This window comes from Roseovarius nitratireducens (genome assembly GCF_002925845.1).
GTDB classification, from domain to species: Bacteria; Pseudomonadota; Alphaproteobacteria; order Rhodobacterales; family Rhodobacteraceae; genus Roseovarius; species Roseovarius nitratireducens.
Genome location: NZ_PDNI01000062.1, coordinates 1 through 55912 on the forward strand (window position 1 = coordinate 1; position 55912 = coordinate 55912).

A 55912-nucleotide genomic window follows, 5' to 3' on the forward strand; every position below is an offset into this window, starting at 1 on the left:
CGTGTTTCGCGAACAGTTCCTTTACCGCAAGGCCGATGACGACCCAGGCCCGGCCAACCGCGATCTGGAGGTGTCGGGGGGCATATCCGTGCTGGCTTATGGCGTGACCAGCGATCTTACGCTATTCGGCATGCTCCCTTACCTTGACAAGAGCCTCGATCTGACCACGCCTGCCGACGCGCGGATTACCCGCGGAACCAGCGGGTTCGGCGATGCCCGCATCTTTGCGCGCTACACGATGTACCAGAAGGACGGGCGCGGCCGGAGTTTTCGCATCGCGCCGTTTGCCGGGATAGAGTTGCCCACAGGCGATGATGATGGACGTGACAGTTTCGGCCGTCTACCTCAGCCGTTGCAATCGGGCTCAGGCTCGTGGGATCCGTTCCTGGGCGTTGTCAGCACATACCAGACGCTCGATTTTCAGTTCGACGCGCAGATCGCCTACAAGGCCAACACAAAGGCGAACGGGTTCGAGTTCGGCGATGAATTGCGGCTTGACGCCTCTGCGCAATATCGGGTCTGGCCGCGGGAGTTGCGTGGCGGCGTGCCGGGATTTCTCTATGCCGGGATGGAGGTAAATTTCCTCCACCGCGACAACAATCGCGTCGCGGGCACCGACGATCCGCATTCGGGAGGTGAGAGCCTGCTTCTGGCTCCGACGCTGCAATACGTAACCAAACGCTGGGTGCTGGAAGGGGCGGTGCAAGTTCCGGTCTGGCAGGACCTGAATGGGCAGGCACTCGAGGATGACATCACCGTTCGTGCCGGTTTCCGGCTGAATTTCTGAAGGATCCAAAATGAAGGTGCGATCGGTGATTCTGAAGGGACTTACGGGTATCGCCGGTCTGGCCATTCTTCTGCTGGCGGTCGGATGGCTCGTCTTCGTGCCCTCCGCACAAGAGCCCGGCTACGAGTTCGTCAAGGCATGGGGCGGCAAGGGCACCGCGCCGGGCGAGTTTAACGACCCAACCGGGCTCGCCGTGGCCGGTAATGAGCTTTTCGTCGCTGATTCCCGCAACGGCCGCATCCAGGTCTTCGACCTTGACGGCAGCTTCAAGCGGTCCTTCGGCCAACCGGGCGATGGTCCGGGTGATCTCGGGCGGCCAATGAACCTGACCATCCATGATGGCACGCTCTATGTGCCGGAATATTTCAACGACCGTATCCAAGTGTTCGGCCTTGACGGTACATCAAGACGCATCATTGGCCGCAAGGGCGATGGCCGTGGCGAATTCGACGCGCCGGGCGGTGTCGCGGTCGCTCTGAACGGCGATCTCTATGTTGCTGATTTCTACAATCACCGGGTACAGCAGCTGCGCCCCGACGGCTCGTTCGTCCGGCAGTGGGGCGCCACCGGAGATCCGGGCAGCGGGGCCGGCGCTTTCATCTATCCAACCGATGCCGCCCTGGGGGAGGGTGGACAATTGATCGTCGCCGACGGATATGCCGACCGGGTGCAGGTGTTTGGGCCCGAGGGCGGGTTCTCGCATAAATGGGGCGGCCCTTTCGCCATGAACATTTTTGGTCCGTTCAACGGTTGGTTCACCACGGTCACGAGCGTCGCCATCGGTCCCGAAGGCAATGTCTTCGTGGCGGATTTCTACAATGACCGGGTTCAGAAGTTCTCGCCGGATGGCACGTTTCTGACGGCATTTGGCGAAACGGGCGACGGCGACGGCCAGTTTCGGCATTCCATCGCTGTCGATGTCGCCGCGGATGGGACGGTATTCGTCGCCGATTTCCTCAACAACCGCATTCAGAAATGGAAACCGGTTGACTAAAATTCTTCGATATCTCGGTTCAAATGATCGGTTCAGCCCTGTTGAAGCCAGCCCACAGAACTCGCGGATGACCTCTTGATCCTCCAGTTACAGGAAGCCGCATGTAGGAAGGAACCTCGCAAGATGGAACGCCGGAATGATGGACACGAAGCATATCAAGAACGCCATTGACGGCATGTCCTGTGCATCCTGCATGGGGCGGGTGGATCGCGCGCTCGGCACTTCCTTCCATTCCCGCGAAAGGATCGCACCATCAAACCGTGGGATCAAACACCTTATGTGTCTCATCCCTGCTATGAATGCCCCGTCGCCGTTCCCGGCCGGGAACGGCGACGGGGTGGGATATAGCGCTAAACACCTTGTGGCGTGACCACGTCCTCTAGCAGGCTGAACCCGCCTCTCTTCACCGTCTCGAACAGTTGACGGCGGCCCGTTTTGCGGATGCAGGAAGGCATGCCTTTGAATTGATCGAAGGCGAGATTTCGAGAAACTCGCTTGACGATGAGATACCGTTTTAGGCTCAGGCGAATGTCCCGCTGACCCGCCCCAGAAGCATGAAGGCGCGGGCGGTGCGGGTTTCGGAGAGGTCGGATATCTCGGCATCGGTCGCTGTCTCGGCGAAGTCCGATACCATCCGGTCAAAAAGCCGCAGGAAATGGTGCGCCGCGTCGCGAAAGATCGCGTCCTGTTTCATGCGCGCCGCGGTGAGCGCCAGCGACGAGCGGTCGCGGATACCGCCCAAGGCGGCGACGGCGCGGCCGCGCTCTCCGGCGGCGAAGCGGCGCCATATCTCGGGGCGGGCCATGTCGGGGCGCATATCGTCCATGTAGATGCCGTCCTGCGCCAGCAGGGTGAGCACGTCCTGCGCGGCGCGCACGAGCTGCGCGGTGGGCCGGTCCTTGAGCGCGCGGCGCAGCGCGTTGAACCCGGCCTTGTCCTCGGGGCTTTCGGGGAAATTGAGCGCGCGGATGAAATCCTCCCGATCGAGCGGCGGCGCGGTCTCTTCGGCGGGGGTGCCAAGCGGCAGCACGACCTGGCCCGAGGACGGATCGGGCGCCGGGGGCGCGGGATGGACCGGGCGTGGCGGCTCTTCGACGCGGACCGAGGAAAAGGTGGCGAGCGCGGTCTCGGTCTTGCGCTGAGCGGCCACGATCTCGTCGAGTTTCTGGGCCACGGTCTTGTCCACCGTCGCGCCGAGCGACGTGTTCTGCGCGATATAGGCCTCGCGAATGGCGTCGATGGCGGCGCGCAGCCGCGCGCTTTCCTCGCGCATGGTGCGGCTGGCGCGGGCGGCGGTGGCCCCCACCCACAGCATCGCCACCGGCATGAACACCGCGATCAGCACGGTCACGAAATGCAGCGCGCGGCCCGCCGACTCGGGGCCGGGTGCGAGCACGATGAAGTAGACCGCCGCCCCGGCGAGCCACGCCACCGACAGGATCGCGGCGATGATCTCGACCGCGGTCAGCCGCTCGCTGGGCGAGGTGGCTGCGGGACGCGGCGAGGGATCGGATGATGGGGCCATGTGCCGGGCCTTTGCCTCAGATATAGGCGATCTTGACCACCTCGTAGGACCGCTCGCCGCCGGGCGTGCGCACCTCGACGCTATCGCCCTCTTCCTTGCCGATGAGCGCGCGGGCGATGGGTGATCTCATGTTGAGCAGGCCCTTCTCGATACTGGCCTCGTGTTCGCCGACGATCTGCCATGTGTGCTCGGCCTCGGTGTCCTCGTCGATCAGGGTCACGGTGGCACCGAACTTGATCGCGCCCGACAGACGCTTGGGGTCGATCACCTCGGCGAGGCTGAGGATGCCCTCGACCTCCTTGATGCGACCCTCGATGAAGGACTGTTTTTCCTTGGCGGAATGGTATTCGGCATTCTCGCTGAGATCGCCATGCTCGCGCGCCTCTGCGATGGCGCGGATGATGGCGGGGCGCTCGACCGACTTGAGGTGCTTGAGCTCTTTTTCCAGCGCTTCGTGACCGGCGGCTGTCATCGGTATCTTTTCCATCGCGCGCGTCCATCATCGCAAGAGGGGCCGCGAACCCGCAGCCCCGTTGGTGGTTTCCAATTGTGCGATCGAGAGTGCACGAAGCGCGCGCCCGATTGCAAGAGGGGATCGCCGGGGGTGCACGTTTGGCGCGCGCGAACATGGCCGCGAACGCGACAAATTGCCGGTTTCGGCATGTCATAACGTCGTGTTTCAATTGACGCCTCAAGCGGACGCGCGATAGTCACTCTCGCAACTTTGTTGCGCGGGAGCGAGCGATCGCGGCGCGCGGCCCGGAAAGAGGATGGAGACGATGAGCGAAGCGACGCGCGAAGCGATGGAATACGACGTGGTGATCGTGGGGGCGGGGCCCGCGGGCCTCTCGGCCGCGATCCGGTTGAAACAACTCGACGAGAGCCTCGACGTGGTGGTGCTGGAAAAGGGCTCGGAGGTCGGCGCGCATATCCTGTCGGGCGCGGTGCTCGATCCCTCTGGCCTCGACGCGCTCCTCCCCGACTGGAAAGAGCGTGGCGCGCCGCTGAACGTGCCGGTGCGCGACGACAATTTCTACATGCTGGGCGCGGCGGGCCGCGTCCGGGTGCCCAACTGGCCGATGCCGCCACTGATGAACAACCACGGCAATTACATCGTCTCGATGGGCAATGTCTGCCGCTGGATGGCCGAACAGGCCGAGGAACTGGGCGTCGAGATATTCCCCGGCATGGCCTGCTCGGAGATGGTCTATGGCGACGGTGGCGAGGTCAAGGGCGTGGTTGCGGGCGAATTCGGCCGCAACCCGGACGGCACCCCGGGGCCGAACTATGAGCCGGGAATGGAGCTGCACGGCAAGTACGTGTTCCTCTCGGAGGGCGTGCGCGGCAGCCTGTCAAAGGAGGTGATCGCGAAATACGACCTCGCCAGCGGTGTCGAGCCGCAGAAATACGGGCTCGGCATGAAGGAAATCTGGGAGGTGGACCCCGACAAGCACCGCGAGGGCAGCGTCACCCACACGATGGGCTGGCCGCTGGGCAAGAACGCCGGCGGCGGCAGCTTTATCTATCACCTCGAAAACAACCAAGTTTACGTGGGCTTCGTGGTGCACCTCAACTACGAGAACCCGCATCTCTATCCCTACATGGAATTCCAGCGGTTCAAGCATCATCCGATGGTCGCCGACCTGCTGAAAGGGGGCAAGCGCGTGGCCTATGGCGCGCGGGCGATCTCGGAGGGGGGCTGGCAGTCGATGCCGAAAATGGTGGCGCCGGGCGTGGCACTGCTGGGCTGTTCGGTGGGGATGGTCAACGTGCCGCGCATCAAGGGCAACCACAACGCGATGCTCTCGGGCAAGGCCGCCGCCGAGGCCGCGCACGAGGCGATCAAGGCAGGCCGCGCGAGCGACGAGCTGAGCGCGTATGAGACCGAGGTGCGCGAGGGCCCGATCGGCCGCGACCTCAAGAAGGTGCGCAACGTCAAGCCGCTTTGGTCGAAATACGGGCTTCTGACCTCGCTCACGCTGGGTGGGTTCGACATGTGGACCAACACCGCCGGGTTCAGCCTGCTGGGCACGCTGGGGCATGGCAAGTCCGATGCCGAGGCGACCGGAAAGGCGAGCGATCACAAGCCGATCGACTATCCCAAGCCCGACGGCAAGCTGAGCTTCGACCGGCTGACCAACGTGAGCTTCTCGATGACCAACCACGAGGAGAACCAGCCCTGTCACCTGCAACTGGGCGACCCGGAGGTGCCGATCAGCGTAAACCTGCCGGAATACGCCGAGCCGGCGCAGCGCTACTGCCCTGCGGGTGTCTACGAAGTGGTGCACGAGGAGGGAAGCGACCCGCGCTTCGTCATCAATTTCCAGAACTGCGTGCATTGCAAGACCTGCGACATCAAGGACCCGAGCCAGAACATCACCTGGGTCACGCCGCAGGGCGGCGACGGGCCGAACTATCCCAACATGTGACGCAGGCGTGACCGGCGGCGGCGCGGGCGCGGGCCCGCGCCGCATTGCCTTGGGCCGGACGGCACATTAGGTATGTCCAGTGGTTTGCAGCAATAAGGGGCCCCATCGTGACGCATCGCAGGTTTCTGGCCGCGCTCGCCGTTTTTGTGACGCTGGGCACGCAAGGGGCGGCGCAGGCGCCGTCGGGCGCCTATCTCGCCGCGCAACACGCCCGCACGCAGGGCGATTTTGCCGCCGCGGCACAGTATTACGCGCAGGTGCTGACGCGCGACCCGGGCAATGTCGAGGTCCTGGAGAGCGCAGCATTCGCCTACATGGCGCTGGGACAGGTGGACCGGGCGGCGGCCGTGGCCCGCAAGATGGAGGCCGAGGGCGCACAAAGCCAGGTCGCGCAGATCCCGCTCATCGTCGAGGCGGCGCAGGACGAAGACTGGGCCGGGCTTCTGACGCGCATCGAGGCGGGGCGCGGGGCGGGCGAGCTTGCCGACGGCATGATCGCGGCCTGGGCCGAGCTGGGGCACGGCGACATGTCGGCGGCGCTGGAGCGGATCGACGCACTGGCAGAGGAGCAGGGCCTGCGCAATTTCGCGCTCTATCACAAGGCGCTGGCGCTGGCGGTGGTGGGCGATTTCGAGGCCGCGGACCGGGTGTTTTCCGGCGAATCCGATGGGCAGGTGCAGCGCACGCGCAGCGGCGTCGTCGCCTGGGCGCAGGTGCTGAGCCAACTGGGCGAGACGGACCGCGCGCTGAGCGTTCTCGAGGACACGTTCGGCAGCACGCCCGCCCCCGAGATCGCCAATCTGCGCGCGCGGCTGGAGGCGGGGGAAACGGTGCCCTTCACGATGGTCGAAGGGCCGCGGGACGGGGTGGCCGAGGTGTTCTTCTCGCTGGCACGCGCGCTCATGCAGGAGGCCAATGACGAATTCGTGCTGATCTATGCCCGCGCCGCCGAGGCCATCGACCCGGACCATGTGTACGCCACCATCACCGCCGCCGAGACGCTTCAGAGCATGGAGCAATACAAGCTCGCCATCGACGCGTTCGCCAGCGTGCCGCGCGATCATCCGGCGTTCCACACCGCCGAGTTGGGCCGCGCCGAGGCGCTGCGCACCACCGGCAAGCCCGACGCCGCGGCAGAGGTGCTGGCCCAGCTTGCCGGGCATTTGCCCGAGATCGTGGATATCCACGTGGCGGCGGGCGACCTGCACCGCGAGCAGGAGGAATACGAGGAGGCGATCGCCGCCTATGACCGCGCCGTCACCCTGCTGGAAGAGCGCGACAACCCGCAATGGTTTGTCTACTACGTGCGCGCCATCGCCCACGAGCGGCTGGACAACTGGCCCGAGGCCGAGGCCGATTTCCGCCGCGCGCTGGACCTGAACCCCGATCACCCGCAGGTGCTCAACTATCTCGGTTACACGATGGTCGAGAAGGGCGTGAACCTCGACGAGGCGCTCGACATGATCGAGCGTGCCGTCGCGGCACGACCCGACAGCGGCTATATCGTCGATAGCCTCGGCTGGGTGCTCTACCGGCTGGGCCGCTACGACGAGGCGATCGGCCACATGGAGCGCGCCGCCGAGTTGATGCCCACGGATCCTGTGGTCAACGACCATCTGGGCGACGTGCTCTGGGCCGTGGAGCGCAAAACCGAGGCGCGATTCCAGTGGCGGCGCGCGCTGTCGCTGCACGAGACCACGCCCTCGCCCGATCTCGGCCCCGAGCGCGTGCGCCGCAAACTGGAGGTCGGGCTCGACAAGGTGCTGCACGACGAAGGTGCCGAACCGCTCCGGATGGTCGATGACGGCGGCTGACGCGGGCGTCCACGAGGCCGCCCCTGCCAAGATCAACCTCGCGCTGCATGTCACGGGCCGACGGGCCGACGGCTATCACCTGCTCGATTCGCTGGTGGCCTTTGCCGATATCGGCGACCATGTGCAGGCCCGCCCCGCCACACGCACGCGGCTGCGCGTGACCGGGCCGATGGCGGCGGGTGTGCCGCGCGGCGGGGAAAACACGGTGCTGCGGGCCGCCGCGCTGATCGGCGTCGCGGCCGATATCACCCTCGACAAGCACCTGCCCACCGCTGCCGGCATCGGCGGCGGATCGAGCGACGCGGCGGCCACGCTGCGCGCGCTGGCGCGGCTTGGGGGCATCGCGGTGCCCGGGGGCGTGCTGGCGCTGGGGGCGGATGTGCCCGTGTGCCTGCTGGCGCGGGCAGCGCGGATGCGCGGGATCGGCGAGGAGGTGCTGCCGGTGGACGGGCTGCCCGCGCTCGACGCGGTGCTGGTCAACCCGCGCGTGCCGGTGGCCACGCCGGGCGTGTTCGCCCGTCTCGACCGGCGCGAGAACGACGGACTGCCCGAGGTGCTGCCGCGCTGGCACGATCGCGCCGACTGCGCCCGCTGGCTCGCCACGCAGCGCAACGACCTGGAAGACCCGGCGCAGGCGCTCTGCCCCGAGATCGGCACGGTGCTGGAAGGCTTGCGCGAGAGCCAGGACTGCGCGCTGGCGCGGATGTCGGGATCGGGGGCCACCTGTTACGGGCTTTACCCCGACGCGATGGCGGCAACACGGGCGGCGGCGCGGATCGCGGCGCAGCGGCCCTATTGGTGGGTGGTGGCGACGCGGCTCAGGTGAGGCGCGCGACCACGTAATCGGCAAGATGATCGAGCATGTCGCGCACCGGGTGTTCTGGCAGAACCCCGAGTGCTGTGCGCGCATCCGCGATCCAGCCCTGCGCGGCGGCCCGCGTCTCTTCGAGCGCGCCGCGTGCGTGCAGGATGTCGAGCGCACGCTCGAGATCGCCGTCCTGCTGATCGCCCTTCTCGATGGCGCGCCGCCAGAAGGCGCGCTCGCTGTCGTCGGCCTGCGCCAGCGCGCGAATCACCGGCAGGGTGAGCTTGCGCTCGCGGAAATCGTCGCCCACGTTCTTGCCGGTGGCGCGCGCATCGCCCTGGTAGTCGAGCAGGTCATCGACGATCTGGAAGGCGATGCCGAGCGCGTCGCCATAATCATAGAGCGCGCGCACCTGTGGCTCGGGTGCCCCCGCGATCACGCCGCCCACCTGCGTCGCCGCCGAGAAAAGCGCCGCCGTCTTGCCGCGCACCACCTGGAGATAGAGCGCCTCTGTCGTGGCAAGGTCGCGCGCGGTGCTGAGCTGAAGCACCTCGCCCTCGGCGATGGTGGCGGCGGCGTCCGACAGGATGTCGAGCACGCGCAGCGACTCCGTCTCGACCATGAGTTGAAAGGCGCGGGCGAAGAGGTAATCGCCCACCAGGACGCTCGACTTGTTGTCCCACAATAGGTTGGCGGTGGGTCGGCCGCGGCGGCTCGCGCTCTCGTCGACAACGTCGTCATGCAAGAGCGTGGCGGTGTGGATGAATTCCACCGTGGCGGCGAGGCGCACGTCGTGATCGCCCGCGTAGCCGCACAGATCGGCGGAGGCGAGCGTCAGCATCGGGCGCAGCCGCTTGCCGCCCGCCTCGACGAGATGGGCCGTCACCTCGGGGATGCGGGGCGCGTGGCGCGAGGCCATGCGCGCGCGGATGAGGGTATCGACATCGCCGAGCTTGGCGGCGAGATGCGCGGCCAGCGCCTCGTGCGGTTTGGTGGCTGCCTCGTCCAAGCTCATCGGTCCCCCCGGCCCTCGACAAATCCTGCGCGGTGCCCTTATCTCGCAGACATGAGACAGCTTTACCGCACCACCGACATGGCCAACATGGCGTTTGCCAAGGCGCTGCTTCAGGGCGAGGATATAGACTGCTTTGAAATGGACGTAAACATGAGCGTTCTGGAAGGCTCGATCGGGATTTTCCCGCGCCGCCTGATGGTTGGCGAGGCCGATTATGACGCGGCGCGGACGACACTTCTCGACAACGGGTTCTCGCTTGAGGACTGAGCCGTTTGCCCCGGCCGACCTGAGCCGCGATGCCTTTCTTGGCGGGCGGCTGGAGATCGCGCAGCCGCGCGCGGGGTATCGCGCCGGGATCGACCCGGTGCTGCTCGCCGCCGCGGTCCCGGCGCAGGCGGGCGAGACGCTGCTCGACCTGGGCTGTGGCGCCGGTGCGGCGGCGCTGTGCGTGGCGGCGCGGGTGCCGGGCGTGCGGCTTGCTGGGCTGGAGATGCAGCCCGCCTATGCCGCGCTGGCGCGCGCGAACGCGGCGCATAATGGTGCCGAGATGGAGGTGCTGACCGGCGACGTGGCCGCGATGCCCGCGGCCCTGCGGCAGCGGCAATTCGACCACGTCATCGCCAACCCGCCCTATTTCGACCGGCGCGCGGGCACGCCCGCCGCCGATACCGGGCGCGAGGGGGCGCTGGGCGAGGCGGTGCCGCTGGCCGACTGGATCGCGGTGGCGCTGCGGCGCTGCCGCCCAGGGGGGCATGTCTGCATCATCCACCGGGCCGAGCGGCTGGCCGACCTGCTGGCGGCGATGCGCGGCTCGGTCGAGGTGTTGCCGCTGATTCCCCGGCGCGGACGGGCGGCGCGACTGGTGCTGGTGCGGGCGCGCAAGGGCGGACGCGCGGCGCTCCGGCTCTGCGACGGCTGGCTGCTGCACGAGGGGCCGCGCCACGCAGGCGACGGGGAAAATCTCACACGATCAACGGCCTCGGTCCTGCGCGACGCGGCCCCCCTGCCCTTTTGCCGGTGAATTGCCGAAAATCCGATCGGAAAAAAGCCGCGCATCTCGCGGGCGCAGCGTGACAGAATTGTAAAACTGTGCTGCAATTCCCATGTCCATGGGACACCCATTTCACTGAGGAGACAGCCAATGAGCTTGAGTTCGCATATCGAGGAACTGAAGAAGAAACATCACGCGCTCTCGGAAAAGGTGGAGGCGGCGCAACGCGCCCCGGGAGCGAGCTCGCTGGAACTCGCGGAACTCAAGAAACAGAAACTGAAAATCAAGGAAGAAATCGAGCGCCTGACGATCAACGCCTGACAGGCGGCGCGGGCCGGGCGCGCGGCCCGGCCCCCGGCACGCTCGTTTGATTACGAGAAGAACTGTCCGCCATTGGCGGAGATGGTCGAGCCGTTGATAAAGCTCGCGTCGTCGGAGACGAGGAAGCTCACGCAGCGGGCGATTTCCTCCGGCTCGCCCAAGCGGCCCGCCGGGATCATGCCGATGATCGCCTCGCGCACCTTTTCCGGCACCGCCATGACCATTTCGGTGGCGATGTAGCCGGGGCACACGGCGTTGGCGGTAATGCCCTTGGCCGCCCCTTCCTGTGCGAGGCTGCGCACGATACCGAGATCGCCGGCCTTGGTCGCGGCATAGTTGGCCTGCGCAAACTGGCCCTTCTGGCCGTTGACCGAAGAGATCACCACGACCCGGCCAAAGCCGCGCTCGCGCATGCCCGGCCACACCGGGTGGACGGTGTTGAACACGCCGGTGAGGTTGGTGTCGATCACGTCGCCCCATTGCTGCGGCGTCATCTTGTGGAAGGGCGCGTCGCGGGTGATGCCCGCGTTGGCCACGACGATCTCGATCGGGCCGAGATCGGCCTCGACCTGTGCGATCCCGGCCTTGGACTCGTCATAATCGGCCACGTTCCACTTGTAGGTCTTGATGCCGGTTTCCTCGGTGAATTTCGCGGCAGCCTCATCGTTGCCGGCATAGGTGGCGGCGACGGTGTAGCCGTCGGCTTGGAGCGCCTTGGAAATGGCGGCGCCGATCCCGCGCGATCCTCCGGTGACGAGTGCAGTTCTGGCCATGATATCCTCCGCTATGGCTTGGTTCGTAAGTTGATTATCGGTTTGACCCGATGAGCGCAACAATGTTGCGCGGTAAATCTTCTGCGATGCAGCCAGGGCCTGTCGCCGGTCGGAAAAAAGGGCGCCGTGCGGGGCGCCCTTTGATGATCCGTGCCCGCGTCATCGCGCGCCGGTCACGGACGCTCGACGCAGAGCGCGACGCCCATGCCGCCGCCGATGCACAGCGTGGCGATACCCTTCTTGGCGTCGCGGCGCTGCATCTCGAACAGCAGCGTGTTGAGCACGCGGCACCCCGAGGCGCCGATCGGGTGGCCGATGGCGATGGCGCCGCCGTTGACGTTCACGATGTCGGGGTTCCAGCCCATCTCCTTGTTGACGGCGCAGGCCTGCGCGGCAAAGGCCTCGTTGGCCTCGACAAGGTCGAGGTCATCCACGCTCCACCCTGCCTTTTCCAGCGCCTTGCGGCTGGCATTGACCGGCCCGACGCCCATGATCGACGGATCGACCCCGGCGGTGGCGTAGGAGGCGATGCGCGCCAGCGGGGTGATGCCGCGGCGCTCGGCCTCGTCGGCACTCATCAGCAGGGTGGCGGCGGCGCCGTCGTTGAGGCCGCTGGCGTTGGCGGCAGTGACCGATCCATCCTTGGTAAAGGCGGGGCGCAGCTTCTGCATGCTCTCGATGGTGGCGCCGTGGCGGATGTACTCGTCCTTGTCCACCACCGTCTCGCCCTTGCGGGTCTTGACGGTGAAGGGGATCACCTCGTCATCGAAGCGCCCGGCCTTCTGCGCGGCCTCGGCCTTGTTCTGGCTGGCCACGGCGAACGCGTCCTGCGTCTCGCGGGTGATCTGCCACTTGTCGGCGACGTTCTCGGCGGTCTGGCCCATGTGATAGCCGTTGAACGCGTCCCAGAGCCCGTCGCGGATCATCGTGTCGATGTATTTCATGTCGCCCATCTTGTGGCCCGCGCGCAGATGCGCGGCGTGGGGCGAGAGCGTCATGCTTTCCTGTCCGCCGGCGCAGACGATCTGCGCATCGCCGAGCTGGATGTGCTGGGCCCCGAGCGCCACCGCCCGCAGGCCCGAGCCGCAGACCTGGTTGATGCCCCAGGCCGCCGATTCGATGGGCAGGCCGGCGTTGACATGCGCCTGGCGCGCCGGGTTCTGGCCCTGCGCGGCGGTGAGCACCTGGCCGAGGATCGTCTCGGAGACCTCGGCCTTGTCGATGCCCGCGCGCGCGACCACCGCCTCGAGCACGGCGGCGCCGAGATCGTGGGCCGGGGTGGTGGCGAACGCGCCGCCGAAAGAGCCGACAGCGGTGCGCGCAGCGGACGCGATTACGACATTGGTCATGGATATCCTCCTCCGGGATGGGCTGGCGCTTCGCGCCAGTGTTCCGGCGCGTCATAACGCAAGTGCTGCGTCGCGGCAACGGTGGTGGCCTTATGCCGCAGCCGGTTTCAGCCGGTGGCCTGTGCAAACCCGGTATCGAGCCAGGGCGGGCGCACCGTGGGCGCGCCGAAATAATAGCCCTGGAGACAGTCGAGCCCGAGCGCCGTCAGATAGGCGGCGTCATCCGCGCGCTCGACGCTTTCGGCGACGGTGACCATGTCGAATTGGCGCCCGATGCTCAGCAGCGCGGCGGCGAGCACCTGGTTGTCGGCACTGGTGGCGATGCCGCGAATGAACTGCCCGTCGATCTTGAGGACGTCGAAGAAGAAATCCTTGAGAAATCTGAACGATGTGTAGCCTGCGCCGAAATCGTCGAGGGCAAAGCCCACGCCCTTGGCCTGCAACTCGGTCATGAAGCCGATGACCAGCTCGGGCACCAGCATGGCAGAGCTTTCGGTGATTTCGAGGATCAGCCGCTCGGCGATGGTGGGATCGCGCGACAGCCCCTTGCCCAACGTGCGCATCCAGCGGCGATAGCCGATGGAGCGCGCCGACATGTTGATCGACAGCCGCAGGTCGGGGTATTCGGCGAGGGTGGCGAGCCCCTTTTCCAGCGCGAGGCAGTCGATGATGCGCCCGCTCTCGCGCGTTTCCACCTGGGTGATGAACTCGCGCGCGGGGATCACGCGGCCGGTTTCGTCGGTCACGCGAATCAACCCCTCGTAGAAGGCCGGGCGGTCCGTTTGTCCGGCGGTAACCACGGGCTGAAAGGCAAGCAGCACCTGGCGGTGGCGGATCGCCGCCTCGACCATGTCGATCACCGATCGGTCGCGGGCAGAGACGGCATAGTTGAGCGGGCTGTCATGCCCGGCGGGGATATCCGCCCATTTTCCCTTGCGCCCCATGCCGCCCTCCGATTCCATCTGCGCTTGCAGGGTGCGCGTCCGGCCTTAAGGATCGTTTAAAGCGCGCATTTGAACGATTTGCACCGGGAGGGCGGCATGGAACGCTGTGACTGGGCGGGCGACGACCCGCTCTACATCACCTATCACGACACCGAATGGGGCGTGCCCGAGCGGGACAGCCGCGCGCTGTGGGAGACGCTGGTGCTGGAGGGGTTCCAGGCGGGGCTGAGCTGGATCACCGTACTGCGCAAGCGCGAGAATTTCCGCGCGGCATTCGCGGGGTTCGACCCGGACGTGATCGCCGGATGGGGCGAGGCCGAGGTGGCGCGGCTGCTGGATGATCCGGGCATCATCCGCCACCGCGGCAAGATCGCGGCCACCATCGGCAACGCCCGCGCGTGGCAGGAGGTCGAGGCGGAGCAGGGCTTTGCCCGCTACATCTGGGATTTCGTGGACGGCAGGCCGGTGCAGAACCGATTCGCGACCCTCGCGGAGGTGCCGGCCGATACGGACATTTCCCGTAAACTTTCGAAGGACCTGAAACGCCGCGGCTTTCGCTTCTGCGGGCCGACGATCACCTATGCGTTCATGCAGGCGGCGGGGCTGGTCAACGATCACCTGGTGGGGTGCCCCTGTCACGACAGGGTGGCGCGGCTGGGGTGAGCGAGGGGTGTTGGGGCGGTGAAAGGGGACTGTGGACGACCGGAGGCAGCCCAAGCGGACCCTCATGCAAGGTGCAGCATGAGACGGACCACCGACAAGGATGGCGGAGACCGGAGCTTCGCTGCTTTCGCGAGCCCGTCATGCCGCAAAGTTGAGAGCCGACATCCAGATGACTTCGAAAGCGGGTTTCGCTCTGCAGCAATTTCCAAGATGTCGAACCCAGCTTCAAGTTCCACTTTTCATAGGACCGCTTCACCCTGTTCATTCTGCGCGGTCCAACCGAGATCAGGACGCGGCGATTGTGCACGGCACCCAAAAGCTGCTGTTCCCGGCGATTGGCTTGCAGGCCATGCTGGACCAACCGCTCCGTCGCTCTCGTCGAGTGGCGTCAACTCTGTTAAACATGCGTTCCAGCATTCACGTCATGCTGAGACTGTCGGGAATTGGTCTTACCGCACCGGATCAGAAGGCCGACCGTACGATCCGGATCAGTTGCAACGTCTCAAAGGCGCTGTCCTGCAACGTCACCAGTTCGCCATTCACAACGGCATAGTTGTATCCCGGCTCCGGCGTCGGCAGCGAGTAGGTCTGACGCAGTTCGTCTTGCGTCAGCGCCGCCGTGGGCGCGATACGCTGCCCTGCCGGCAGATTTTCGACCCTGCCCAGATCATAGATCCCCAGCAACGATTTGTTATCCTCATCGGTCAGCAGCACCGGTTGACCGTCGATCAATGCATAGCGTCTGCCCGCAGGCGCGGGACGCAGTCCGTAAAGCGATGCGATCTGGCTTGAACTGAGCAACAGATTGTCATCGTCGAGCACGATGTCCTGACCCAGATAGTCGAGACGCTGCTCGAGATAAATTTCGTCAAGTCGATCGTGGTCATAGGAGACCCATTCGTCATAGGTCACGCCTTTCTTGGCAAGGCCGGGAGGCACGCAGGGCGGATCTTTCTTGGCCAGGCCTGGGGGGCAGTTGCGATAGGTCAGCAGGCGGTCCTCGGGCACGTCGGCAAAGATGATGTCGGGGTCCAAAAACGCGGGCGGCGTGGCGCCAAGCAGCACGCTCATGTCACGGCCTTCTGGTGCGCGCTCGCGCAAGATCGCGTCAGAGTCGCGCACACGGTCGTCCTTGGACCGCTTGACCTTCGCCTTGATCTTGTCGCGCTTGTTTTTGTCCTTGGCATCCTTGTAGGGCTTGTCATCTTTCCCAGCGTGCTCGTTGTTTTTCCTCTTCTCATTCTTGGCCTTGCCGTTGCCGTTGCTCTTGTTGTCCTTGATATTGACGATTTGAGCGTCCTGGGGCGCTGGCGCGGTCAGGGCGGAAGTCGCGGACCCGGGAAGCGCGACCCGCGCTTCGAGTGTGGGCGCGGTAACGCAGGCAAGGATTGTCGCAACGGCGAGGGGTGCGTGTCTCATTGTCGGACCTCCATATCAGGGTGAAGGATCACGCGCGCTGCGCTGATCCCATTTCGGTGGGACGGGGTGAACAGTTCATCGTTCCATGCCTTGCGGACGAACAATTCATGCTTCGCCAAAGGTTAGAACCAACGCCCGCGGCCATACCAACCGCCTCCACCGAGCAAGGCAATGACAAGAACGATGATGAGGATTGTGGTCAAGTCCATGAACTTCTCCATTGGGTGCTTTCGCGGCAATCGCAGCTTAGAATGAGCAATGCATCTCGCACGCTTGGCAGTCCGCTTACATTACACCCCAGTACGCAGGCCCGCCCTAACCTGGAGCAGCGCAGAAGCCTTAAATTTTCTTCTCCGAAGATGGATTGTCAGAATGGCGTCTCAACGAAATGCTGTTTGACTTGTGAATGGCAGCACTGCGGAAGCTGCACCGCAGCGTCAGATCGACCATCGAACGGCATCTGTGGGTGGCTCCTGCATTGCAAGAGTTTTTTGGCAATTTCAGCGGTCGTTTTCGTCAGTACTGTCGTCTGTCCGGCCTGTTTGCGCGGTGCATCGAAGAGGGCTTGGTCAGCGGCCAGCGCATGGCGGTGGATGCCAGCCTGATCGAGGCGGACGCGAACAAGCAGAACTCGACGCCGAAGGACGACTGGGACGCGGCACGGATCGACCCGGCCGATGCGCCCCGCGCGGTTCGCGAGTATCTCGACACACTGGACGAGGCCGCGTTCGGCGCCGCCAGCGAGGTCAGGCCCAAGTTCACCTCGCATTCCGACCCGGCCAGCCAGTGGACCGCAGCACGCAAGGGGCCGGCATTCTTCAGCTATTCCGACAACTACCTGATCGACACGGATCATGGCGTGATTGTCGATGTGGAAGCCACGAGGTCGATCCGGCAGGCGGAGGTCGGCTCGACACGCACAATGCTGGACCGGGTGAAGGCCAAATTCGATCTGCATCCCGAACGCCTGATCGCGGACACCACCTATGGCACCGGGCCGATGCTGGGCTGGCTGGTCGACCGCAAGATCGCACCGCATATTCCGGTCTTCGACAAGTCTGGCCGCAGCGATGGCACCTGAAGCCGGGCGGATTTCGAATGGGACGCAGAGAACGACCAATACATCTGCCCCGAGGGACAGACACTGAAGCAGTTCCGCCGGAACTATTCCGACCCGAACCAGGGGCCGACCATTGAAGGTCGGGCCAAATACCGCGCGCTAAAACTGACCTGCCAGGCCTGCCCATCGAAACAGCAGTGCTGCCCGAACGCCGATGCCAGATCCATCACCCGCGAGGAACACGAAGACGCCCGCCAGGTCGCCCGCGACATCGCCAGGACAGAGCAATACGCGGTCTCTATGAAGCTCCGGAAGAAGGTCGAGATGCTCTTTGCCCACCTCAAGCGCATCCTCGGCTTGGGGCGGCTCCGACTACGGGGACCATGCGGCGCAAACGACGAATTCCTGCTTGCCGCAACCGCCCAGAACCTCCGGAAGCTGGCGAAAATCCTTCCCGCACCGCAGCAAACACAGAAAACCTGATCAGAAAGGCGCTTGCGCACTCTTCAGGTCGCCATTTTCTGCGGCAGCAACACGTTGTTTTTCCCCAGAATCCGCGGAAAGTGTTAATTCGCTGCGCAATTCATCAACGTCTGCTTTCACTTCCCCGCTTCGAAATCCAAGGGCCAGCGCCATCACAATTAGTGTGTACTTATGGGTACGCAGCCGCGGCCACGCACTACGTTTTGGTCGGCCGTCTGCGAAAACAATATAGTCTCAGCCCCTGCCTCCGAGCAGACGCAGCTTGGAGAAACGCTGCCGGTAGCGAGCAGGCGTGACGCCGACGCGGCGCTTGAACAGGCGACGGAAGAAATTGGGATCCTCGTAGCCGACCTCTATCGCCACCTGGTCGATGGCCGCCTCGGTTGTCTCCAGCAGATGCTTCGCCTCCTCGATCCGCATGGTCTGCACATATTCCATCGGGGTGGAGCCCGTCGCCGCACGAAAGCGGCGCATGAAGGTGCGCTCGGCGAGGCGCGACTGTTCCACCATCGCGGCCACGGGATTGGCACGGTGATAGTTGTCGGCGATCCAGCCCTGGATTTCCGAGATCACGGCATCATCGTGCCGGCGGGGACGTTGGACACCGGCAAATGGCAGTTGGCCCTCCGAATGGTCGCCGAACAGAAATATCTTTGCGATACGCACGGCCTCGGCTGGGCTGCAGAACCTTGCGACAAGATAAAGGGCGAGTTCTTCCCACGCGGTCGCGCCGCCGCCGGTGATGATGCGGTGCTCGGGACCGGCGGGGACGAGAATCTTCTGCGCCGCGAGCCGCACCTCAGGGTAATTATGCCGCAGCAGGTCCGCGAGCGACCAATGCGTTGTTGCCTCGAGACCATCGAGAAGCCCCGCCTCGGCCAGAACGGCGGTCCCGGTGCAGACCGAACAGACCGTGGCGCCGGCTGCGTATCTCTCGCGCAGCCATTCGATCTGGCGGGTCCAGAGGCCCGCGAACGGCCTGTCGGGGTCGAGCACGAGGTCCGTCACGATGACGATGTCGGCCTCTCCCATCGCCTCGTGCGGCGTGATCGCAAGACCGTAGGCCGTCTCGACCGGTGCGCCATCTGCGGTAACGATGCGCGGTGTCATCAAGGGCACGTCCGAGGGCTCGCCGGTCAGCTGCTCCCAGGTCCGGCCGGCTGACAGGAATACCTCGTAGAGACCGTAGATCGCCGCCGGCGTGCTCTCGGGAAGAGCGACGAGGGCAATCCTCGGGCCGGCAGTCTTTTTTTCAATGTTCATGGCCAAGAATGGCAGGATCAGCCCGTTCTTGTCCAGTTCGGCCCTTACCGGGTGCCCTTGCAGGAGGCTATCGGCAAGCGATCAGACCGCTGAACGGGAGCATTAGACATGACAGCAGAACTTCAGAACATCTCCGCCACCACCTCCGAGCGTTTCGCCGAGACGATTGCGGGCATCATCAACCAGGGCGCCGTCGCCGTGTCACTTTCGCTGGGCCACAGGACGGGCCTTTTCGACACGATGGCGCGCATGGCGCCGGCCGGGAGCCTCGAGATCGCCACCGCGGCCGACCTGGCCGAACGCTATGTCCGTGAATGGCTCGCCGTGATGGTGACGGGCGGGATCGTGGACTACGACCCCGCGACCTCACGCTACCACTTGCCCGAGGCGCACGCCGCCTGCCTCACCCGTGGTGCGGCGCTCGGCAACCTCGCTGTCTACGCGCAGCATGTGGCGCTGATGGGTGAGATTCAGGACCGCACCGTCGCGTGTTTCGAGACCGGCGAGGGGACGGAGTACGGCGAGTACCCGTGCTTCCACCAGATCATGGCCGAGGACAGCGGTCAGACTGTGGCGGAGGCGCTCTTCGACCACATCCTGCCACTCGCGCCGGGTATCGAGGCGCGGCTGGCGCAAGGGATTGAGGTGTTGGACGCCGGCTGCGGCCGGGGCCTCGCGCTGATCGAGATGGCGAAGCGCTATCCCGAAAGCCGGTTCACCGGCTACGACCTCTGCGGCGATGCCATCGACTGGGCGCGCGCGGCAGTCCGTCGGCTCGGCCTCGACAACGTGACCTTCGAGGCGCGGGACCTGACCGGATACGCCGAGCCCGGGCGCTTCGACTTCGTCACCTCATTCGACGCGATACACGACCAGAAGGACCCCGAGGGTCTAATCCGCGGCCTCAAGGCCTCGCTGAAGCCCGGCGGGACCTATCTCGTCCAGGACATTGGCGGGTCGGCGCGGCTGGAGAACAACCTCAACTTCCCGATGGCCTCGTTCCTCTACGCGATCTCGCTCACACACTGCACGCCAGTCTCGATCGGACAGGGGGGCGAGGGTCTCGGGACCATGTGGGGCTGGGAAACCTGCGAGGCGATACTGCGCGGCGCCGGCTTCGTCGAGGTCGACCGCCATGTCCTGCCGCATGACCCGATGAACGTCTGGTTCGTCGCGCGGTCCTGAAGCGCGCCTGGGGCCTCTCAAAGAAAGAGAGTACGATGATCGACACCGCTCTTGCGGGCGCGCCTCCGCGCCCGACCTCTGCTCTGCGTGCCGAAACTGGCGCCTTTCTCCGACTTGCCGGACCCATGACGCTCGTCGCGCTCGTCAACATGGCCATGAGCGTAACCGACACGCTGATGGCGGCGAGATTCGGGCCCGCAGGCCTCGCCGCCGTCGCGGTCGGGAGCGACTTCTACAGCATCGTCTTTGTCTTCTCGGCCGGATGCATCGGCGGGCTCGCGCCGCTTTATGCCGCTGCAGCCGAGGCGCAGGACGAAACGTCTCTCCGCCGCCTGCGAGCCGCCGGATGGATGCTCGCCGTGCTGCTCGCCTTCGTCGCCGTGCCGTTGGTCTGGGCGGCACCCGATTATCTCTGTTGGCTGCGGATCCCCGAGGCGCTCCTGGAGGACGGGCGCGGCTACACGCAGGCCATTGCCGCGACGCTCGTGCCAATGCTTTGCGTCGCCGTCCTGCGCAACCGCCTGATGGCGCTGGAGCGTCCCGGCCTGATTGTCCGCGTCACGGCCTGCGCCGTTCCGGCAAATGCCGCTCTGAATTGGCTCCTGATGCACGGGGCGGGCGGCTGGGACGGGCTCGGGATCACCGGGCTCGGGGTTTCGTCGCTGATCGTGGCCACAGGCACCGCCGCGGCGCTTGGCCTCGTCTGCCAGCGAGCGGGCGACCGGCGGGGCGACATTCGGGCTATCGCGGAACTGCGCGAGGCGTTGCGCCTCGGCCTCCCCATCGGCTTCACGATGCTCGCGGAACTTGGCGTCTTTCTCGGAGCCACGCTTTTCGCCGCGCGCTTCGGAGTAGAGGCGGCGGCAGCGCATGCCCTCACGATCCGTCTTGCCGGCCTCGTGTATGCCGTGTCCATCGGGCTTCAGCAGGCGGCGACGGTCCGTATGGCGCGCAAGGCAGAGGCGGGAGATCGGCAGCTTCCCTTCTCGGCGGGAACGCGGCTGGGCCTTGCAGCGGGGGTCGCCCATGCGTCGATCCTCGCGGCGCTGGCATTTCCGCTCGCGAACGCCGTCTTCGACGATCCCGCCACGGCGGCCATTGCGACCGGACTGATCCTGCTCCTCGCGCTCTCGGAACTGCTCGTTCCGCTTGGTGCGGTGGCGGCAGGTCTCATGCGGGGCCTGAAGGACACCCGGATGCCCATGGTCTTCTCGCTACTCGGCAACTGGGGCGTGACGCTTCCACTGGCGCTCCTGCTGACGGCGGTCGGCCTCGGCGTCACGGGGCTTTGGATCGCGCTGGCCGCCGGCACGCTTGTGGCCTGCGTTCTCACCACGCTCCGCCTGCGGCGCCACCGCGTGCCGCAGCCCGCCTGACCACCAACCGAACCGGACCGAAAGGACCGAGCCATGCGCCGCAAGATCCTTATACTTCTCTACGCCATCGGCGGCTACCTCGCCGGGCTCGCCAGCATTGCGCTGATCGTCACCTTTCTCGCCGACCTCCCCCTGCCGTGGGCAATCGACGTGGGCGAGCCCGGCGCCTTCTGGCCCTCTGTGGCCATCAATCTTGCGCTTCTCTGGGGCTTCGGCCTGCACCATTCCACCACAGCGCGGCGCTGGTTCAAGAGACACTGGACCCGGCTGATCCCGCCCGCGCTGGAACGCGCCACCTATCTCTACATGACCGCCGGCATGTCAGTGCTTCTCGTCTGGCTCTGGCAGCCGATCCCGGCGACGGTCTGGCACCTGCGCGATCCGCTGGGCGCCGGGCTTCTGTGGGCGACGTATCTCGCGGTCTGGGGCCTGATGTTCAGCGCCACCTTTCCGATCGGTCACTTCCGTTTCTTCGGCCTTGCCCAGGCATGGGAGCAGGTGAGGGAAGCGCCTGCACAAGAGGCAGGTTTCACCGGACGTTGGCTCTACGGAGTGATCCGCCATCCAATCAGTCTCGGCTGGATGCTCGTCCCATGGATCACGCCGCACATGACCATGGGCCAGCTCATCTTCGCGATAGGAGCAGCACTCTACGTCCTCGTCGCAACGATCTTCGAAGAAGCCGATCTCGTTGCGGAATTGGGGGAGACCTACCGGAACTATCGCACGCGTGTTCCTGCGTTCCTGCCAATTCGCAAGCCTTGGTAGTGCCGGTGTAGTGCCGGTCAAAACTGGCCGTCACGATCCCGACCCCGCGCGCCGCAGCCATCAATGGCGCCTCCCACATGGGACCGATTACCCACGCGCATCCCGTGGCCACGCAAATATCGTCATTCGGCGACCACGAAGAGACCGAGCGCACCCGCGCAGCCTGAAATGAGAACCGAGAAAGGGACTTCCCAAAATGACTACGCAAGACCTGCTGACTGATGCGCAAAATCGCGCGTTCAACTATATCTCAGAAGCGCCAAATCGGCGGGTATTTCCCACTGACCGCGCGCTCGACGACCTTGCCGCCCTTGACGAGCACCTTCCCGAGGCTGGAACCGACGCTGCCGACACGCTTGCGCTTCTCGACAGAATAGGTTCACCGGCCACTGTCGTATCGAACGGACCGAACTACTATGGCTTTGTCGTCGGTGGCACATTGCCGGTGGCGCAGGCTGCCGATTGGCTCACCTCCGCGTGGGACCAGAGCGCAACAGTGCCTCTGGCGGCGCCCTCTGCCCATGCGATCGAAACCATTGCAGGGCGGTGGGTTCTCGACGTGTTGGACCTTCCACGAGATGCGATCACCAATTTCGGAACAACGTCTGGTGCCTCGGCAATTTCCTACCTTGCCGCGGCTCGTGGTCGGCTGCTCGGGCGCGCCGGCTGGAATGTTGAACGGGACGGGATGAACGGCGCGCCCCGACTGCGAGTCATCCTGTCCGAACGCATACATGTCACTGTGATCAAGGCACTGCGCCTGCTTGGCTTTGGACAGGACCAACTCGTGCGGGCGCCTGTTGACAGCTCAGGCCGTGTTGATCCGGCGCGTTTGCCGACGATGGATCATCGGACCATCCTGTGTCTTCAGGCGGGCGAAGTGAACACTGGGGAATTCGACCCTTTCGACCGCCTTGTTCCGCGCGCCAAGGCCGCCGGCGCCTGGGTGCATGTTGACGGCGCATTCGGTCTCTGGGCACGGGCCACGCAAGCGCGCAAGCATCTCACAAAAGGCATCGAGGGCGCGGACAGCTGGACTGTGGATGGTCACAAGTGGCTCAACACGCCCTACGATGGTGCCATAGCAATATGTCGGGACAGTGAAGCGCTGTATGCCGCAATGAATGCCGATGCGTCCTATGCGCCCTCCAATATCGATGCGCCTGCCAACAAGGGCCTCGAGTTCTCGCGCCGCGCGCGCGGAATTCCGATCTGGGCCGCGCTGCGCACACTTGGGCGCAACGGGATCGACGACATGATGAGCCGGCATTGCGACTTGGCCCGGCAACTTGCATCGGAGCTTCGCGCCAATGACTTCGAGATCCTCAATTCGGTGCAACTGAACCAGGTGCTTGCACGGCTCGATAGCGACGACAAGACGCGCGTGCTAATCGAGGCCGCCGTGGGCACCGGGAAAGTCTGGTTTGGCCCGTCGAGCTGGGAAGGCCGCGCCGCATTTCGGATCAGCATCACGAACTGGCAGACGCGCGAGGAGCACATTCGGGAGCTCGTCGGGGTTCTCAAGGCCGCGAAGGCTCGAGTGGATGATGAAGTGACGGTGTCTAGATGAGATTGTCCCCTTCCGTCGCGAGCATGGCGGATTTCGGCATCTCTTTCAAAACGATTACACGAGCAAGGAATGAACCCATGCAGATAATCCGAAACCCGGTTCGTATTCGCGCCGCCGGCGAAGTCGAGAAGTCCATTTTCGAGTATGCCGGCCGAATGAGCGGCGCGACCGGCCTCTCTGTCGCCCGGATGGAAAGTCCGACCGGTTGGTCCGAACCGGGCCAGCGCCCGGATTTCAGGGAGATCACGATTGTGATTTCCGGCGCGCTGCACGTCGAAACCGAGACAGCGACAGAGGTCCTCCGCGCCAGCGAGGCGATGATCTGCGAAGCTGGGGAATGGGTGCGCTACAGCACCCCCGAGGCACCGACAGAATACGTAGCGATCTGCACCCCGGCATTCGCACCGCATCTGGTCCACCGAGATGCTGAGACCGTCACGACAACCGCAGGAATCGGGTCGTGAGAAATTCTACGCAACCTTGAACGCTGACGAACAAGCAGCCTAATCATTGAACCATGAACTCTCCGGCAGACCCGGGGCGGTTCAACCCGAAAGAGTACGAAAAACTGGGATTACTGGCTTCGAGAAAAGGTAACGAACGCGATGGCGACCGGTAGCTTTACGCGTCGCAGCAGACGTTTGCTAGCGAAGGCGTGAAGGTCGGCTATGGGTCGGTCACGTTCTGATGGGCGTCTACACTTCGAAACTTTGCAAACTCCGCTCCCTGCGCAAACCCTACCTTCATCGCACACGCAGCAAGCGCAGGCTGGGTGCCAATCCCCTCACCCGGCGGCACGGACAATGGTGGGCTTCCCCCACCCTACGGCCTAGATCCGGCCTGTTACGGACCCTGGGGACAGTGCCCTGTAGCCGCCCGGGGGGATGTTTGTGAGGTCCGCGAGAGACAGGCAAGCGCTGGGGGCACTTCCCCCTCTCCAGCACAACGCCTGTTTCGGAATCGCCTTTGATGCCCTATATGACATGCCATTCCGACCACAGGACGCACCATGACCCAGACCGCACCGATCACGCAGGACGTGCTGACCATTCCCCGCAAGGCCCCGGACGGCCCCGTCAACATCGTCGGGCTGACGCGCGAGGGGCTGCGCGCGGCGTTGATCGACGCCGGAACCCCCGAGAAACAGGCCAGGATGCGGGTGAACCAGATCTGGCAGTGGGTCTATCAATGGGGGGTGCGCGATTTCCACGCGATGACCAACCTCGCCAAGGCCTATCGCGCCGACCTGGCAGAGAAATTCGTGATCGAGGTGCCAGAGGTGGTCAGCCGGCAGGTGAGCGCCGACGGCACGCGCAAATACCTCGTGCGGATCGCGGGCGGGCACGAGGTGGAGGTGGTCTATATCCCCGAGACGGATCGCGGCACGCTGTGCATCTCGTCCCAGGTGGGCTGCACGCTGACCTGTTCGTTCTGCCACACCGGCACGCAGAAGCTGGTGCGCAACCTGACCGCCGGAGAGATCGTCGGGCAGGTGATGCTGGCGCGCGACGACCTCGATGAATGGCCCAAACAGGGCGAGCCCGCGGGCGAGCGGCCCCGCCTCATCAGCAATATCGTGCTGATGGGCATGGGCGAGCCGCTCTACAATTTCGAGAACGTCCGCGACGCCATGAAGATCGCGATGGATGGCGAGGGGATATCGCTGTCACGCCGCCGGATCACGCTCTCGACAAGCGGTGTCGTGCCGGAAATCGCGCGGACCGCGCAGGAAATCGGCTGCCTGCTCGCTGTCAGCTTCCACGCCACCACCGACGAGGTGCGCGACAAGCTGGTGCCGATCAACAGGAAGTGGAACATAGAGACGCTGCTGGGGGCCCTGCGCGAGTATCCGCGGCTCAGCAATTCCGAGCGGATCACCTTTGAATACGTGATGCTCAAGGATGTGAACGACAGCGACGCCGACGCGCGCCGGCTGGTCAAGCTGATCGCGGGTATCCCGGCCAAGATCAACCTCATCCCGTTCAACGAATGGCCCGGCGCGCCGCATCAGCGCAGCGACTGGGAGCGGATCGAGGCGTTCGCGCATATCCTCTACAAGGCGGGTTACGCGAGCCCCATCCGCACCCCGCGCGGCGAGGATATCATGGCCGCCTGCGGACAGCTCAAATCCGCCACCGAGCGCGCGCGCAAGCCGCGCCGCGAAATCGAGGCCGAAGCGGGAGCGACCCGCCCTTGACCGGATTCGCGCCGCTGCCGCAGCCCCTGAATGCCGAGGGCGAGGCGCGCCGCGTGGGTGTCGAGATCGAGCTGGGCGGGCTCGACGAGGCGCGCGTGGCGCGGATCGTGGCCGACCGGCTGGGCGGGCGCGCCGATCAGGAGGACAGCCATATCTGGGCTGTCCGCGAGAGCGGGATCGGCGATGTCGCGGTCTATCTCGACATTTTCCTGCGCAAGGCACAGAAAAGCCGGCTGCGCGACCTGGCGCTGGACCTGGGCCGCGAGGTGGTGCCGGTCGAGATCGTCACCGAACCGCTGGACATGGACGGGCTCGCGCGGCTCGACGGTCTGCGCGACGCCCTGCGCGACGCCGGTGCGCAGGGCAGCGGCGCGGGGCTCGTCTTCGGCTTCGGCGTGCATTTCAACATCGAGGTGGCGAGCGGGGCCGATGCCGACACGGTGCGCCCGCTGCTGGCCTATGCGCTGATCGAGGACTGGCTGCGCAGTGCCTACCCGATCGACGAGTCGCGCCGCCTGTTGCCGTTCACCGACCCCTACCCCACCGATTTCGTGCGCGCGCTGATCGAGGCGGGGCCGGGGGCGGCGCGCGATCACGTCACCGGGCTGTACCTGGAGCTGACACCGAGCCGCAATCGCGGGCTCGACATGCTGCCGCTCTTCGCGCATTTCGACGGCCCCCGCGTCGCCGCCGCGATCACGGACAAGACATCGGCACGGCCCGCCTTTCATTTCCGCCTGCCCGATTGCCGGATCGACGAGGCCGACTGGTCGCTGGCCCGCGAATGGTGGCGCTGGGTGGCGGTGGAGCGGGTGGCGCGCGACGATGCGCTGCTCAGGCGGCTGGCGGATGCGTGGCTCGACGATCACGGGCTGGTGACGCTGTCGCGCCAGCACTGGGCGGCGCGCGCCGGGCGCATCCTGCTGACGGCAGGGATCGAAACCGCATGACCCGAACCGCGCCGCGCCCCGTGATCGGGGTCACCGTTTCGCGCCGCTCGGGATGGCGCATCTACCCGCTGATCGCGCTCAACCTTTGGCTCGCGGGCGGGTGCCCGCGGCGCTGGCAGGCCGGGCGCGAGACCGAAATGGGCGCGGTCGATGGCGTCATCATCGGCGGCGGCGACGATATTTCGCCCGATCTCTACGGCGGCCGGATCGTGACCTCGGCGCGGCTCGATCCCGCGCGCGACGCGCTGGAGCGGGGCGTGGTGCTCGATGCCTTCGCGCGGGGGATGCCGGTGCTGGGGATTTGCCGGGGCAGCCAGATGCTCAACATCGCGCTGGGCGGCACACTGCACCAGGACGCCTATGCCACCTACGAGGCGAGCGACCACCGCCGCACGATCCTGCCGCGCAAGGAGGTGAACATCGTGCCCGGCACGCGGCTGGCGCGGCTGGCCGGGACCGAGCCGATGAAGATCAACGCGCTGCACAGCCAGGCGGTCGACGTGCTGGGGGACGGGCTGCGGGTGGCGGCGCGGGATCGCGGCGGCATGGTGCAGGCGATCGAGCGGGTCGAGGAGCCGTTCGCGCTGGGGGTGCAGTGGCACCCAGAGCACCTGTTCTACGCCCGCCGGCAAATGGGGATTTTCCGCGCGCTTGTGGCCGCCGCGCGCGCGCGGCGCGCCAAGGCGGCGCAGCTTGCCGGCGTCGATGCCGAGGCGGACTGAGCGCGGGATCGAACGCCGCCTTGGGGCTGTCCATCATGCTCCTGCCTGATGGCAACGATACGTGACAGCCCGATTCGCACATCCCCGCCACTGCGCAGCCGCAGTAAGAGGCGGGCGCGGGCTGACGCCACGTCAAACCGTGCTATCCTTTGCCCGGACCAGAGGAGACGCATGATGATCCGCCTTGCCCTTGCCCTGATCCTGCTCGCCGCCGGTGCCACCGCGCAAGAGCGCCGCCCCAGCCATTGCATCGCCCTCGCAGATGCCGCGCCGGGGCTGCACTACCTGCACGCGGCCAGCTTCCGCGACCCGCTGCCCGATCACACGGTGCGCATCCACTACGTCAGCCACGCCTCGTTCCTGATCCAGGCGGGCGGGTTGTCGGCGGTGACGGACTACGCTGGGTTTCTCGGCAGCGTCGGGTTCACCCCCGACGTCGTGACCATGAACCACGCCCATGCCACCCAATTTCACCTCCGATCCCGATCCGGCGATCCCCCATGTCCTGCGCGGCTGGGGCCACTTCGGCGAGGGGGTGGAGCATCACCTCGATCTCGGTGCGATGCTGATCCGCAACGTCTCCACCGATATTCGGCTGGGCAGCGGCGGGCGCGAGCCGCTCGGCAACTCGATCTTCGTGTTCGAGGCCGAGGGGCTGTGCATCGCGCACCTGGGACACCTGCACCACGAACCGACCGAGGACCAATACGCAGCCCTGGGGCGGATGGACGTGGTGATGGCGCCCGTGGATGGCGGCTATACCATGGCGCTCGACGCGATGATGGCGGTGCTGCGCCGGATGGAGGCGAGCATCGTCATCCCGATGCACTGGTTCACCGACGCCGGGCTGGCGCGGTTCCTCGCGGGGATGGAGGATGAATTCGCCATCCACCGCCCCGGCACCAGCGAGATCGAGGTCTCGCTGCGCAGCCTGCCCGACCGGCCCACCATCATGGTGCTTCGTCCCGGCTGGCTGCGCGCCGGTGAGTGATGCCTCATTCGGGGCGCGGCAGGGCGACGAGACCCAGCGCGCGGGCGCTCGCAAGCGAGAGGATATTGCTGTCGAGCCCATGTTCCGCCTGGTAGCGGCGGACAGCTTTGCGGGTGCGCGCATCCATCCGCCCCGTCACCGGCCCGGCATGCAGCCCCCGCGCCATCAGCGCGCGTTGCAGCGAGGCGATGAAATCGGGCGTCCGGTCTTGCGGGCAGGGCGTCTCGATCCAGCGCACGCGCCGTTCCTCGATGATCGACTGCCGCGTCTCGGTGGCATAGCGCGCGGGCGTGACGATGCGGCCATCGGCGGCGGTGACGGCGGGGGCGGTCTGAACCTGCTCGGTCACGGTCTCGACCACGGCGGGCGAGACCTGCTTGCCCCAGCAGGTGCCGGGGGGCGCGCCGGGCGGCGCCTCGGCTAGGCCCGGCGGCGGCACGAGCGCGTGCGGCACGGGCTGACAGGCGGCAAGCGCGAGGATCAGCGCGGCGGCGGGGAACGGGCGGCTGGGCATGGGCGGCGGATCGGTCCGGATCAGGGCTGTCACGGCGAGTCTAGCCGGTTTGCCCCGGCGGGGGAAGCGGCGCGGCGTCCGCATCCGCCAGCCGGTCGAGCAGGTCAGAGATATCCTCGATCTTCTCGGCCACGAGATGGATCACGCCGGCCTGCCGCTCTACCCGTCCCGTCACCCGCAGCAGCCGCCCGGCGATCACCGCGCGGCGAAACCGCTCGAACAGCTTGCGCCAGACGATGACGTTGATCACCCCGGTCTCGTCCTCGAGCGTGAGAAACACCACGCCGCGCGCCGTGCCGGGCCTCTGGCGCAGGATCACCAGCCCCGCCACCGCCACGCGGCCCCCCGCCGGGACCTCGGGCAGGCGGGCAGCGACGAGCGCCGCGGGCGGACGGGGCAGGTAGGGACTCATGAGAACAGAAATAGAACAAATACCTGTGGCCGCAACTCTTTTTCATGCGGCACGGCAAAAATGGTCTGGCCTCGGGCCGGGCGGTTGACTAGGTAGCCTGTTGAACTGCTGTCAAAGGGAGAGTCCCGCATCATGGCGAAAATCACCTATATCGAGCATAACGGCACGCGCCACGAGGTCGAGGTGGCCACCGGACTGACGGTGATGGAAGGCGCCCGCGACAACGGCATCCCGGGCATCGAGGCCGATTGCGGCGGCGCCTGCGCCTGCTCGACCTGCCATGTCTACGTCGCCCCCGAATGGGTGGAGAAACTGCCGCCCCGCGACGACATGGAAGAGGACATGCTCGATTTCGCCTACGAGCCCGACCCCGAACGCTCGCGCCTGACCTGCCAGCTCAAGGTGAGCGACGCGCTCGACGGGCTGGTGGTGCAGATGCCCGAGCGCCAGATCTGAGGCGATGCGCGGCCTTGCCCTGATCGCCGCGCTGCTCCTGCCCGGCACGGCGGCGGCACAGGCGATCACGGCGGCAAACTACACTGACCCCACCGACCGCTACGGCCACCGGGTGCTGGGCGCGGGCGGCGAATGGGGCGCGCTGACGCTCAATCTCGATGACGGCACCACGCGCCGCGTCACCCTGCCCGACACCCTCGTGTTCGAGGATATCGCCCCGCGCCTCGCCGATCTCGACGGCGACGGCGCGGCAGAGGTGATCGTGGTGGAATCGAGCCTGCGCGAGGGCGCGCGCCTCGCCGTCTACGGCCCCGGCGGACGCATCGCGGCGACGCCGCATATCGGCAGGCGCAACCGCTGGCTCGCCCCCGTCGGTGCCGCCGATCTCGACGGCGACGGGCATGTCGAGATCGCCTATATCGACCGCCCCCACCTCGCCCAGGTGCTGCGCGTCTGGCGCTTTCGCGACGGGGCGCTGACCCACGTGGCCGATGCCTCCAGCCTCACCAACCACAAGATCGGCTGGGATTTCATCCCCGGCGGCATCCGCCACTGCGGCGATGCGCCCGAGATGATCACCGCGGTCTCCGGCTGGTCGCAGATCGCGGCCACACGCCTTGACGGCGGCGCGCTCATGAGCGCCCCCATCGCCGCCTATCGCGGCCCCGAAGACCTCGACGCCGCCCTCACCTGCCCCTGATCTTCTTCTTGGATCAAATACCCAAGACCACGCCGTTCCCCGGTCATCCCGCGTCGGTCCGCCCCCGCCGGTCCGCCCGCAGCGCGGCATAAAGCACATGGGTCCGCCAGCGCCCGTTGATCTGGAGATAGCTCTGCGCCACGCCCTCGTACTTGAAACCGCATTTCTCCAAGAGCCCCCGCGACGCCGCGTTCTCGGGCAGGCAGGCGGCCTCGATCCGGCTCAGGTCGAGCCGCCCGAAGGCGTGATGCACCACCCCCGCGATGGCCTCGGCCATGTAGCCCTGCCGCGCATGGGCCGCGCCGATCCAGTAGCCGAGATTGCCGGATTGCGCCGGGCCGCGCCGGATGTTGTCGAGCGTGATCGCCCCCAACAACACCCCGTCCTCGCGCCGGAACAGGAACAGCGGCAGCGCGCTGCCCCCCGTGATCGCCCGCTGCGCCCACCACACCCGGTTGGAAAATCCCTTGCGCGACAGGTGATCGTGGGCCCATGCGGGCTCCCACGGGATGAGGAATTCGGCGCTCTCGGCGCGCAGGCTGCTCCAGTCGCGGAAATCCGCCATCACCGGCTGGCGCAGGGTCAGACGCTCGGTCTCGATCCTGGCGGGCCGGCGTGGCAGGAGGAACATCAGGCCGCGCGCCTCGCGTCGAGGGTGGCGATGTCCGGCGCACCCGCCACCGGGCCATAGAGCGCCAGCGCCGAGGGCGCGTGCGCCACCGTGGTCTCGGCCACCCGGCGCACATCGCCCAGACTGACCGCGTCGATCCGTTCGACCACCTCGGCCACGTCCGGCACACGGCCCCAGATCTGCAACATCCGCGCCAGCCGTTCGGCCCGGTTGCCGGGGCTCTCCAGCCCCATCAGCAGCCCGGCCTTCATCTGCGCCCGCGCGCGCTCGATCTCGGTCTCGCTCATGTCCTCGGCCGCGCGCTTCATCTCGTCGATGGTGATCGTTGCCAGATCACCGATGGCATCGCCGGAGGTGCCCGCGTAGATGGTCATCATGCCGGTATCGGCATAGGCCCCGGCCTGCGCAAAGATCGTGTAGCACAGCCCGCGCCGCTCGCGCACCTCCTGGAACAGCCGCGACGACATCGACCCGCCCAGCGCGGTGGCATAGATCTGCGCCGCGTGGATATCGTCATGGGCGTAGTCCGGCCCCTCGAAGGCCAGCGCCATGTGCGCCTGTTCCAGCGCCTTCTCGCGCCGCACCTCGCCGCCCTGGAACCGCGCGCGCGGGGCCTCGGCCACCGGCGCGGGGGCCATGTCGCCGAACATCCCTTCGGCCAGCCGCACCAGCGCGTCGTGATCCACCGCGCCTGCGGCGGCCAGCACCATCTGGCCGGGACGGTAATGGCGATCCACGAACCCCTCCAGATCAGGCCGGGCAAATCCGCGCACCCGGTCCTCAGGGCCCAGAATGGTCCGCCCCAGCGGATGATCGGGATAGGCGCGCTCCTGCAACCAGTCAAAGATGATGTCGTCGGGCGTATCGAGCGCCTGCCCGATCTCCTGCAGGATCACGCCACGCTCCACCTCGATCTCGCGCGCGTCAAAGGCCGGGTTGCGCAGGATGTCGGCCAGCACATCGGTGGCAAGCGGCACGTCGTCCTTCAGCACCCGCGCGTAATAGGCCGTCACCTCGCGCGAGGTATAGGCGTTGATATAGCCGCCCACGTCCTCGATCGCCTCGGCGATCTGCACCGCGCTGCGCCGCGCCGTACCCTTGAACGCCATGTGCTCCAGGAAATGCGCGATGCCGTTCTGCGCGGCCTCCTCGTTGCGCGCACCGGCCAGCACCCAGACGCCCACGGCCGCCGATTGCAGCCCCGGCATGGCCTCCGACACGACGCGGAATCCGTTGGAGAGGGTGGTCAGGTTGACACTCAATTGGCGATCCGTTCCTTGATTAGGGTCTCTATGGCGCGCAGGTCGTTGCCGACCCGCGTCACACGTTCTGCGCGGTCATACAGGTCCGCCATACGCTCGGGCAAGGGGGCGTGAATGCCGCTCGCCTCTTCCACCGCTGCCGGAAACTTCGCCGGGTGCGCGGTCGCCAGCGTGATCATCGGCACGCCGGGGTGGCGATGCGCCTCAGCCACGTGCACGCCCACTGCCGAATGGGGACAGAGCAACTCTCCGCTGCGCTCCCAGGTCGCGCGGATCGCGGCGCGGGTCTCGTCCTCGTCGGCGCGCCCGCTCTCGAACGTCTCGCGCAGCGCCTGCAAGGCACCCTGACTGACCGCGAAACCGCCCGCCTTCAGCTCGTCCATCACCTGCGCCACGGCGGCACCCTCCTGCCCGTAGGCATAGTAGAGCGCGCGCTCGAAATTCGAACTCACCTGGATATCCATCGACGGGCTGATCGACGGGACCACCCCGTCGGGCCGATACTCCCCGGTGCTGAGACACCGATGCAGGATGTCGTTCTGATTGGTCGCCACCACCAGCCGGTCGATGGGCAGCCCCATTTGCCTGGCGATGAATCCCGCGAAAATATCCCCGAAATTCCCCGTCGGCACGGTGAAACTCACCTTGCGGTCCGGCGCACCAAGGCTCACCGCAGAGGTGAAATAATACACCACCTGCGCCAGCACCCGCGCCCAGTTGATGGAATTCACACCGGCCAGCCGCACGCCATCGCGAAACTCGAAATCATTGAACATATCCTTCACGCGCGCCTGCGCGTCGTCGAAATGCCCGTCGATGGCCAGCGCGTGCACATTGCTCTCACCCGGCGTGGTCATCTGCCGCCGCTGCACCTCGGATACACGGCCATGCGGGTAGAGGATGAACACGTCCACCGCATCCAGCCCCCGAAACGCCTCGATCGCCGCCGATCCGGTATCGCCCGAAGTGGCCCCCACGATGCACACGCGCCGCCCCGAGCGCGTCAATGACGCCTCGAAAAGCTGCCCGATAAGCTGCATCGCGAAATCCTTGAACGCCAGCGTCGGTCCGTGGAACAGCTCCAGCAGGAAGTGCCCGCTGTCCAACTGCTTCAAAGGCGCCCGCGCTGCGTGGCCAAACCCCGCATAGGCCCGCGCGATGATCCCGCGAAACTCGTCGTCGGTAAAGGCATCGCCGATGAACGGCCGCATCACACGGAACGCGGCCTCCTCATAGCTCACCCCCTCCAGCGCGCGGATATCGTCGGCGCTCATCTGCGGAATGCTCTCCGGCAGATACAGCCCGCCATCGCGCGCCAGCCCCGTCAGCATCGCCTCTTCAAAGCTCAAGCCGGGCGCCTGCCCCCGCGTCGAGATATACCTCATTGCCCTGCCCCTTTCGCGGCGCGCCGCGCCCGCCAGATGAAAGCCCCGGTCATCGCCGCCCAGATGACGGCCAGCGAGAACCACGTGATCGCGTAACTCAGGTGATCATTCGGAATCCCGCCCGTGTCTACCGGCAGCGGCGTCACGCCCTGTTCCGGCGGCGACACATCGCGCGCCACGACCAGAACCGGCTCGGTCTCCAGCACCTCGGCCATCTGCGCGATGTCGCGCGCGAACCAGGTGTTGCCCGCCACGTCGTTCTCGGGCGTGGAACTCAGCCGATCATCGGGCCAGTGCAGGTTGCCGGTGACGCGCACCTCGCCAGAGGTTTGCGGAATATCCGCCGCCACCTTCACGAAGCCCCGGTCCAGCAGCACCCGCCGCCCGCCCGTGTCCAGCGCCGAGATGAGCCGATAGCCCGCGCCCACCTGCTTGCGGCTCACCAGCACCCGCAGCGTGCGCGCCCCGATCCTCCCGGTCACCTCGACCGGCAGGTAGCGGTCGGCCTGCGGCTCCGCCTCGTCGGGCAACGCCACCGGCGCGGCCGAAATCCGCGCCTCGATATCGGCGAGGATACCCTCCTTCCATGCCAGCCGGTCAAGCTGCCACTTGCCCAGGCCCAGCAGCACCGCCACACCGGCAATGCCGAAGATGAGAGGAACGATCAGGGTCTTTCGCATGATCCACACTCAAAAGGAAAATGCGGGGACGGCCCCCGCATCTTCATCTTGCCAAAAATATCCGCGCTTGCCAGGCGAAACCCCGTCAGCCGCCCCAGATATAGACCGCGGCGAACAGGAACAGCCAGACCACGTCAACGAAGTGCCAGTACCATGCCGCCGCCTCGAACCCCACATGCTGCTCGGGCGTGAAATGACCTTTCAGCACCCGCAGCAGGCAGACGAACAGAAACACCGTGCCGATGACCACGTGCGCGCCGTGAAAGCCCGTCGCCATGAAGAAGTTGGCCCCGTAGATATTGCCCGAGAAGCCGAACCCGGCGTGGCTGTATTCATAGACTTGGAACACCGTGAACAGCGCCCCCAGAACGATGGCGATGATCAGGCCCCATTTCACGTCCTGCCGATTGTTCTCGTGCACCAGAGCATGGTGCGCCCAGGTCGCGGCACAGCCCGAGCACAGCAGGATCAGCGTGTTGATGAGCGGCAGGTGCCAGGGGTCGAAGGTCTCGATCCCCACGGGCGGCCAGATCCCGTCGGCATAGCCGGGCGCGTCGCCGCCCATCGGATACATCGCGTGCTTGAAGAAGCTCCAGAACCACGCCGAGAAGAACATCACCTCCGACATGATGAACAGGATGAAGCCATAGCGCAGCCCGATGCGCACCACCGGCGTGTGATCGCCGGTCTGCCCTTCGTGGACCACGTCGGTCCACCAGCCGAACATGACGTAAATCACGCCGACCAGCCCAGCGAGAAGCATCCAGGGCCCGCTGTCATGGAAAAACAGCACCGCCCCGAACAGCATGACGAACCCCGACAGCGCGCCCAGAAGCGGCCATATGGAGGGGTGCAGGATGTGGTAGTCGTGATTCTTGGTATGTGCCATCTCGGTCTCTTCCCTCGTCACAGGCTCAGTTCAGCGTTGTACCGTCTGTTTCCCCGGACGCAAGCGCCGCGTGGTTTTCCGGCAGGTCGATCTCGTGGAATGTATAGGACAGCGTGATCGTGTGGACATACTGCCCCTCGCGGTCGTCCACGATCTCGGGGTCAACGTAGTAGGTCACCGGCATCTGCACCCGCTCGCCGGGTTGCAGCACCTGCTCGGTGAAGCAGAAGCAGTCGATCTTGGTGAAAAACCCGCCCGCCTCGTAGGGCGTCACGTTGTAGTTGGCGCGCCCTGCCACCACGCGGTCGGTGGGGTTGTAGGCCTCGTAGAAGGCCAGACCCGTCTCGCCGATGCGAATCTCCATCTCGCGCTGCATGGGCTTGAACTCCCACGGCATGCCGCGCTCGCGGCTTGCGTCGAAGCGCACCTTGATGGTCTGGTCGAGGATGTCCTCGCTCGCCACGTCCGACACGCCGGTGACCCCGCCAAAGCCGGTCACGCGGCAGAACCAGTCGTAGAACGGCACCGAGGCCCAGGCGAGCCCGCCCATCAGCACCACCACGCCCACAAGGCGGGTGACGGTCTTTGTCTTCGGATCGAGCGCCATCAGTTCCCCTCCCCCTGCTGCGTCGGCACGCTGAAATCCTCGTTCGAGACCTTGGCGATCGTCAGCCCGAAGACCAGCGCCACGAATCCCGCCAGCACCAGCCCCAGCCCGAGGTTGCGCCCGAACCGGCGCTTGTGCAGCTCGTGTTCCTCGCGAAAGCTCATGCCCAGCCCCCGAAACCGAGGCCCCCGAGGCCCAGCCCCGCCAGCGCCGCCTCGGCGAGGATGGCGGTGAAATGCGCAAAGAGATACCACAGCGACAGCCGGAAGGCGCGCTTCTCCACGCGGTAATCGTCGGCCTCCGCCATGTCTTCGTCGCGCCGCCAGATCGCCACCGCGTCGCGCAGGAACAGCGCGTTGAACACCAGCGCCACGATCAGGTAGACCGGCCCGCCGATCCCGGTGAACGCCGCGCCCACGGCCATCAGGGCCAGCAGCACGGTATAGACGAGGATATGCAGCCGGGTTGACTTGCGGCCATGCGTCACCGTCAGCATCGGCACGCCCGCCCCGTCGTAATCGCCCCGCATGAACAGCGCCAGCGCCCAGAAATGCGGCGGCGTCCACATGAAGATCAGCGCGAACATCAGAACCGATTCGATGCTCACCGTCCCGGTTGCCGCCGCCCAGCCGATCATCGGCGGAAACGCCCCCGCGGCACCGCCAATGACGATGTTCTGCGGCGTCCAGCGCTTTAGCCCGACGGTGTAGATCACCACGTAAAAGAAGATGGTGAAGGCAAGGATCGCGGCGGCCAGCGCATTGGTGGCAAGCCACAGCATCACCACCGCGAACGCCGCCAGCGTGATGCCGAATGCAAACGCCTCGTCGCGCGTCACCTTGCCCGCCGGGATCGGCCGCCTGCGCGTACGCCTCATCAGCGCGTCGATATCGGATTCCCACCACATGTTGAGCGCGCCCGCGGCACCCCCGCCCACGGCAATGAACAGGATCGCGGCCAGCGCCTCCACCGGGTGCAGCGCGACCGGCGCGGCCAGCAGCCCCACCAGCGCGGTGAACACCACCAGCACCATCACCCGCGGCTTCAACAGCGCGAAGAAATCACCAAAGCCGCCCTCTCCGGGCTGCGCGGTGCTGGCTTGGTGAAGGCTCGCGTCGCTCATATCTTGCTCATTCTCTTCGCGGCGGGGCGGCGCGCGCCCCGCTGTCCATGCGTCCGGCGCGCCCGCAGCGATGTCACTCGGTCGAGGCGACCTGCACGGCGGCACCCGGCAAGGTGGACGGATCGCCCGCATATTCGTCGATCGCGCCTTCCAGCCACTCCTGGTACTCGGCCTCGCTCACCACCTTGACGGTGATCGGCATATAGGCATGCGCCTGCCCGCACAGCTCCGAGCACTGGCCGAAATAGATGCCTTCCTTCTCGGCGGTGAACCAGAGCTGCGCCAGCCGCCCCGGCACCGCGTCCTGCTTCACGCCAAATGCGGGGATGGTCCAGCTATGGATCACGTCGGCGCCGGTCACGGTCATCACCACGGTCTTGCCCACCGGCACGACCACGGAAGTATCGGTGGCCAGCAGGAATTCATCGCGGCTATAGCCCGCCTCGACAAGCTGCTCCTCGACCTCCGGCGTCAGCCGGTTGTCGCCGCCGGTGGCGGGCGCGCCGATCATGTAGCTGTCAAAGCCGAACTCGTGATCGGTGTATTCATAGCCCCAGTACCACTGGTACCCGGTCACCTTGATGTTGATGTCTCCCTCGGGGATTTCCTGCTGCTTGAACAGGATCGGCAGCGAGTTGGCCCCGATGAACACGAGGATCAGGATCGGAACGATGGTCCAGGCGATCTCGACCGGCGTGTGATGGGTGAATTTCGCCGGGTTCGGGTTGGCGCGCCGGTTGTAGCGCACGATCACGTAGGCCAGCAGCGCCGTGACGAGGAGCGTGATGGCGATGATGATGATGTTGATCGCCCCGTCGAGCCATTGCAGGTCGCGGGCAAGCTCGGTCGCCGCGGGCTGAAACCCGGTTTTGCCCGCTGAGGGCGCGCCGACGATCTCCTGCGCTTGCGCGGGGAGGGCGGAAAAGGCGGCCATAAAGGCCAAGAGGCTGGGGGTAAGTCGCATTGTGCACCCTGGTCGGTTAAAGCGGTTCATGTCTCTGGCCTTGCCCGGTCGGGCCGGGCGGTGGCGGAACGCCGTTGTCTTGATAACGTCTAAAACCATATTCTGAACGTGACGACAAGAAAGACCATTGCGGCAAACGGACGCTTTTTTTGATCTGGATCAAATCGCGGCCCCGGATTGACGCCCCATCACGCAGGACAGCACCCCATGAGTGACACCCCCTTTCGCCCCTTCGACACGCTCATCGACCGCGAGGCGGCGCTGGCGTCGCTGCGCGCGGCCACCCGTGGCGCCGACGATGGCGAGCTGTTTCTCGAACGCCGCCGCGCCGAGGCGCTGAGCTTCGATGACGGACGGCTGCGCACCGCCTCCTACGACGCCTCCGAGGGATTCGGCCTGCGCGCGGTGCGCGGCGAGGTGACGGGCTACGCCCATTCCTCCGAGGTGAACGAGGCCGCGCTCGCCCGCGCGGTCGAGACGGCGCGCCTCGCCGTGGGCGCGGGCGGGGCCACCCTCGCGGCGGGCCCCGCCGCCACCAATACCCGCCTCTACACCGATGCCGACCCGATCGCCGGGGCGGGCTTTCCGGTCAAGATCGACACCCTGCGCGAGATCGACGCCTTCGCCCGCGATCTCGACCCCCGCGTGGTGCAGGTCACCGCCTCGCTCGCCGCCTCGCTTCAGGAAGTGGTGATCCTGCGCCCCGACGGGCAAGAGCTGCGCGACACCCGCCCCATGACCCGGCTCAATGTCTCGGTCATCGTCGAGGGAAACGGCCGCCGCGAACAGGGCAGCGCCGGGGGCGGCGGCCGGCGTGGCATGGGCGGGCTGATCGACCCGGCCGATTGGCAGGCCAAGACCCGCGAGGCCCTGCGCATCGCGCTGGTCAATCTGCGCGCCGAGGACGCCCCCGCCGGCGTGATGGACGTGGTGCTTGGCCCCGGCTGGCCCGGCATCCTGCTGCACGAGGCCATCGGCCACGGGCTCGAGGGCGATTTCAACCGCAAGGGCAGTTCCGCCTTTGCCGGGCTGATGGGCCAACGCATCGCCGCCCCCGGCGTCACCGTGCTCGACGACGGCACCATCCCGGACCGGCGCGGCTCGCTCACCTTCGACGACGAGGGCACGCCTTCGCGCCGCAACGTGTTGATCGAGGACGGCATCCTCGTGGGCTACATGCAGGACCGCCAGAACGCGCGCCTGATGGGGGTCGAGGCCACCGGCAACGGCCGCCGCGAAAGCTATGCCCACGCCCCCATGCCGCGCATGACCAACACCTACATGCTCGGCGGCGACGCCACCCCCGGCGATCTCATCGCCGGGATGAAGGACGGCATCTACGCCGTCGGCTTCGGCGGCGGGCAGGTCGACATCACCAACGGCAAGTTCGTGTTCTCCTGCACCGAGGCGTATCGCGTCAGGAACGGCAAGGTCGGCGCCCCGGTCAAGGGCGCCACCCTCATCGGCGACGGCGCCACCGCGCTCCAGCAAATCCGCGGCCTCGGCAACGACATGGCCCTCGACCCCGGCATGGGCAGTTGCGGCAAGCAGGGGCAATGGGTGCCGGTCGGCGTGGGCCAGCCCTCAGTGCTGATCGGCGGGCTGACGGTGGGGGGATCGGCGGCGTAGGGGGTGAGAGTGCGGGATGCTGCGGCTCTACGAATGCCTGCAACGCGCAGGGAGGCGGGTTTGCAAACCTCGGAACGCCTGACCTGAGCCGATGCCATCCTGCCGCGTGTCACTTGGCTGACTTCCCACGCGCATTCCTCCGGCGGATAGCCCGCAACTTTGCCACTCTCTGCAAATCCTCGGCTTCATCATTCTCATCAACAATCTCGGCTCCGAGCAATGTTTCTATGACGTCTTCCATGGTCACGAGGCCGGCCGTTCCGCCATATTCATCTTCGACCAGTGCAATATGCGCCTCGCTCTCCATGAGCAGATCGAACAGCGCATCGAGGTCCGTCTTTTCCGGAATGCGTTGAATGTCGCGCGTGAAGTCCGAAACGGTCTTGTCCTTGCCATCGCGCAAACCGGCCAGAAAAAGGTCGCGCGTCAGCACGAAGCCTTTCACGTCATCGATGTTTTCGCCGATGACGATAAAGCGGGAGACCGGAAAGGCGTCTCTGGAACTCACAATCGCACCGACTGTTTCATCAGCACCGAAATGCTCGATGACCGTGCGCGGCGTCATGATCTCGGTGACTGCGATTTTCGACAGGCGAAACAGGTTGGTCACAACGCGCGTTTCATCTTCCTCGACGACCCCGAGACGCTGGCCTGCGGTTGTCAGCGCCGTGATCTCCTGGCGCGATACTTCTGCGTGGCGCTCACGGCCTGTCAGCACCCGTGTTATCCCCTGGCTCATCCACACCAAAGGCAACTGAATGACGATCAGCCAAGGCAGCACCCGAACCGCGAACGGCGCCAGACCACGCCAGTAGGTGGCGCCGAGGGTCTTGGGAATGATTTCGGACAGGATGAGAATCCCAAACGTCAACACGGCAGAGAATATGCCGACGCCGGTATCGTTGAATACCGTGGCAGCCTGCGCACCTGCTCCGGTGGCGCCGACGGTATGTGCAATCGTGTTGAGCGACAGTATCGCGGCGAGAGGGCGTTCGATATCAGCCCTCAACGTCCTGAGTTTCGTCGCAAGACGCGGTTGCTCCTTCTCGGCGGCTTCGACAAAGGATGGCGTGATAGATAAAAGGACTGCTTCGAGGATCGAGCAAAGAAACGACACCCCGATCGCTAGCAGCACGAAAAAAATCAGTAAAGTCATCGCGATGTCTTTCTCGTTCCGTCATTCATCTCGGTATAGCATCTTGCGTGCCATTCCAAGGACCGCAAAGGGGCCGGGAGCGTTCATCGCGTGCAGTATAGCGGGTGGTCGCTCCGGCCCGCGAACCGGACGCCCCAAGCGCCCCATTCTCACGTTGGACCGTAGCCAGACCCATCAACGCGGCACAAGTCGCCAGCCCCCCGCGCCCGGCCAGCCCGGCACTCGACCTCCTCCCCACCTCGCCCTGCCAACACCCCCCTCGACCGGCCCCGCGCGCCCCTTTCACCTTTCCCAAAATACTCACATCCCCCCCACCCGAGCCGGGCCAGCCCCCGCCCGTCTTCATCTTGCCAAAAATATCCAGATCCCGCCCGATCCGCCCCCGCGCAAACCTTGGCACCCCGTGCCCGCCCCGCGCGCCGTGGTCACGACCGCGTCCCCGGGCGTGGCCCCGGTCTCTGCCACCGCCGCGATACCGACAGGATACCGACGCGATACCGACACCGCACAGATCGCCGGAAACGATATAATTAACATGCAATATCATATACTTACATGAATTCCGCAAAAAACCGGCGACTCGCGCCATTTCGGTTTACCGCCCGTTAACCCTGCCCGCGCTATCCCTGTCCTTGCAAGTTGGCGAGGTCGCGGATGCCCGACACAAATCATCCTTCCACTCACCCCCCACTCCCACCCACCACGGAAGATGACCGGGTGTCGTGGCTTCGCCTCTTGCGCTCCCGCCGGGTCGGACCGAATACCTTTCACCGGCTGATGGCCGAACACGGCTCCGCCGGTGCCGCGCTCGACGCCCTGCCCGGGGTCGCCCGCGCCGCGGGCGTGGCCGATTACCGCGCGTGCCCTGCCGGCGTGGCCGAGGCCGAATTGCGCGCCGGTCATGCCGCGGGCGCACGGCTTCTTACCTTCGCCGATCCCACCTACCCCGCGGCGCTGCGCGACCTGCCGGACGCCCCGCCGCTCCTGTGGGTGATCGGCGACCCAGCGATCCTCTCCCGCCCCATGATCGCCGTCGTGGGCGCGCGCAACGCCTCCTCGCTCGGCCTGCGCATGGCGCGCGCGCTCGCCGCCGATCTCGCGGCGCAGGGCTACCTGATCGTCTCGGGCCTCGCCCGTGGCATCGACACCGCGGCGCATCGCGCCAGCCTCGATGACGGCACGGTCGCCACGATGGCCGGGGGGGTCGACGTGATCTACCCCGCTGAAAACGCCGAGCTTGCCGCGCGCATCGCCGAAAGCGGCCTGCGCCTGTCGGAGCAGCCCCCCGGCCTCGCCCCGCAGGCCCGCCACTTCCCGGTGCGCAACCGCCTCATCAGCGGGCTGGCGCGCGCCGTCGTGGTGGTCGAGGCCGCGGCCAAGTCCGGCTCGCTCATCACCGCGCGCACCGCGCTCGACCAGGGGCGCGAGGTCATGGCCGTGCCCGGCCACCCGATCGACGCCCGCGCCGCGGGCTGCAACATGCTGATCCGCGACGGCGCCACCCTGGTGCGCAACGCCGCCGACGTGATCGAGGCACTGCCCCGATCGCCCGAGGCAACGCAGGCCGAAATGCCGCTCGCCCCCGCGCCGACCCCGGCACCAGAACGCTCACCGCCGCCTTCGCGCCGCACATTGCGCGACACCGCCGCGCTGCACAGCCAGATCCTGTCGCGCCTCGGTCCCTCGCCGCTGGCCGAGGATCAGCTCATTCGCGATCTGGCCAGCCCCGCGCAGACCGTCGCCCCGGCCCTCGTCGCGCTCGAGCTTGACGGGCGCATCACCCGCCACCCCGGCGGCCTCGTCTCGCTCGCCGTCTGACCGCATGCCACATGGGGCCCCAACGCCGTTCTCTGACCCCGCGTTGACAAATCCCCTTGCCAGCCCACATGGTGCGCCGCCATAAGCGGCTCCCAGAGCCGGAAGGAGTGCCCATGCCCGTCGTCGTCGTCGAATCGCCTGCAAAAGCCAAGACGATCAACAAGTATCTCGGCGACGGCTACACGGTTCTGGCAAGTTATGGCCATGTCCGCGACCTGCCGCCCAAGGACGGTTCGGTCGATCCCGAGAACGGATTCGACATGACATGGGAGGTGGGCGCCGACGCACGCAAGCACGTCAAGGCCATCGCCGACGCGCTCAAGGACGATAACGCGCTCATCCTCGCGACCGACCCCGACCGCGAGGGCGAGGCGATCAGCTGGCACCTCGAGGAAACCCTGCGCAAGCGCAAGGCGATCCGCAAGGACACGCCGGTCAGCCGCGTCGTCTTCAACGCCATCACCAAATCCGCCGTCACCGAGGCGATGAAAAACCCGCGCGACATCGACGCGCCGCTGGTCGAGGCCTATCTCGCGCGCCGCGCGCTCGACTACCTCGTCGGCTTCAACCTCAGCCCCGTACTCTGGCGCAAGCTGCCCGGGGCGCGCTCGGCAGGGCGCGTGCAATCGGTCTGCCTGCGCCTCATCGTCGAGCGCGAGCAGGAGATAGAGGCGTTCAGGCCCCGCGAATACTGGTCCGTCAAGGCCCTCCTCACCACGCCGCGCGGGCAGGATTTCGAGGCCCGCCTCGTCACGCTCGCGGGCGACAAGCTCGACAAGTACAGCCTGGAAAACGCCACGCAGGCCGACATGGCGGTGCAGGCGGTGGCGGCGCGTGCCCTCACCGTCACCGGCGTCGAGGCGAAACCGGCGACGCGCAACCCCTCGGCCCCGTTCATGACCTCGACCCTGCAACAAGAGGCGAGCCGCAAGTTCGGCATGGGGGCCAAGCAATGCATGAGTGCCGCGCAGCGCCTCTACGAGGCGGGCTACATCACCTATATGCGGACCGACGGGATCGACATGGCCCCCGAGGCGGTGATGGCCGCGCGCGACGCGATCAAGGACCGCTACGGTGCGGACTATCTCCCGAAATCCCCGCGCATGTACAAGAACAAGGCCAAGAACGCCCAAGAGGCGCATGAATGCATCCGCCCCACCGAGATGACGCGCGACGCGGGCAAGATAAAGACCTCCGACGCCGATCAGCGCAAGCTCTACGATCTGATCTGGAAACGCACGCTCGCCTGCCAGATGGCCGCTGCCCGGCTGGAGCGCACCACCGTCGAGATCGGCAGCGAGGACGGCCAGGTGGGCCTGCGCGCGACCGGGCAGGTGATGCTCTTCGACGGCTTCCTCAAGGTCTATGAAGAGGGGCGCGACGACGTCGTGGGCGACGACGACGACCGCCGCCTGCCGCAGATCGCGCAGGGTGACAAGGCTGGCTTCGCCAAATCCTCGCTGCGCACGGAATTCGCCAAGGCGCAAGAGGCCAAGGACACCCCCGCCGCCATGCTCTCGGAGAACGAGGCAGTGCTGGGCCTGCAACACTTCACCCAGCCTCCGCCCCGCTACACAGAGGCGACGCTGGTCAAGAAGATGGAAGAATTGGGCATCGGCCGCCCCTCGACCTATGCCAGCGTGCTCGGCACGATCCAGGACCGCGAATATGTCCGCAAGGAGCAAAACCGCCTCATCCCCGAGGACAAGGGCCGCATCGTCACCACCTTCCTGATCAACTTCTTCCGCAAATACGTGGGCTACGAGTTCACCGCCAATCTCGAAGAGGATCTCGACCGGGTGAGCGCGGGCGAGGCCGATTACAAGGAGGTGCTGTCGCGCTTCTGGCGCGATTTCTCGGCGGCCATCTCCGAGACCTCCGAGCTCAGGATCAAGGAAGTGCTCGACGTGCTCGACGACGCGCTCGCTCCCACGCTCTACCCGCCCCGCGAGGACGGCGGCGACCCGCGCCAATGCCCGCTCTGCGGCACCGGACGGCTGCACCTCAAGACCTCGCGCTCGGGCGGCTTCGTGGGCTGCGGCAATTACCCCGAATGCCGCTACACCCGCCCCATCGGCGGCGACGCGGCCGAAAACGGCGACCGCATCCTCGGCGAGGACGAACACGGCAACGAGATTTCCCTGCGTTCAGGCCGCTTTGGTCCCTACGTGCAGCGTGGCGAGGCCACCGAGGACAACAAGAAGCCCGACCGCGCCAGCCTGCCCAAGGGCTGGAAGGCAGAGGAGATGACGCTGGAAAAGGCGCTCACCCTGCTGAGCCTGCCGCGCGAGGTGGGCGAGCATCCCGAGGGCGGCACGATCAAGTCGAATTTCGGTCGCTACGGCCCCTACATCATGCACCAGGGCCCCGATGACGCCAAACCCGTCTACGCCAATCTCAAGGACCCCAATGACGTGTTCGAGATCGGCATGAACCGTGCGGTGGAACTGCTCGCCGCCAAGCGCGCCAATCCCGGCGGGCGTGGGCGCGCGGCGGCCAAGGCCCTGCGCGATCTGGGCGAACATCCGGGCGAGGGCGGGCCGGTGCAGGTCTTCGAGGGACGCTACGGCCCTTACGTGAAATGGGGCAAGATCAACGCCACCCTGCCCAAGGACACGAGCCCCGAGGACATCACCCTCGAGGCGGCGACCGATCTCATCGCGGCCAAGGCGGCCAAGTCCGGCGGCAAGAAGAAGGCCGCGCCCAAAAAGACCGCCACCAAAAAGACCGCGGCCAAGAGCACGACCGGCAAGGCGGCCTCAAAGACCACCGCGCGCAAGAAGGTGGGCTGAGGCCGGGGCAGTCGAAATCTTCAAAAGATTTCGGCGCGCTTTCTTTCAAAGAAAGCGGGCGTAATGGCCGGGGCTACGTAGTAATCCGTAAATCGCCGCGATGCAGCGCGCGCCGCGTTGACACCGCCCCCCGCCCCGCCGCATACCAAGGTCGACGGATTTCAGGAGGAGATGCGCGATGTCCAAGGTATACGGCTCGGCGGCCGAGGCGCTTGACGGGCTCTTGCAGGATGACATGACCATCGCCGCGGGCGGCTTCGGCCTCTGCGGCATCCCCGAGTTGCTGCTCGCCGCGATCCGCGATTCGGGCGCCAAGAACCTCACCTTCGCGTCCAACAACGCAGGCGTTGACGATTTCGGCATCGGCATCCTGCTGCAGACCCGGCAGGTCAGAAAGATGATGTCGTCCTACGTGGGCGAGAACGCCGAATTCATGCGCCAGTATCTCAGCGGTGAGCTCGAGCTCGAATTCAACCCCCAGGGCACGCTCGCCGAGCGGATGCGCGCGGGCGGCGCTGGCATTCCGGGCTTCTATACCAAGACCGGCGTCGGCACCCAGATCGCCGAGGGCAAGGAACACAAGGATTTTCCCACCGGCCCCGGCGGCCAGCCCGAGACCTATATCCTCGAGCGCGGCATCTTCGCCGACCTCTCGATCGTCAAGGCATGGAAGGCCGACACCACCGGCAACTGCATCTTCCGCAAGACCGCGCGCAACTTCAACCCGCCCGCGGCCATGTGCGGCCGCACCTGCGTGATGGAGGTCGAGGAGATCGTCGAACCCGGCACGCTCGACCCCGACTGCATCCACCTGCCCGGCATCTACGTGCACCGCCTGATCCAGGGCGACCACGAGAAACGCATCGAACAACGCACCGTGCGCAAGAGGGAGGAAGCCTGATGCCCTGGACCCGCGACCAGATGGCGGCACGCGCCGCGCAGGAGCTCGAGGACGGCACCTATGTCAATCTCGGCATCGGCATCCCGACCCTGGTGTCGAACTACATCCCCGAGGGCGTTCAGGTGACGCTGCAATCCGAAAACGGGATGCTCGGCATGGGCCCCTTCCCGCTCGAGGGCGACGAAGACCCCGATCTCATCAACGCCGGCAAGCAGACCATCACCGAGCTGCCCCACACCGCCTATTTCGACAGCGCCACCTCCTTCGGCATGATCCGGGGCGGCAAGATCGCGATGGCGATCCTCGGCGCGATGGAGGTGGCCGAGAACGGCGATCTGGCCAACTGGATGATCCCCGGCAAGCTGATCAAGGGCATGGGCGGCGCGATGGACCTCGTCGCCGGCGTGCGCCGGGTGGTGGTGGTAATGGACCACACCAACAAGGCGGGTGAATCAAAGCTGCTCAAGAAATGCACCCTGCCGCTTACTGGCACCGGCGTGGTGAATCGCATCGTCACCAACCTCGGCGTGCTCGACGTGGTCGAGGGGGGCCTGCGCATCGTGGAATGCGCCGATGGCGTGACCGAGGACGAGATCCGCGCCGCCACCGAGGCCGCGATCGTCAACTGAAACCGTCAACCGACCGGGGCCGGGCCACCCCGCCCGGCCCCGGTCTAGTTCAACGCCAGGTCGAAGGCGCAGGCGTCGGTGACGAGTTCGGGCCGCGTCTTGCACAGCCCCCGCGCCACCTCGAAGGCCGCGAGCACGCGCGGCACGTAATCGCGCGTCTCCGCAAAGGGGGGCACGCCGCCATGGTCGCGCAGCGCCCCCTCGCCCGCGTTGTAGCCCGCCAGCGCCAGGATGACGTCGCCGCCGAATTCGCCGATCAGCCAATCGAGATAGGCCGCGCCGCCGCGGATGTTCTCGGTCGGGGCAAGCGGGTCGGTCACGCCGAATCGCGCCGCCGTGTCGGGCATGAGCTGCATCAGCCCCTGCGCCCCCTTCTCGGACACCACCTCCACGCGCCCGCCCGATTCCACCGCGATCACGGACAGCACCAGCGCGGGCGACACCCGCGTGCCGACGGTGGCGCGCAGGATGTCGGCGCCCTGCGCGCGCAGGATGTCACGCAGGGTTTGCAGCCGCGGCACCGCTGGGGCCGCCCCATCGGGCGGATTGGCGAGACGTGTCATCGCGACGCGCAGGCGCAAAGCCCCGTCAGCGTCGAGCGCGGCGGGCACCTCCTCCCAGAACCAGCCGAGGCGCGGCTCCGCCCGCGCACCTGCCTCGCTCCTGCCGTCGGCAAGCGGGGCCTCGCGCGGCGTGATCTGCACCAGCGGGCCGCGCGGCGCACCGGGTTTCGGGGCTTCCTCGAACTTGGGCGAGAAGTCGGGAAAGGGCGGCGGGCCATCGCCCCGCGCGCCGCCACCCGGTGCCAGCGCGGCACAGAAGCACAGAACCCTGAATATTCCGTTGATCGGCACTGCTCTGCCCCGGATCGTTTCCCTCCATCATGTCAACAATCCGCTCTCATGGCCAGAATCGTTGCGTGAAATACGGATCGTTTTGCGCGATTTTCGTCAAATTCTGCACGCAAAAGATGTAGATCGAGAGATATTTTCTGTTTATTTCTTTTGTTTTCAGTATTTTGATAACTTTCTCGGTGAAATTCATCAAAACACGAAAATCGCTGCATTGCCGCCCAAATCACGCCCGGATTCGGCGGCCATATGGGATCACACCACGACGGCAACGGGCCATAAAACTGGAGGGTCTGAAACCGGGGTGGATGTGAAAACTGAGCAACTGATCCTTTGGAGGGACCAAACCATGATGAACTTTTTCAAGAACTTCTCGAAAGACGAAGACGGCGCAGTGACGGTTGACTGGGTCGTGCTGACCGCAGCAGTCGTGGGCCTCGGCATCGCCGCGATTTCCACGGTGCGCGGCGGCATCGATTCCATGGCTGGCGATATCAGCACTTCACTCACCGACGGCGGCGTGGCTGCGGTGGGCACGCTTGGCAGTACCGGCGAGTAACTGCTCGTCTTGGCTCAATGCCGAGTCAGCGAAACGGTCATGGCCGCAGGGTATCCCTGCGGCCATTTCCGCAAGAGACTTCGGCAGGGTCGCGTGCGGCATATCGTTGCCGTATCTGCTCCAACGTATTGACACAATCTCGTGCAAGAAATTGGTTATGTGCTCATCTTCGAGATAACCTAGGGGTGCATCGAAAAGGAATAACCCATGCGCTTGATCTTCGGACTGGTCCTGCTGATCGGTATCGGCCTTGCAGGCTTTGCCACCTACATGGCGAAGAATTACATCGAGCAATACCAGCAACAGCTCGCCCAGGAGCGCAAGCAGCGCGCCCCGGAGATCGAGACCGTTGATGTCCTGGTGGCCGCGCGCGACCTGAAATACGGTGAAAAGCTGGAAAAGGACGCGGTGAAAAGCGTGAAGTACCCCAAGTCGTCGCTGCCCGAGGGTGTCTTTACCGAAGCCACAGCCCTCTTTCCAGAGGAGGCGCGCGATCCGCGCGAGGTGCTGCGCAGCATGGTCGAGGGCGAGGTGATCCTCGCCGGCAAGGTGACCGACCCGGGTGAGCCCGCGGGCATCGGATCGCGGCTCGCGTCCGGGATGCGCGCCTTCGCCATCGAGGTGGACGCCAAGAGCGGTGTTTCGGGTTTCCTGCGCCCCGGCGACCGGGTCGATGTCTACTGGACCGGCTCTGTCGGCAAGGGCAACATGCGCACCGAAGGCAATTCCACCGGTAGCGTGACCAAGCTCATCGAGTCCCGGATGCCGCTTGTCGCCGTCGACCAGAGCGCCGACATAGACCGTGACGAGGCCCGCATCGCGCGCACCGTGACGGTCGAGGCAACCCCGCAGCAGGTCGCTTCGCTCGCGCAGGCACAATCCACCGGGCGGCTGTCGCTGTCGCTCGTCGGCGCGCTCGACCAGACCACGTCGGAGGTGATCGAGGTCGATCAGTATCGCCTGCTCGGCATCAAGGCCGCCGAAGCCCCCAAACCGCCGCAAATGGAAGAAGAGCGCTGCACCATACGCACGCGCCGCGGCTCCGAAGTCGTCATGACCCCCATCCCCTGCACCAACTGAGGCGGCGCACGCGCCCCACCATCGGGGCCGCCTTCGGGCGGCCCCGCGCATTCCGGGCGGGCAGAAACGGCACGGCGAGGATCAAAGACGGCGCGAATCTCATTGATTCCTTGCAAAATTCGCAATTCTCACGCAGAGTAACGCCAAACGCGGGCGCAAGACCCGGACCAGAGGCGTGATCGGAGAGGCAGGTCACATGAGCATCAGGACCATTCTACACTCGGCCCTCGCGGTCGCGTTGATCTGCGTGGGTGTGAGCGCACTGCCCGCCCATGCCGAAACCGTGCGCGTCGTGCGCGGCGATGCGTCCAGCAATATCAACGTCGCGATGAACCGCGCGATCGTCGTGGAAAGCGATGTCTCTTTCGCCGAGCTGAGCATCGCCAACCCTGCCATCGCCGATTTCTCGACCCTCTCGGACCGCACCATTTACGTTCTCGGCAAGGCGCCGGGGCGCACCACGCTGACGCTGTTTGGCGACACCGGGCGGCTCATCACCAATATCGACGTGCATGTCAGCACCGATATCGCCGAGTTCAAGGAACGCCTCCGCCAGATCCTGCCGGGCGAAAAGATCGAGGTGCGCACCGCCAATGACGGCATCGTGCTGTCGGGCACGGTGTCGAGCCCGACGCGGCTGCAACGCGCGCTCGATCTCGCCGAGCGCTACGCGCCCGAGCGCGTGTCGAACCTCATGTCGGTCTCGGGCAAGCAGCAGGTCATGCTCAAGGTCCGCTTTGCCGAAATGCAACGCACGGTGTCCAAGGCGCTGTCGACCTCGCTCTCCGTGGATGGCCTGTCGTCACTCACCGGCGAGGGGGTGGGGGTCGCGGGCGCGCGGCTCGGCACCAACCAGATCGGCGGCGGCGATACCGTCGTGCCCGGGACGGTCAACAACCAGACCGCCGCCGGCACCGCCTTCATCGGCTTCGATATCGGTTCGGTCGAGCTTGGCATCCTGCTCGAGGCGCTAGAGACCAAGGGCGTCGTGCGCACCCTGGCAGAGCCCAATCTCACCGCCCTCTCGGGCCAGGAGGCAAGCTTTCTCGCCGGGGGCGAATTCCCCATCCCCGTGGCGCAGGAAGAGGGCACCATCACCGTCAATTACAAGAAATTCGGGGTTGAGCTGAAATTCATCCCGCGCGTGCTCGACGATGGCGTGATCAACCTCGAGATGGCGGCGGCGGTGTCGTCGATCGACGACAGCCAGCAGGTCAATGCCGGCACGATCACGCTGCCCGCCTTCCGTCGGCGCGACACCTCGACCACGGTCTCGATCCGCGACGGCGAGAGCTTTGCCATCGCCGGGCTTCTGCAGGACGACTTCCGCGACAACAATGCACAGGTGCCCTGGCTCGGCGATGTGCCGGTGCTGGGCGCGCTGTTTCGCAGCGCCGATTACCTGCGTGCCCAGAGCGAACTCGTCATCATCATCTCGGCACATCTCGTCTCGCCCACGCGGGGCGAGGCGCTGGCGCTGCCCACCGACCGGGTGCGCCTGCCCTCCGAGGGCGATCTGTTTCTCAACGGGCGCGTGATGCGTGACGCACCGAAATCCGGTGCCGCGGGCGAGGTCGCCCGGCAGGATTTCACCGGGTCTTACGGCTATGTGATGGAATGACAGGGGGCAGGGCGATGAAACGGTATCTGGCGATCTCCGGCCTCTTCGTCACGGTGGCCTGTGCGTCACCCGATGGCGATGTCGTTCGCTCCTATTTCGGCGAGGCGGGATCGCTCGTCGACAATGGTGCCTTCGGCGAGGCGTCGATGAACAACCACCTCGTGATGACCGGAGAGCGAAGCTATGTCTTCGACCTTGCCAACCGTTTCGCCAGCGAGGTCGACAGCACGGTGAACTTCTCCTTCGACTCGGTCGTGCTCGACGCGGGCGCACGCGACACCCTGCGCGAACAGGCGCACTGGATTCGCCAGTTCCCCGAGGTGCGCTTCCGCGTCTACGGCCATACCGACGCTGTCGGCCCAGAGGCTTATAACAAGTCGCTCGGGCTGCGCCGCGCACAGGCGGTGGTACGCTACCTCGCCAGCCAGGGCGTCGGCCGCGACCGGCTCGAGGCGGTCGCCTCCTTCGGCGAAACCCAGCCGCTGATCGTCACGCAAGGCCGCGAGAGGCGCAACCGCCGCACCGTGACCGAGGTCTCTGGCTTCGTCGGCTCGCATCCGATCGTGATGGACGGCAAGTATGCCGAAGTGGTCTATCGCGAATATGTCGAGAGTGCGACCTGGGAATCCACTGTCACGCTCGATGCCGAGACAGCGGGCGGCGGCGGCGGCGAGCAATAGCCCCGCCGCGTCAGATCGGCCCTGCCCGAGACCCGCCGCACCAGGCGGGTCTTCTTGTCTCCGGGCTTCCTACAATTACGATCTTTTGGCCAAAATGTCGCCCACATTAACGGCCATGTTTCCATTATCGAGCAATGCCCCGCGCCGTCTGACGCGACCGATCCGCACCCCGCCCCTTTCGCGGTGTGCGATCCGACGTGCCGGACGGAGAGGGCCCCGACCGACAATAGTGGTGAGTATCAACATGACCCAGACCGACACAACGCCGATCCGCGCCTGCACCATCAGCAGGGATGTGCAGAACTTCGACCTGCTCATCGAGGACATGGAGGCCACCCTCGGCGAGGCCTGGGGCGATCTGGGCTTTTCCGAGGCGCTGGCCTTCCTCAACCAGCCCGAGGCCGAGACCCTCGAATTCGTCGCGCTGGCGATGGACGAACACGACGAAGACGACCTGCCGCTGATGAACCAGATCATCCTCGCTGCCGCCCAGCGCGGAATCAAGAGCATCCTCATCGCCGAGGATGTCAGCCCCGCCGCGCTCCACCAGCTTCTGCGCAACGGGGCGGACGAATTCGTGCCCTATCCCCTGCCAGAGCGCGAGTTGCAGGCCGCCATAGAGCGGCTGCGCGCGCCCGCCCCTTCCGCTGCAACCACCACCAAGGCCGAGCGTCTGCCCGAGGCCAGCGCCGAAGGCGGCGTGATTCTCGCCGTGCAGGGGCTCGCCGGGGGCACCGGGGCAACCACGCTCGCGGTCAACCTCGCCTGGGAACTGGCCAATATCAACAAGGCAAAGCCGCCGCAGGTCTGCATTTTGGACTTCAGCCTGCAATTCGGCTCGGTCGCCACCTTCCTCGACCTTCCGCGCCGCGACGTGGTGTTCGAGATGTGGTCGGATACCGAGCGACTCGACGAGGACGTGTTCCGCCAGGCGCTCGTCACCTTCGAGGACAAGCTGCGCGTGCTGACCGCGCCCACAGATATCCTGCCGCTCGACATAATCGGCCCCGACGACGTGACCCGCGTGCTCGACCTCGCGCGCCGCCATTTCGACTACGTCATCGTCGACATGCCCACCACGCTGGTGCAATGGACCGAGACGGTGCTCAACCAATGCCAGATCTATTTCGCCACGCTCGAGCTCGACATGCGCTCGGCGCAGAACACCCTGCGCATCAAGCGCGCGCTCCAGGCCGAGGACCTGCCGCTAGAGAAGCTGCGCTACTGCCTCAACCGGGCGCCGAAATTCACCGATATCGGGGCGCGGTCCCGCGTCAAGCGGTTGGCCGAAAGCCTCGAGATCGGGCTCGAGCTTCAGCTTCCCGATGGCGGGCGCGCGGTGTCGCAAAGCGCCGATCACGGGCTGCCGCTCGCCTCGACCGCCGCCAAGAACCCGCTGCGCCGCGAGATCGCCAAGCTCGCCCAATCGCTGCACGAGCTCGGCCGCGACGAGGCCGAGGCCGCCTGAGGAAAGGACGCCACAGATGTTTTCGCGCTACAAGAAGTCAGGCGGCGCCACCCCTGCGCACAAGGAGCGCGCCGCGACGGCCAACAAGCCCGAGCCCGCCCCCAAGGTCACCAGCCTGCGCAGGCCGCCGCAGAAATCGGCGGCGGCGCCTGCGCCCGAGGACAAGGAACGCAAGCGCAAGGAGCGGCTTGGCGAGATCAAGATCGAGCTTCACCGCGCGCTGCTCGACAATCTCAACCTCTCCGCGCTAGACACCGCGACCGAGGCCGACCTGCGCGCCGAGATCACCGCCATTTCCTCGGAAATCCTCCAGGAAAAGGGGATCGTGCTCAACCGCGAGGACCGCGCCCGCCTGACGCAAGAGCTCTACGACGAGGTCAAGGGCCTCGGCCCCCTCGAGACGCTGCTCAAGGACGACACGATCAGCGACATCCTCGTGAACGGCCCGCACCAGATCTTCATCGAGCGCGAGGGTCGGCTCGTGGTGAGTGACGTCACCTTCAAGGACGAAAAGCACCTCCTGCGCATCATCGACAAGATCGTGAGCGCAGTCGGCCGCCGGGTGGACGAATCGAACCCTTACGTCGACGCCCGCCTCGCCGACGGCTCGCGATTCAACGCGATGGTGCCGCCCATCGCGGTGGATGGCAGCCTCGTGTCGATCCGCAAGTTCAAGAAGGACAAGCTCGGCATCGACGATCTCGTGCGCTTCGGCGCTTTTTCCGAGGAAATGGCCGCCTATCTCCAGGCCGCCGTCGCCTGTCGGCTCAACATCGTCGTCTCGGGCGGCACCGGTTCGGGCAAGACCACCACCCTCAACGCGCTGTCGTCCTTCATCGACAATGCCGAACGCATCCTCACCGTCGAGGACACCGCCGAATTGCAGCTTCAGCAGGCCCATGTCGGCCGGATGGAGACACGCCCCCCCAACGTCGAGGGCAAGGGCGAGGTGACCGCGCGCGACTGCATCAAGAACGCGCTCCGGATGCGCCCCGACCGGATCATCGTCGGCGAGACCCGCGGCGAAGAGGTGATCGACATGCTTCAGGCCATGAATACCGGCCATGACGGCTCGATGACCACGATCCACGCCAACAACGCGCGCGACGCGTTCAGCCGTCTGGAAAACATGGTCGCGATGGCCGGGATCGAGATGCCGCTCAAGGCGGTGCGCAACCAGATCGCCAGCGCCGTCAACGTCATCGTGCAGGCCAACCGCCTGCAGGACGGCTCGCGCCGGATGACCTCGATCACCGAAGTGACCGGGATGGAGGGCGAGGTAATCTCGATGCAGGAGGTGTTCCGCTTCCAGCGGGTCGGAATCTCGTCCGATAACAAGATCATGGGCCATTTCACCGGCACCGGCGTGCGCTCGCACTTCACCGAGCGCTTCCGCCTGTGGGGCTACGACCTGCCGCCCTCCATCTACGAACCCATCGCGGCGGAGTGAGACAATGAGCATAGGTTCCGAACCGATCATCTACGGCCTCATCTTCATCGGCGTTCTGGTGCTTGTCGAGGGGCTCTACCTCACCGTGTTCGGTCGCTCCATCAGCCTCGACAAGCGGGTGAACCGGCGGCTCGAACTGCTCGAGAAGCACGGCAACCGCGAGCAGGTGATGGAAACCCTCCGCAAGGAGATGGAGCAGCACCTCAAGGCGCGGCGCGTGCCGCTCTACGCGATCCTGTCGGTCAAGGCGCAGAAGGCGGCCATCGCCTTCACGCCCAAGCAGATCGTGATGATCATGGCCGCCACCGGCGTCCTTGCCTTTCTCGGGTTGACCATCGGCACCGCCACGCCGCTGCCGGTGCGGATTCTGGTCTCGGCGGCGATGGGCGTTGGCGGCGTCTACATGTGGATTTCCCTGAAGGCATCCAAGCGCATGGGCATGCTCGAGGAACAGCTCCCCGACGCGATCGAGCTGATGGTGCGCAGCCTGCGGGTGGGCCACCCGTTTTCCTCGGCCATCGGCATTGTCGCCAACGAGGTGTCCGACCCGCTCGCCACCGAGTTCGGCGTGATCGCGGACGAGGCCACCTATGGCCGCGATATCGGCGAGGCGCTCAAGGACATGGCAGAGCGGCTCGACATGCAGGACCTGCGCTTTCTCGCGGTGGCGGTGACCATCCAGCAGCAGGCCGGCGGCAACCTGGCCGAAATCCTCTCGGGGCTGGCCAAGGTGATCCGCGCGCGCTTTCGCCTGTTTCGCCGCGTCAAGGCGATCACCGCCGAGGCGCAATGGTCGGGCAAGTTCCTGTCGGGCTTTCCGCTATTCGCCATCTTCGGCATCCAGTTGATCAAGCCCGACTATTACGACGAGGCGATGGACCACCCCTGGTTCATCCCGGCGGTGCTGATCGTCGGCGTATTCCTCGTGCTCAACGTCATCGTCATGCGCGCCCTCGTGAACATCAAGGTCTGAAAGGTCTTTCATGCCCCTGTCCCCCGCCATCATCCCGCTGCTGATCGACAGCCTCGGCCCGTTCGGTCCGGTGATCGCGCTGGGCGGCTTCGGTGTCCTTCTGATGTTGGTCACGCTGGGGTTCATGCTCCAGCAAAAGCCCGACCCGCTCGACAAGCTCAAGCAGTATCAGCCCGGCGCCCAGGCCGCCACGGGCCCGCGCAAGGACACGCTGCGCGCCAAGCGCCAGAACAAGAAGCTCGACAAATACGCCACCTTCCTCGAGCCGCAGGACTCGAAGCAACTGAC

At 65.9% G+C, this 55912-nt stretch carries 55 protein-coding genes and 2 pseudogenes (1 of these 57 cut by a window edge); 34 read left to right on the forward strand and 23 right to left on the reverse strand.

What is annotated here, in order from left to right; translation table 11 throughout:
* Together CRJ03_RS12420 and CRJ03_RS12425 are read left to right on the forward strand one after the other, a co-directional pair.
* A partial coding sequence (locus tag CRJ03_RS12420; RefSeq protein ID WP_165375271.1) for a transporter occupies window positions 1-787 on the forward strand: 787 nt, incomplete at its 5' end.
* 10 nt (window positions 788-797) lie between these two features.
* Window positions 798-1781: an NHL repeat-containing protein gene (locus tag CRJ03_RS12425; protein WP_104019201.1), complete on the forward strand. Its 984-nt coding sequence runs from the start codon at window positions 798-800 to the stop codon at window positions 1779-1781.
* Window positions 1782-2301: 520 nt separating this feature from the next.
* On the opposite strand, the gene CRJ03_RS12430 is transcribed toward CRJ03_RS12425, so the two are convergent.
* Both CRJ03_RS12430 and greA read right to left on the reverse strand, forming a co-directional pair.
* Window positions 2302-3306 (reverse strand): hypothetical protein, encoded by a 1005-nt coding sequence (locus CRJ03_RS12430; protein ID WP_104019202.1) that lies wholly within the window; start codon window positions 3304-3306, stop codon window positions 2302-2304.
* Window positions 3307-3322: 16 nt separating this feature from the next.
* Complete coding sequence (gene greA / locus CRJ03_RS12435) at window positions 3323-3793, reverse strand: transcription elongation factor GreA (protein ID WP_104019203.1); 471 nt, start codon at window positions 3791-3793, stop codon at window positions 3323-3325.
* Between the two features lie 292 nt (window positions 3794-4085).
* Here greA and CRJ03_RS12440 point away from each other — a divergent pair, with 292 nt between their 5' ends.
* The 3 genes from CRJ03_RS12440 (at window position 4086) to CRJ03_RS12450 (ending at window position 8375) form a co-directional block, all read left to right on the forward strand.
* Window positions 4086-5735 (forward strand): electron transfer flavoprotein-ubiquinone oxidoreductase, encoded by a 1650-nt coding sequence (locus CRJ03_RS12440; protein WP_104019204.1) that lies wholly within the window; start codon window positions 4086-4088, stop codon window positions 5733-5735.
* 107 nt (window positions 5736-5842) lie between these two features.
* Window positions 5843-7549, forward strand: coding sequence for a tetratricopeptide repeat protein (locus CRJ03_RS12445; RefSeq protein WP_240611661.1), 1707 nt, complete (start codon window positions 5843-5845; stop codon window positions 7547-7549).
* Entirely contained in the window at window positions 7536-8375 is an 840-nt protein-coding gene (locus CRJ03_RS12450; protein WP_104019206.1) for a 4-(cytidine 5'-diphospho)-2-C-methyl-D-erythritol kinase, read from the forward strand. Before CRJ03_RS12445 ends, CRJ03_RS12450 begins: the two co-directional genes overlap by 14 nt.
* Here CRJ03_RS12450 and CRJ03_RS12455 read toward each other — a convergent pair.
* A complete protein-coding gene (locus CRJ03_RS12455) occupies window positions 8368-9369 on the reverse strand; it encodes a polyprenyl synthetase family protein (protein WP_104019207.1) in 1002 nt (333 codons plus the stop codon). The two genes, CRJ03_RS12450 and CRJ03_RS12455, sit on opposite strands and share 8 nt — an antisense overlap.
* A 51-nt stretch (window positions 9370-9420) precedes the next feature.
* Between CRJ03_RS12455 and CRJ03_RS12460 the strand changes: the two genes are divergently transcribed.
* The 3 genes from CRJ03_RS12460 to CRJ03_RS12470 all read left to right on the forward strand — a co-directional run bounded on the left by CRJ03_RS12460 (window position 9421) and on the right by CRJ03_RS12470 (window position 10681).
* Window positions 9421-9636 (forward strand): putative signal transducing protein, encoded by a 216-nt coding sequence (locus CRJ03_RS12460; protein ID WP_104019208.1) that lies wholly within the window; start codon window positions 9421-9423, stop codon window positions 9634-9636.
* The gene (locus CRJ03_RS12465) at window positions 9626-10390 is read left to right on the forward strand and encodes a tRNA1(Val) (adenine(37)-N6)-methyltransferase (protein WP_240611662.1); all 765 of its coding nucleotides are present in this window, start codon (window positions 9626-9628) and stop codon (window positions 10388-10390) included. The genes CRJ03_RS12460 and CRJ03_RS12465 overlap by 11 nt, the downstream gene beginning before the upstream one ends.
* Before the next feature lie 120 nt (window positions 10391-10510).
* Window positions 10511-10681 (forward strand): YdcH family protein, encoded by a 171-nt coding sequence (locus CRJ03_RS12470; RefSeq protein WP_104019210.1) that lies wholly within the window; start codon window positions 10511-10513, stop codon window positions 10679-10681.
* Between the two features lie 50 nt (window positions 10682-10731).
* Here CRJ03_RS12470 and phbB read toward each other — a convergent pair whose 3' ends face one another.
* From phbB to CRJ03_RS12485, 3 genes are all read right to left on the reverse strand, one after another.
* Window positions 10732-11454 (reverse strand): acetoacetyl-CoA reductase, encoded by a 723-nt coding sequence (phbB, locus tag CRJ03_RS12475; protein WP_104019211.1) that lies wholly within the window; start codon window positions 11452-11454, stop codon window positions 10732-10734.
* A 173-nt stretch (window positions 11455-11627) separates the two neighbouring features.
* The gene (locus tag CRJ03_RS12480) at window positions 11628-12803 is read right to left on the reverse strand and encodes an acetyl-CoA C-acetyltransferase (RefSeq protein WP_104019212.1); all 1176 of its coding nucleotides are present in this window, start codon (window positions 12801-12803) and stop codon (window positions 11628-11630) included.
* A 107-nt stretch (window positions 12804-12910) separates the two neighbouring features.
* Complete coding sequence (locus tag CRJ03_RS12485) at window positions 12911-13747, reverse strand: EAL domain-containing protein (RefSeq protein WP_104019271.1); 837 nt, start codon at window positions 13745-13747, stop codon at window positions 12911-12913.
* A gap of 96 nt (window positions 13748-13843) precedes the next feature.
* Between CRJ03_RS12485 and CRJ03_RS12490 the strand changes: the two genes are divergently transcribed.
* Window positions 13844-14410: a DNA-3-methyladenine glycosylase I gene (locus CRJ03_RS12490; protein ID WP_104019272.1), complete on the forward strand. Its 567-nt coding sequence runs from the start codon at window positions 13844-13846 to the stop codon at window positions 14408-14410.
* A 462-nt stretch (window positions 14411-14872) separates the two neighbouring features.
* On the opposite strand, the gene CRJ03_RS12495 is transcribed toward CRJ03_RS12490, so the two are convergent.
* Window positions 14873-15829 carry a transketolase gene (locus CRJ03_RS12495; protein ID WP_240611663.1) on the reverse strand — a complete coding sequence of 319 codons (957 nt, stop codon included), beginning with the start codon at window positions 15827-15829 and terminating at the stop codon, window positions 14873-14875.
* Window positions 15830-16325: 496 nt separating this feature from the next.
* On the opposite strand from CRJ03_RS12495, the pseudogene CRJ03_RS12500 reads away from it, so the two are divergent.
* Window positions 16326-17372, forward strand: a pseudogene (locus CRJ03_RS12500) (transposase); the annotation flags it as partial.
* On the opposite strand, the gene CRJ03_RS19920 reads toward CRJ03_RS12500, so the two are convergent.
* Together CRJ03_RS19920 and CRJ03_RS12505 are read right to left on the reverse strand one after the other, a co-directional pair.
* Entirely contained in the window at window positions 17373-17525 is a 153-nt protein-coding gene (locus CRJ03_RS19920; RefSeq protein WP_165375311.1) for a hypothetical protein, read from the reverse strand.
* Between the two features lie 81 nt (window positions 17526-17606).
* Window positions 17607-18635: a GlxA family transcriptional regulator gene (locus CRJ03_RS12505; protein WP_104019213.1), complete on the reverse strand. Its 1029-nt coding sequence runs from the start codon at window positions 18633-18635 to the stop codon at window positions 17607-17609.
* 108 nt (window positions 18636-18743) lie between these two features.
* Here CRJ03_RS12505 and CRJ03_RS12510 point away from each other — a divergent pair, with 108 nt between their 5' ends.
* From CRJ03_RS12510 to CRJ03_RS12545, 8 genes are all read left to right on the forward strand, one after another.
* Complete coding sequence (locus CRJ03_RS12510) at window positions 18744-19820, forward strand: class I SAM-dependent methyltransferase (RefSeq protein ID WP_104019214.1); 1077 nt, start codon at window positions 18744-18746, stop codon at window positions 19818-19820.
* Window positions 19821-19945: 125 nt separating this feature from the next.
* Window positions 19946-21196: an MATE family efflux transporter gene (locus tag CRJ03_RS12515; protein WP_206018363.1), complete on the forward strand. Its 1251-nt coding sequence runs from the start codon at window positions 19946-19948 to the stop codon at window positions 21194-21196.
* A gap of 33 nt (window positions 21197-21229) precedes the next feature.
* Window positions 21230-21964 carry a methyltransferase family protein gene (locus CRJ03_RS12520; protein ID WP_104019216.1) on the forward strand — a complete coding sequence of 245 codons (735 nt, stop codon included), beginning with the start codon at window positions 21230-21232 and terminating at the stop codon, window positions 21962-21964.
* 196 nt (window positions 21965-22160) lie between these two features.
* Entirely contained in the window at window positions 22161-23534 is a 1374-nt protein-coding gene (locus tag CRJ03_RS12525) for a pyridoxal phosphate-dependent decarboxylase family protein (protein WP_104019217.1), read from the forward strand.
* 23 nt (window positions 23535-23557) lie between these two features.
* Entirely contained in the window at window positions 23558-23998 is a 441-nt protein-coding gene (locus CRJ03_RS12530) for a cupin domain-containing protein (RefSeq protein WP_206018364.1), read from the forward strand.
* A 545-nt stretch (window positions 23999-24543) separates the two neighbouring features.
* Complete coding sequence (rlmN, locus tag CRJ03_RS12535; RefSeq protein WP_104019219.1) at window positions 24544-25731, forward strand: dual-specificity RNA methyltransferase RlmN; 1188 nt, start codon at window positions 24544-24546, stop codon at window positions 25729-25731.
* Window positions 25728-26681, forward strand: coding sequence for an amidoligase family protein (locus CRJ03_RS12540; protein WP_104019220.1), 954 nt, complete (start codon window positions 25728-25730; stop codon window positions 26679-26681). Before rlmN ends, CRJ03_RS12540 begins: the two co-directional genes overlap by 4 nt.
* On the forward strand, window positions 26678-27403 hold the full coding sequence (locus CRJ03_RS12545; protein ID WP_104019221.1) for a gamma-glutamyl-gamma-aminobutyrate hydrolase family protein: 726 nt from the start codon (window positions 26678-26680) through the stop codon (window positions 27401-27403). The genes CRJ03_RS12540 and CRJ03_RS12545 overlap by 4 nt, the downstream gene beginning before the upstream one ends.
* 132 nt (window positions 27404-27535) lie before the next feature.
* On the opposite strand, the gene CRJ03_RS20335 is transcribed toward CRJ03_RS12545, so the two are convergent.
* Window positions 27536-27754 carry a hypothetical protein gene (locus CRJ03_RS20335; RefSeq protein ID WP_240611667.1) on the reverse strand — a complete coding sequence of 73 codons (219 nt, stop codon included), beginning with the start codon at window positions 27752-27754 and terminating at the stop codon, window positions 27536-27538.
* Here CRJ03_RS20335 and CRJ03_RS12550 point away from each other — a divergent pair.
* Window positions 27653-28394: pseudogene (locus tag CRJ03_RS12550) on the forward strand (MBL fold metallo-hydrolase). The gene CRJ03_RS20335 and the pseudogene CRJ03_RS12550 sit on opposite strands and share 102 nt — an antisense overlap.
* Window positions 28395-28398: 4 nt before the next feature.
* On the opposite strand, the gene CRJ03_RS12555 reads toward CRJ03_RS12550, so the two are convergent.
* Both CRJ03_RS12555 and CRJ03_RS12560 read right to left on the reverse strand, forming a co-directional pair.
* Window positions 28399-28908 (reverse strand): peptidoglycan-binding domain-containing protein, encoded by a 510-nt coding sequence (locus CRJ03_RS12555; protein ID WP_104019274.1) that lies wholly within the window; start codon window positions 28906-28908, stop codon window positions 28399-28401.
* Between the two features lie 40 nt (window positions 28909-28948).
* Window positions 28949-29320 (reverse strand): OB-fold nucleic acid binding domain-containing protein, encoded by a 372-nt coding sequence (locus CRJ03_RS12560; RefSeq protein ID WP_104019222.1) that lies wholly within the window; start codon window positions 29318-29320, stop codon window positions 28949-28951.
* A gap of 132 nt (window positions 29321-29452) precedes the next feature.
* On the opposite strand from CRJ03_RS12560, the gene CRJ03_RS12565 reads away from it, so the two are divergent.
* On the forward strand, window positions 29453-29776 hold the full coding sequence (locus tag CRJ03_RS12565; protein WP_104019223.1) for a 2Fe-2S iron-sulfur cluster-binding protein: 324 nt from the start codon (window positions 29453-29455) through the stop codon (window positions 29774-29776).
* A 4-nt stretch (window positions 29777-29780) separates the two neighbouring features.
* A complete protein-coding gene (locus CRJ03_RS12570) occupies window positions 29781-30476 on the forward strand; it encodes an FG-GAP repeat domain-containing protein (protein WP_129590280.1) in 696 nt (231 codons plus the stop codon).
* Window positions 30477-30519: 43 nt separating this feature from the next.
* Here the strand turns inward: CRJ03_RS12570 and CRJ03_RS12575 are convergent, their stop codons facing one another.
* The 9 genes from CRJ03_RS12575 to coxB form a co-directional block, all read right to left on the reverse strand.
* On the reverse strand, window positions 30520-31107 hold the full coding sequence (locus CRJ03_RS12575) for a GNAT family N-acetyltransferase (RefSeq protein ID WP_104019224.1): 588 nt from the start codon (window positions 31105-31107) through the stop codon (window positions 30520-30522).
* Window positions 31107-32369 (reverse strand): M16 family metallopeptidase, encoded by a 1263-nt coding sequence (locus CRJ03_RS12580; RefSeq protein WP_104019225.1) that lies wholly within the window; start codon window positions 32367-32369, stop codon window positions 31107-31109. Before CRJ03_RS12580 ends, CRJ03_RS12575 begins: the two co-directional genes overlap by 1 nt.
* A complete protein-coding gene (thrC, locus tag CRJ03_RS12585) occupies window positions 32366-33754 on the reverse strand; it encodes a threonine synthase (protein WP_104019226.1) in 1389 nt (462 codons plus the stop codon). Before thrC ends, CRJ03_RS12580 begins: the two co-directional genes overlap by 4 nt.
* Window positions 33751-34434, reverse strand: a complete 684-nt coding sequence (locus CRJ03_RS12590) for an SURF1 family protein (RefSeq protein WP_104019276.1) — start codon at window positions 34432-34434, stop codon at window positions 33751-33753. The genes thrC and CRJ03_RS12590 overlap by 4 nt, the downstream gene beginning before the upstream one ends.
* Before the next feature lie 85 nt (window positions 34435-34519).
* Window positions 34520-35323, reverse strand: a complete 804-nt coding sequence (locus CRJ03_RS12595; RefSeq protein WP_104019227.1) for a cytochrome c oxidase subunit 3 — start codon at window positions 35321-35323, stop codon at window positions 34520-34522.
* A 25-nt stretch (window positions 35324-35348) separates the two neighbouring features.
* Window positions 35349-35930 (reverse strand): cytochrome c oxidase assembly protein, encoded by a 582-nt coding sequence (locus CRJ03_RS12600; protein WP_104019228.1) that lies wholly within the window; start codon window positions 35928-35930, stop codon window positions 35349-35351.
* Window positions 35930-36094, reverse strand: coding sequence for a cytochrome c oxidase system small membrane protein (locus CRJ03_RS19925; protein ID WP_164989249.1), 165 nt, complete (start codon window positions 36092-36094; stop codon window positions 35930-35932). Before CRJ03_RS19925 ends, CRJ03_RS12600 begins: the two co-directional genes overlap by 1 nt.
* Window positions 36091-37053, reverse strand: coding sequence for a heme o synthase (cyoE, locus tag CRJ03_RS12605; protein ID WP_104019229.1), 963 nt, complete (start codon window positions 37051-37053; stop codon window positions 36091-36093). The genes CRJ03_RS19925 and cyoE overlap by 4 nt, the downstream gene beginning before the upstream one ends.
* Window positions 37054-37126: 73 nt before the next feature.
* Window positions 37127-38017, reverse strand: a complete 891-nt coding sequence (gene coxB / locus CRJ03_RS12610; protein WP_104019230.1) for a cytochrome c oxidase subunit II — start codon at window positions 38015-38017, stop codon at window positions 37127-37129.
* 207 nt (window positions 38018-38224) lie between these two features.
* On the opposite strand from coxB, the gene tldD reads away from it, so the two are divergent.
* On the forward strand, window positions 38225-39646 hold the full coding sequence (tldD, locus tag CRJ03_RS12615; RefSeq protein ID WP_104019231.1) for a metalloprotease TldD: 1422 nt from the start codon (window positions 38225-38227) through the stop codon (window positions 39644-39646).
* A 109-nt stretch (window positions 39647-39755) separates the two neighbouring features.
* Here the strand turns inward: tldD and CRJ03_RS12620 are convergent, their stop codons facing one another.
* Complete coding sequence (locus tag CRJ03_RS12620) at window positions 39756-40802, reverse strand: CNNM domain-containing protein (RefSeq protein WP_104019232.1); 1047 nt, start codon at window positions 40800-40802, stop codon at window positions 39756-39758.
* 654 nt (window positions 40803-41456) lie between these two features.
* Here CRJ03_RS12620 and dprA point away from each other — a divergent pair.
* The 4 genes from dprA to CRJ03_RS12640 all read left to right on the forward strand — a co-directional run bounded on the left by dprA (window position 41457) and on the right by CRJ03_RS12640 (window position 46942).
* The gene (gene dprA, locus CRJ03_RS12625; RefSeq protein WP_104019233.1) at window positions 41457-42620 is read left to right on the forward strand and encodes a DNA-processing protein DprA; all 1164 of its coding nucleotides are present in this window, start codon (window positions 41457-41459) and stop codon (window positions 42618-42620) included.
* A 113-nt stretch (window positions 42621-42733) separates the two neighbouring features.
* Complete coding sequence (gene topA / locus CRJ03_RS12630) at window positions 42734-45412, forward strand: type I DNA topoisomerase (protein ID WP_104019234.1); 2679 nt, start codon at window positions 42734-42736, stop codon at window positions 45410-45412.
* 178 nt (window positions 45413-45590) lie between these two features.
* On the forward strand, window positions 45591-46313 hold the full coding sequence (locus CRJ03_RS12635) for a CoA transferase subunit A (RefSeq protein ID WP_104019235.1): 723 nt from the start codon (window positions 45591-45593) through the stop codon (window positions 46311-46313).
* The gene (locus tag CRJ03_RS12640) at window positions 46313-46942 is read left to right on the forward strand and encodes a CoA transferase subunit B (protein WP_104019236.1); all 630 of its coding nucleotides are present in this window, start codon (window positions 46313-46315) and stop codon (window positions 46940-46942) included. Before CRJ03_RS12635 ends, CRJ03_RS12640 begins: the two co-directional genes overlap by 1 nt.
* Before the next feature lie 44 nt (window positions 46943-46986).
* On the opposite strand, the gene CRJ03_RS12645 is transcribed toward CRJ03_RS12640, so the two are convergent.
* The gene (locus CRJ03_RS12645) at window positions 46987-47796 is read right to left on the reverse strand and encodes a lytic transglycosylase domain-containing protein (RefSeq protein WP_240611665.1); all 810 of its coding nucleotides are present in this window, start codon (window positions 47794-47796) and stop codon (window positions 46987-46989) included.
* Here CRJ03_RS12645 and CRJ03_RS20510 point away from each other — a divergent pair.
* The 8 genes from CRJ03_RS20510 to CRJ03_RS12685 all read left to right on the forward strand — a co-directional run.
* Entirely contained in the window at window positions 47786-48352 is a 567-nt protein-coding gene (locus tag CRJ03_RS20510; protein ID WP_338066351.1) for a Flp family type IVb pilin, read from the forward strand. The two genes, CRJ03_RS12645 and CRJ03_RS20510, sit on opposite strands and share 11 nt — an antisense overlap.
* A gap of 207 nt (window positions 48353-48559) precedes the next feature.
* Entirely contained in the window at window positions 48560-49432 is an 873-nt protein-coding gene (cpaB, locus tag CRJ03_RS12655) for a Flp pilus assembly protein CpaB (protein ID WP_104019238.1), read from the forward strand.
* A gap of 196 nt (window positions 49433-49628) precedes the next feature.
* Complete coding sequence (locus CRJ03_RS12660) at window positions 49629-51053, forward strand: type II and III secretion system protein family protein (RefSeq protein WP_104019239.1); 1425 nt, start codon at window positions 49629-49631, stop codon at window positions 51051-51053.
* A 14-nt stretch (window positions 51054-51067) separates the two neighbouring features.
* Complete coding sequence (locus CRJ03_RS12665) at window positions 51068-51733, forward strand: OmpA family protein (protein WP_104019240.1); 666 nt, start codon at window positions 51068-51070, stop codon at window positions 51731-51733.
* Window positions 51734-51977: 244 nt separating this feature from the next.
* Window positions 51978-53201: a CpaE/TadZ family protein gene (locus tag CRJ03_RS12670; RefSeq protein WP_104019241.1), complete on the forward strand. Its 1224-nt coding sequence runs from the start codon at window positions 51978-51980 to the stop codon at window positions 53199-53201.
* A 16-nt stretch (window positions 53202-53217) separates the two neighbouring features.
* Window positions 53218-54651, forward strand: a complete 1434-nt coding sequence (locus CRJ03_RS12675; RefSeq protein WP_104019242.1) for a TadA family conjugal transfer-associated ATPase — start codon at window positions 53218-53220, stop codon at window positions 54649-54651.
* Window positions 54652-54655: 4 nt separating this feature from the next.
* Window positions 54656-55624: a type II secretion system F family protein gene (locus tag CRJ03_RS12680; protein WP_104019243.1), complete on the forward strand. Its 969-nt coding sequence runs from the start codon at window positions 54656-54658 to the stop codon at window positions 55622-55624.
* Between the two features lie 10 nt (window positions 55625-55634).
* Window positions 55635-55912 carry the start of a type II secretion system F family protein gene (locus CRJ03_RS12685; protein ID WP_104019244.1) on the forward strand. 706 nt of this gene lie beyond the right edge of the window, so only the first 278 of its 984 coding nucleotides appear in the window; it begins with the start codon at window positions 55635-55637; its stop codon lies off the right edge, out of view.

Bases quoted from the DNA above. Each gene is read 5' to 3' on its own strand.
- CRJ03_RS12460 (WP_104019208.1), top strand. From the start codon at position 9,421: ATGAGACAGCTTTACCGCACCACCGACATGGCCAACATGGCGTTTGCC.
- CRJ03_RS12670 (WP_104019241.1), top strand. From the start codon at position 51,978: ATGACCCAGACCGACACAACGCCGATCCGCGCCTGCACCATCAGCAGG.
- dprA (WP_104019233.1), top strand. From the start codon at position 41,457: ATGCCCGACACAAATCATCCTTCCACTCACCCCCCACTCCCACCCACC.
- CRJ03_RS12665 (WP_104019240.1), top strand. From the start codon at position 51,068: ATGAAACGGTATCTGGCGATCTCCGGCCTCTTCGTCACGGTGGCCTGT.
- CRJ03_RS12545 (WP_104019221.1), top strand. From the start codon at position 26,678: ATGACCCGAACCGCGCCGCGCCCCGTGATCGGGGTCACCGTTTCGCGC.
- CRJ03_RS12440 (WP_104019204.1), top strand. From the start codon at position 4,086: ATGAGCGAAGCGACGCGCGAAGCGATGGAATACGACGTGGTGATCGTG.
- greA (WP_104019203.1), bottom strand. From the start codon at position 3,793: ATGGAAAAGATACCGATGACAGCCGCCGGTCACGAAGCGCTGGAAAAA.
- CRJ03_RS12555 (WP_104019274.1), bottom strand. From the start codon at position 28,908: ATGCCCAGCCGCCCGTTCCCCGCCGCCGCGCTGATCCTCGCGCTTGCC.
- CRJ03_RS12570 (WP_129590280.1), top strand. From the start codon at position 29,781: ATGCGCGGCCTTGCCCTGATCGCCGCGCTGCTCCTGCCCGGCACGGCG.
- CRJ03_RS12520 (WP_104019216.1), top strand. From the start codon at position 21,230: ATGCGCCGCAAGATCCTTATACTTCTCTACGCCATCGGCGGCTACCTC.
- phbB (WP_104019211.1), bottom strand. From the start codon at position 11,454: ATGGCCAGAACTGCACTCGTCACCGGAGGATCGCGCGGGATCGGCGCC.
- CRJ03_RS12565 (WP_104019223.1), top strand. From the start codon at position 29,453: ATGGCGAAAATCACCTATATCGAGCATAACGGCACGCGCCACGAGGTC.
- cpaB (WP_104019238.1), top strand. From the start codon at position 48,560: ATGCGCTTGATCTTCGGACTGGTCCTGCTGATCGGTATCGGCCTTGCA.
- CRJ03_RS12505 (WP_104019213.1), bottom strand. From the start codon at position 18,635: ATGAACATTGAAAAAAAGACTGCCGGCCCGAGGATTGCCCTCGTCGCT.
- CRJ03_RS19925 (WP_164989249.1), bottom strand. From the start codon at position 36,094: ATGAGCTTTCGCGAGGAACACGAGCTGCACAAGCGCCGGTTCGGGCGC.
- CRJ03_RS12640 (WP_104019236.1), top strand. From the start codon at position 46,313: ATGCCCTGGACCCGCGACCAGATGGCGGCACGCGCCGCGCAGGAGCTC.
- CRJ03_RS12635 (WP_104019235.1), top strand. From the start codon at position 45,591: ATGTCCAAGGTATACGGCTCGGCGGCCGAGGCGCTTGACGGGCTCTTG.
- CRJ03_RS12620 (WP_104019232.1), bottom strand. From the start codon at position 40,802: ATGACTTTACTGATTTTTTTCGTGCTGCTAGCGATCGGGGTGTCGTTT.
- CRJ03_RS12480 (WP_104019212.1), bottom strand. From the start codon at position 12,803: ATGACCAATGTCGTAATCGCGTCCGCTGCGCGCACCGCTGTCGGCTCT.
- CRJ03_RS12675 (WP_104019242.1), top strand. From the start codon at position 53,218: ATGTTTTCGCGCTACAAGAAGTCAGGCGGCGCCACCCCTGCGCACAAG.
- CRJ03_RS12530 (WP_206018364.1), top strand. From the start codon at position 23,558: ATGGCGGATTTCGGCATCTCTTTCAAAACGATTACACGAGCAAGGAAT.
- CRJ03_RS12490 (WP_104019272.1), top strand. From the start codon at position 13,844: ATGGAACGCTGTGACTGGGCGGGCGACGACCCGCTCTACATCACCTAT.
- CRJ03_RS12450 (WP_104019206.1), top strand. From the start codon at position 7,536: ATGACGGCGGCTGACGCGGGCGTCCACGAGGCCGCCCCTGCCAAGATC.
- CRJ03_RS12600 (WP_104019228.1), bottom strand. From the start codon at position 35,930: ATGGCGCTCGATCCGAAGACAAAGACCGTCACCCGCCTTGTGGGCGTG.
- CRJ03_RS12575 (WP_104019224.1), bottom strand. From the start codon at position 31,107: ATGTTCCTCCTGCCACGCCGGCCCGCCAGGATCGAGACCGAGCGTCTG.
- CRJ03_RS12510 (WP_104019214.1), top strand. From the start codon at position 18,744: ATGACAGCAGAACTTCAGAACATCTCCGCCACCACCTCCGAGCGTTTC.
- CRJ03_RS12470 (WP_104019210.1), top strand. From the start codon at position 10,511: ATGAGCTTGAGTTCGCATATCGAGGAACTGAAGAAGAAACATCACGCG.
- coxB (WP_104019230.1), bottom strand. From the start codon at position 38,017: ATGCGACTTACCCCCAGCCTCTTGGCCTTTATGGCCGCCTTTTCCGCC.
- CRJ03_RS12455 (WP_104019207.1), bottom strand. From the start codon at position 9,369: ATGAGCTTGGACGAGGCAGCCACCAAACCGCACGAGGCGCTGGCCGCG.
- CRJ03_RS12680 (WP_104019243.1), top strand. From the start codon at position 54,656: ATGAGCATAGGTTCCGAACCGATCATCTACGGCCTCATCTTCATCGGC.
- topA (WP_104019234.1), top strand. From the start codon at position 42,734: ATGCCCGTCGTCGTCGTCGAATCGCCTGCAAAAGCCAAGACGATCAAC.
- cyoE (WP_104019229.1), bottom strand. From the start codon at position 37,053: ATGAGCGACGCGAGCCTTCACCAAGCCAGCACCGCGCAGCCCGGAGAG.
- CRJ03_RS12595 (WP_104019227.1), bottom strand. From the start codon at position 35,323: ATGGCACATACCAAGAATCACGACTACCACATCCTGCACCCCTCCATA.
- CRJ03_RS12560 (WP_104019222.1), bottom strand. From the start codon at position 29,320: ATGAGTCCCTACCTGCCCCGTCCGCCCGCGGCGCTCGTCGCTGCCCGC.
- CRJ03_RS12590 (WP_104019276.1), bottom strand. From the start codon at position 34,434: ATGCGAAAGACCCTGATCGTTCCTCTCATCTTCGGCATTGCCGGTGTG.
- CRJ03_RS12660 (WP_104019239.1), top strand. From the start codon at position 49,629: ATGAGCATCAGGACCATTCTACACTCGGCCCTCGCGGTCGCGTTGATC.
- CRJ03_RS12430 (WP_104019202.1), bottom strand. From the start codon at position 3,306: ATGGCCCCATCATCCGATCCCTCGCCGCGTCCCGCAGCCACCTCGCCC.
- thrC (WP_104019226.1), bottom strand. From the start codon at position 33,754: ATGAGGTATATCTCGACGCGGGGGCAGGCGCCCGGCTTGAGCTTTGAA.
- CRJ03_RS12495 (WP_240611663.1), bottom strand. From the start codon at position 15,829: ATGAGACACGCACCCCTCGCCGTTGCGACAATCCTTGCCTGCGTTACC.
- tldD (WP_104019231.1), top strand. From the start codon at position 38,225: ATGAGTGACACCCCCTTTCGCCCCTTCGACACGCTCATCGACCGCGAG.
- CRJ03_RS12485 (WP_104019271.1), bottom strand. From the start codon at position 13,747: ATGGGGCGCAAGGGAAAATGGGCGGATATCCCCGCCGGGCATGACAGC.
- CRJ03_RS19920 (WP_165375311.1), bottom strand. From the start codon at position 17,525: ATGGCGCTGGCCCTTGGATTTCGAAGCGGGGAAGTGAAAGCAGACGTT.
- CRJ03_RS12425 (WP_104019201.1), top strand. From the start codon at position 798: ATGAAGGTGCGATCGGTGATTCTGAAGGGACTTACGGGTATCGCCGGT.
- CRJ03_RS12515 (WP_206018363.1), top strand. From the start codon at position 19,946: ATGACGCTCGTCGCGCTCGTCAACATGGCCATGAGCGTAACCGACACG.
- rlmN (WP_104019219.1), top strand. From the start codon at position 24,544: ATGACCCAGACCGCACCGATCACGCAGGACGTGCTGACCATTCCCCGC.
- CRJ03_RS12525 (WP_104019217.1), top strand. From the start codon at position 22,161: ATGACTACGCAAGACCTGCTGACTGATGCGCAAAATCGCGCGTTCAAC.